Annotated in this window: 74 protein-coding genes and 2 pseudogenes (1 of these 76 only partly in view); 2 read left to right on the top strand and 74 right to left on the bottom strand. The window is 64.7% G+C overall.

Translation table 11 applies throughout. The features are described from left to right. From ABW16_RS21675 to ABW16_RS26605, 73 genes and pseudogenes are all read right to left on the bottom strand, one after another. A protein-coding gene (locus ABW16_RS21675) for a DUF7427 family protein (RefSeq protein ID WP_047321255.1) crosses the window boundary here: on the bottom strand, positions 1 to 75 show its beginning. 156 nt of this gene lie to the left of the window's left edge; 75 of the gene's 231 nt are visible here — the first part of the coding sequence; the start codon lies at positions 73 to 75; its stop codon lies off the left edge, out of view. Between the two features lie 3 nt (positions 76 to 78). Next, on the bottom strand, positions 79 to 414 hold the full coding sequence (locus ABW16_RS24025; RefSeq protein ID WP_109519707.1) for a DUF2746 domain-containing protein: 336 nt from the start codon (positions 412 to 414) through the stop codon (positions 79 to 81). 74 nt (positions 415 to 488) lie between these two features. Continuing rightward, the gene (locus ABW16_RS21665; RefSeq protein WP_047321254.1) at positions 489 to 797 is read right to left on the bottom strand and encodes a hypothetical protein; all 309 of its coding nucleotides are present in this window, start codon (positions 795 to 797) and stop codon (positions 489 to 491) included. Continuing rightward, positions 797 to 958: a hypothetical protein gene (locus tag ABW16_RS26635; protein ID WP_157864276.1), complete on the bottom strand. Its 162-nt coding sequence runs from the start codon at positions 956 to 958 to the stop codon at positions 797 to 799. The genes ABW16_RS21665 and ABW16_RS26635 overlap by 1 nt, the downstream gene beginning before the upstream one ends. A gap of 10 nt (positions 959 to 968) precedes the next feature. Further along, positions 969 to 1,160 (bottom strand): hypothetical protein, encoded by a 192-nt coding sequence (locus tag ABW16_RS21660; RefSeq protein WP_047321253.1) that lies wholly within the window; start codon positions 1,158 to 1,160, stop codon positions 969 to 971. Beyond that, positions 1,157 to 2,053 carry an alpha/beta hydrolase family protein gene (locus tag ABW16_RS21655; RefSeq protein WP_052957046.1) on the bottom strand — a complete coding sequence of 299 codons (897 nt, stop codon included), beginning with the start codon at positions 2,051 to 2,053 and terminating at the stop codon, positions 1,157 to 1,159. Before ABW16_RS21655 ends, ABW16_RS21660 begins: the two co-directional genes overlap by 4 nt. Then, positions 2,046 to 2,399, bottom strand: a complete 354-nt coding sequence (locus ABW16_RS21650) for a hypothetical protein (protein ID WP_047321252.1) — start codon at positions 2,397 to 2,399, stop codon at positions 2,046 to 2,048. The genes ABW16_RS21655 and ABW16_RS21650 overlap by 8 nt, the downstream gene beginning before the upstream one ends. Before the next feature lies 1 nt (position 2,400). Further along, positions 2,401 to 3,669: an NlpC/P60 family protein gene (locus ABW16_RS24020; RefSeq protein ID WP_052957045.1), complete on the bottom strand. Its 1,269-nt coding sequence runs from the start codon at positions 3,667 to 3,669 to the stop codon at positions 2,401 to 2,403. Positions 3,670 to 3,672: 3 nt separating this feature from the next. Continuing rightward, positions 3,673 to 4,830, bottom strand: coding sequence for a S53 family peptidase (locus ABW16_RS21640; RefSeq protein ID WP_082134270.1), 1,158 nt, complete (start codon positions 4,828 to 4,830; stop codon positions 3,673 to 3,675). A gap of 110 nt (positions 4,831 to 4,940) precedes the next feature. After that, positions 4,941 to 5,174, bottom strand: coding sequence for a hypothetical protein (locus ABW16_RS21635; RefSeq protein ID WP_047321251.1), 234 nt, complete (start codon positions 5,172 to 5,174; stop codon positions 4,941 to 4,943). 31 nt (positions 5,175 to 5,205) lie between these two features. After that, on the bottom strand, positions 5,206 to 5,466 hold the full coding sequence (locus ABW16_RS21630; RefSeq protein ID WP_047321250.1) for a hypothetical protein: 261 nt from the start codon (positions 5,464 to 5,466) through the stop codon (positions 5,206 to 5,208). Next, the gene (locus ABW16_RS21625) at positions 5,466 to 5,807 is read right to left on the bottom strand and encodes a phage tail fiber protein (protein WP_047321249.1); all 342 of its coding nucleotides are present in this window, start codon (positions 5,805 to 5,807) and stop codon (positions 5,466 to 5,468) included. The genes ABW16_RS21630 and ABW16_RS21625 overlap by 1 nt, the downstream gene beginning before the upstream one ends. 77 nt (positions 5,808 to 5,884) lie before the next feature. Beyond that, complete coding sequence (locus ABW16_RS21620; RefSeq protein ID WP_047321248.1) at positions 5,885 to 6,112, bottom strand: hypothetical protein; 228 nt, start codon at positions 6,110 to 6,112, stop codon at positions 5,885 to 5,887. Between the two features lie 50 nt (positions 6,113 to 6,162). After that, complete coding sequence (locus ABW16_RS21615; RefSeq protein ID WP_047321247.1) at positions 6,163 to 9,420, bottom strand: PE-PPE domain-containing protein; 3,258 nt, start codon at positions 9,418 to 9,420, stop codon at positions 6,163 to 6,165. Beyond that, positions 9,417 to 9,605: a hypothetical protein gene (locus tag ABW16_RS21610; RefSeq protein WP_131721548.1), complete on the bottom strand. Its 189-nt coding sequence runs from the start codon at positions 9,603 to 9,605 to the stop codon at positions 9,417 to 9,419. Before ABW16_RS21610 ends, ABW16_RS21615 begins: the two co-directional genes overlap by 4 nt. A 24-nt stretch (positions 9,606 to 9,629) precedes the next feature. Further along, positions 9,630 to 11,012, bottom strand: coding sequence for a hypothetical protein (locus ABW16_RS26270; protein WP_131721547.1), 1,383 nt, complete (start codon positions 11,010 to 11,012; stop codon positions 9,630 to 9,632). A 75-nt stretch (positions 11,013 to 11,087) separates the two neighbouring features. Beyond that, on the bottom strand, positions 11,088 to 14,936 hold the full coding sequence (locus ABW16_RS21605) for a hypothetical protein (RefSeq protein WP_047321245.1): 3,849 nt from the start codon (positions 14,934 to 14,936) through the stop codon (positions 11,088 to 11,090). Then, on the bottom strand, positions 14,933 to 16,708 hold the full coding sequence (locus ABW16_RS21600) for a hypothetical protein (protein ID WP_052957043.1): 1,776 nt from the start codon (positions 16,706 to 16,708) through the stop codon (positions 14,933 to 14,935). The genes ABW16_RS21605 and ABW16_RS21600 overlap by 4 nt, the downstream gene beginning before the upstream one ends. Beyond that, the gene (locus ABW16_RS21595) at positions 16,708 to 17,067 is read right to left on the bottom strand and encodes a hypothetical protein (RefSeq protein WP_047321244.1); all 360 of its coding nucleotides are present in this window, start codon (positions 17,065 to 17,067) and stop codon (positions 16,708 to 16,710) included. Before ABW16_RS21595 ends, ABW16_RS21600 begins: the two co-directional genes overlap by 1 nt. Next, positions 17,067 to 17,234 (bottom strand): hypothetical protein, encoded by a 168-nt coding sequence (locus tag ABW16_RS26630; protein WP_157864275.1) that lies wholly within the window; start codon positions 17,232 to 17,234, stop codon positions 17,067 to 17,069. Before ABW16_RS26630 ends, ABW16_RS21595 begins: the two co-directional genes overlap by 1 nt. 16 nt (positions 17,235 to 17,250) lie before the next feature. After that, positions 17,251 to 18,150, bottom strand: a complete 900-nt coding sequence (locus ABW16_RS21590) for a hypothetical protein (protein WP_131721546.1) — start codon at positions 18,148 to 18,150, stop codon at positions 17,251 to 17,253. Then, positions 18,150 to 22,844 carry a phage tail protein gene (locus ABW16_RS26955; RefSeq protein ID WP_047321242.1) on the bottom strand — a complete coding sequence of 1,565 codons (4,695 nt, stop codon included), beginning with the start codon at positions 22,842 to 22,844 and terminating at the stop codon, positions 18,150 to 18,152. Before ABW16_RS26955 ends, ABW16_RS21590 begins: the two co-directional genes overlap by 1 nt. Then, positions 22,841 to 23,194, bottom strand: a complete 354-nt coding sequence (locus ABW16_RS21580) for a hypothetical protein (protein WP_047321241.1) — start codon at positions 23,192 to 23,194, stop codon at positions 22,841 to 22,843. The genes ABW16_RS26955 and ABW16_RS21580 overlap by 4 nt, the downstream gene beginning before the upstream one ends. After that, positions 23,163 to 23,765 (bottom strand): DUF7391 family protein, encoded by a 603-nt coding sequence (locus ABW16_RS26265; protein WP_131721545.1) that lies wholly within the window; start codon positions 23,763 to 23,765, stop codon positions 23,163 to 23,165. Before ABW16_RS26265 ends, ABW16_RS21580 begins: the two co-directional genes overlap by 32 nt. Before the next feature lie 33 nt (positions 23,766 to 23,798). Beyond that, positions 23,799 to 24,662: a fibronectin type III domain-containing protein gene (locus ABW16_RS21570; protein ID WP_047321239.1), complete on the bottom strand. Its 864-nt coding sequence runs from the start codon at positions 24,660 to 24,662 to the stop codon at positions 23,799 to 23,801. A 229-nt stretch (positions 24,663 to 24,891) separates the two neighbouring features. Beyond that, positions 24,892 to 25,302: a hypothetical protein gene (locus ABW16_RS21565; RefSeq protein WP_047321238.1), complete on the bottom strand. Its 411-nt coding sequence runs from the start codon at positions 25,300 to 25,302 to the stop codon at positions 24,892 to 24,894. Between the two features lie 15 nt (positions 25,303 to 25,317). Continuing rightward, positions 25,318 to 25,743 (bottom strand): hypothetical protein, encoded by a 426-nt coding sequence (locus tag ABW16_RS24015; protein ID WP_052957042.1) that lies wholly within the window; start codon positions 25,741 to 25,743, stop codon positions 25,318 to 25,320. 3 nt (positions 25,744 to 25,746) lie between these two features. Beyond that, entirely contained in the window at positions 25,747 to 26,169 is a 423-nt protein-coding gene (locus ABW16_RS21555; protein ID WP_052957041.1) for a hypothetical protein, read from the bottom strand. Further along, entirely contained in the window at positions 26,162 to 26,548 is a 387-nt protein-coding gene (locus ABW16_RS21550) for a hypothetical protein (protein WP_047321237.1), read from the bottom strand. Before ABW16_RS21550 ends, ABW16_RS21555 begins: the two co-directional genes overlap by 8 nt. After that, positions 26,532 to 27,017 carry a hypothetical protein gene (locus ABW16_RS21545; protein WP_131721544.1) on the bottom strand — a complete coding sequence of 162 codons (486 nt, stop codon included), beginning with the start codon at positions 27,015 to 27,017 and terminating at the stop codon, positions 26,532 to 26,534. Before ABW16_RS21545 ends, ABW16_RS21550 begins: the two co-directional genes overlap by 17 nt. Beyond that, positions 26,990 to 27,316, bottom strand: coding sequence for a hypothetical protein (locus tag ABW16_RS21540; RefSeq protein ID WP_047321235.1), 327 nt, complete (start codon positions 27,314 to 27,316; stop codon positions 26,990 to 26,992). The genes ABW16_RS21545 and ABW16_RS21540 overlap by 28 nt, the downstream gene beginning before the upstream one ends. Continuing rightward, complete coding sequence (locus tag ABW16_RS21535) at positions 27,316 to 28,377, bottom strand: major capsid protein (RefSeq protein WP_052957040.1); 1,062 nt, start codon at positions 28,375 to 28,377, stop codon at positions 27,316 to 27,318. The genes ABW16_RS21540 and ABW16_RS21535 overlap by 1 nt, the downstream gene beginning before the upstream one ends. A 19-nt stretch (positions 28,378 to 28,396) precedes the next feature. Next, complete coding sequence (locus tag ABW16_RS24010; RefSeq protein ID WP_052957039.1) at positions 28,397 to 29,107, bottom strand: head decoration protein; 711 nt, start codon at positions 29,105 to 29,107, stop codon at positions 28,397 to 28,399. 12 nt (positions 29,108 to 29,119) lie between these two features. Then, positions 29,120 to 29,719, bottom strand: a complete 600-nt coding sequence (locus tag ABW16_RS21525) for a hypothetical protein (RefSeq protein ID WP_047321234.1) — start codon at positions 29,717 to 29,719, stop codon at positions 29,120 to 29,122. A 113-nt stretch (positions 29,720 to 29,832) separates the two neighbouring features. Then, complete coding sequence (locus tag ABW16_RS21520) at positions 29,833 to 31,089, bottom strand: hypothetical protein (protein WP_047321233.1); 1,257 nt, start codon at positions 31,087 to 31,089, stop codon at positions 29,833 to 29,835. Then, positions 31,064 to 32,524, bottom strand: coding sequence for a phage portal protein (locus tag ABW16_RS21515; RefSeq protein WP_233424843.1), 1,461 nt, complete (start codon positions 32,522 to 32,524; stop codon positions 31,064 to 31,066). Before ABW16_RS21515 ends, ABW16_RS21520 begins: the two co-directional genes overlap by 26 nt. Positions 32,525 to 32,539: 15 nt before the next feature. Continuing rightward, positions 32,540 to 33,991, bottom strand: a complete 1,452-nt coding sequence (locus tag ABW16_RS21510) for a hypothetical protein (protein ID WP_233424842.1) — start codon at positions 33,989 to 33,991, stop codon at positions 32,540 to 32,542. 243 nt (positions 33,992 to 34,234) lie between these two features. Continuing rightward, on the bottom strand, positions 34,235 to 34,699 hold the full coding sequence (locus ABW16_RS21505; RefSeq protein WP_047321230.1) for a phage terminase small subunit: 465 nt from the start codon (positions 34,697 to 34,699) through the stop codon (positions 34,235 to 34,237). A 480-nt stretch (positions 34,700 to 35,179) separates the two neighbouring features. After that, the gene (locus ABW16_RS27570; protein ID WP_233424841.1) at positions 35,180 to 35,335 is read right to left on the bottom strand and encodes a DUF7213 family protein; all 156 of its coding nucleotides are present in this window, start codon (positions 35,333 to 35,335) and stop codon (positions 35,180 to 35,182) included. 121 nt (positions 35,336 to 35,456) lie between these two features. Continuing rightward, positions 35,457 to 35,705: a hypothetical protein gene (locus ABW16_RS21490; protein WP_047321227.1), complete on the bottom strand. Its 249-nt coding sequence runs from the start codon at positions 35,703 to 35,705 to the stop codon at positions 35,457 to 35,459. A 69-nt stretch (positions 35,706 to 35,774) separates the two neighbouring features. After that, complete coding sequence (locus ABW16_RS21485; protein ID WP_047321226.1) at positions 35,775 to 36,776, bottom strand: zinc finger domain-containing protein; 1,002 nt, start codon at positions 36,774 to 36,776, stop codon at positions 35,775 to 35,777. Then, positions 36,773 to 37,009 carry a hypothetical protein gene (locus ABW16_RS26625; RefSeq protein WP_047321225.1) on the bottom strand — a complete coding sequence of 79 codons (237 nt, stop codon included), beginning with the start codon at positions 37,007 to 37,009 and terminating at the stop codon, positions 36,773 to 36,775. Before ABW16_RS26625 ends, ABW16_RS21485 begins: the two co-directional genes overlap by 4 nt. Beyond that, complete coding sequence (locus ABW16_RS28140; RefSeq protein WP_047321224.1) at positions 37,006 to 37,191, bottom strand: zinc finger domain-containing protein; 186 nt, start codon at positions 37,189 to 37,191, stop codon at positions 37,006 to 37,008. The genes ABW16_RS26625 and ABW16_RS28140 overlap by 4 nt, the downstream gene beginning before the upstream one ends. Beyond that, entirely contained in the window at positions 37,184 to 38,074 is an 891-nt protein-coding gene (locus ABW16_RS26260) for a hypothetical protein (RefSeq protein ID WP_131721543.1), read from the bottom strand. Before ABW16_RS26260 ends, ABW16_RS28140 begins: the two co-directional genes overlap by 8 nt. A 110-nt stretch (positions 38,075 to 38,184) precedes the next feature. Next, a pseudogene (locus ABW16_RS28125) lies at positions 38,185 to 38,526 on the bottom strand (DUF5131 family protein); the annotation flags it as partial. 551 nt (positions 38,527 to 39,077) lie between these two features. Further along, positions 39,078 to 39,723, bottom strand: a pseudogene (locus ABW16_RS27565) (DUF5131 family protein); the annotation flags it as partial. Positions 39,724 to 39,862: 139 nt separating this feature from the next. Continuing rightward, on the bottom strand, positions 39,863 to 40,126 hold the full coding sequence (locus ABW16_RS21460) for a hypothetical protein (RefSeq protein WP_047321222.1): 264 nt from the start codon (positions 40,124 to 40,126) through the stop codon (positions 39,863 to 39,865). Next, positions 40,116 to 40,337, bottom strand: a complete 222-nt coding sequence (locus ABW16_RS21455) for a hypothetical protein (RefSeq protein ID WP_047321221.1) — start codon at positions 40,335 to 40,337, stop codon at positions 40,116 to 40,118. The genes ABW16_RS21460 and ABW16_RS21455 overlap by 11 nt, the downstream gene beginning before the upstream one ends. After that, the gene (locus ABW16_RS27905) at positions 40,334 to 40,465 is read right to left on the bottom strand and encodes a hypothetical protein (protein WP_268768051.1); all 132 of its coding nucleotides are present in this window, start codon (positions 40,463 to 40,465) and stop codon (positions 40,334 to 40,336) included. The genes ABW16_RS21455 and ABW16_RS27905 overlap by 4 nt, the downstream gene beginning before the upstream one ends. After that, positions 40,462 to 40,788 (bottom strand): hypothetical protein, encoded by a 327-nt coding sequence (locus tag ABW16_RS21450; protein ID WP_047321220.1) that lies wholly within the window; start codon positions 40,786 to 40,788, stop codon positions 40,462 to 40,464. Before ABW16_RS21450 ends, ABW16_RS27905 begins: the two co-directional genes overlap by 4 nt. Continuing rightward, on the bottom strand, positions 40,778 to 40,981 hold the full coding sequence (locus ABW16_RS26255; RefSeq protein ID WP_131721542.1) for a hypothetical protein: 204 nt from the start codon (positions 40,979 to 40,981) through the stop codon (positions 40,778 to 40,780). Before ABW16_RS26255 ends, ABW16_RS21450 begins: the two co-directional genes overlap by 11 nt. Continuing rightward, positions 40,974 to 41,339, bottom strand: a complete 366-nt coding sequence (locus ABW16_RS21445; RefSeq protein WP_131721541.1) for a hypothetical protein — start codon at positions 41,337 to 41,339, stop codon at positions 40,974 to 40,976. Before ABW16_RS21445 ends, ABW16_RS26255 begins: the two co-directional genes overlap by 8 nt. After that, a complete protein-coding gene (locus tag ABW16_RS21440; protein ID WP_131721540.1) occupies positions 41,336 to 41,665 on the bottom strand; it encodes a hypothetical protein in 330 nt (109 codons plus the stop codon). Before ABW16_RS21440 ends, ABW16_RS21445 begins: the two co-directional genes overlap by 4 nt. A gap of 55 nt (positions 41,666 to 41,720) precedes the next feature. Continuing rightward, positions 41,721 to 42,014, bottom strand: a complete 294-nt coding sequence (locus ABW16_RS21435) for a hypothetical protein (RefSeq protein WP_047321217.1) — start codon at positions 42,012 to 42,014, stop codon at positions 41,721 to 41,723. After that, positions 42,001 to 42,369: a DUF3310 domain-containing protein gene (locus tag ABW16_RS25015; protein ID WP_082134269.1), complete on the bottom strand. Its 369-nt coding sequence runs from the start codon at positions 42,367 to 42,369 to the stop codon at positions 42,001 to 42,003. The genes ABW16_RS21435 and ABW16_RS25015 overlap by 14 nt, the downstream gene beginning before the upstream one ends. After that, positions 42,369 to 42,608, bottom strand: coding sequence for a hypothetical protein (locus ABW16_RS21425; protein ID WP_047321216.1), 240 nt, complete (start codon positions 42,606 to 42,608; stop codon positions 42,369 to 42,371). The genes ABW16_RS25015 and ABW16_RS21425 overlap by 1 nt, the downstream gene beginning before the upstream one ends. 82 nt (positions 42,609 to 42,690) lie before the next feature. Further along, a complete protein-coding gene (locus ABW16_RS28120) occupies positions 42,691 to 42,870 on the bottom strand; it encodes a DUF1508 domain-containing protein (RefSeq protein ID WP_082134268.1) in 180 nt (59 codons plus the stop codon). Positions 42,871 to 43,469: 599 nt separating this feature from the next. Continuing rightward, a complete protein-coding gene (locus tag ABW16_RS21415; protein WP_082134267.1) occupies positions 43,470 to 44,450 on the bottom strand; it encodes an AAA family ATPase in 981 nt (326 codons plus the stop codon). Further along, positions 44,447 to 44,923: a hypothetical protein gene (locus tag ABW16_RS21410; protein ID WP_052957036.1), complete on the bottom strand. Its 477-nt coding sequence runs from the start codon at positions 44,921 to 44,923 to the stop codon at positions 44,447 to 44,449. The genes ABW16_RS21415 and ABW16_RS21410 overlap by 4 nt, the downstream gene beginning before the upstream one ends. Beyond that, positions 44,920 to 45,129 carry a hypothetical protein gene (locus ABW16_RS21405; protein WP_047321214.1) on the bottom strand — a complete coding sequence of 70 codons (210 nt, stop codon included), beginning with the start codon at positions 45,127 to 45,129 and terminating at the stop codon, positions 44,920 to 44,922. Before ABW16_RS21405 ends, ABW16_RS21410 begins: the two co-directional genes overlap by 4 nt. After that, positions 45,126 to 45,299: a hypothetical protein gene (locus tag ABW16_RS26620; protein WP_157864274.1), complete on the bottom strand. Its 174-nt coding sequence runs from the start codon at positions 45,297 to 45,299 to the stop codon at positions 45,126 to 45,128. The genes ABW16_RS21405 and ABW16_RS26620 overlap by 4 nt, the downstream gene beginning before the upstream one ends. Further along, positions 45,296 to 45,535 carry a hypothetical protein gene (locus ABW16_RS21400; protein ID WP_047321213.1) on the bottom strand — a complete coding sequence of 80 codons (240 nt, stop codon included), beginning with the start codon at positions 45,533 to 45,535 and terminating at the stop codon, positions 45,296 to 45,298. The genes ABW16_RS26620 and ABW16_RS21400 overlap by 4 nt, the downstream gene beginning before the upstream one ends. Beyond that, positions 45,532 to 45,852, bottom strand: coding sequence for a hypothetical protein (locus ABW16_RS26250; RefSeq protein WP_131721539.1), 321 nt, complete (start codon positions 45,850 to 45,852; stop codon positions 45,532 to 45,534). Before ABW16_RS26250 ends, ABW16_RS21400 begins: the two co-directional genes overlap by 4 nt. Continuing rightward, positions 45,849 to 46,025: a hypothetical protein gene (locus ABW16_RS26615; protein WP_157864273.1), complete on the bottom strand. Its 177-nt coding sequence runs from the start codon at positions 46,023 to 46,025 to the stop codon at positions 45,849 to 45,851. Before ABW16_RS26615 ends, ABW16_RS26250 begins: the two co-directional genes overlap by 4 nt. Continuing rightward, complete coding sequence (locus tag ABW16_RS21395; RefSeq protein WP_047321212.1) at positions 46,022 to 46,756, bottom strand: pentapeptide repeat-containing protein; 735 nt, start codon at positions 46,754 to 46,756, stop codon at positions 46,022 to 46,024. Before ABW16_RS21395 ends, ABW16_RS26615 begins: the two co-directional genes overlap by 4 nt. Beyond that, on the bottom strand, positions 46,753 to 47,667 hold the full coding sequence (locus ABW16_RS21390; RefSeq protein WP_131721538.1) for a hypothetical protein: 915 nt from the start codon (positions 47,665 to 47,667) through the stop codon (positions 46,753 to 46,755). The genes ABW16_RS21395 and ABW16_RS21390 overlap by 4 nt, the downstream gene beginning before the upstream one ends. Before the next feature lie 71 nt (positions 47,668 to 47,738). Next, positions 47,739 to 48,083, bottom strand: a complete 345-nt coding sequence (locus ABW16_RS21385) for a hypothetical protein (RefSeq protein ID WP_131721537.1) — start codon at positions 48,081 to 48,083, stop codon at positions 47,739 to 47,741. After that, positions 48,080 to 48,217, bottom strand: coding sequence for a hypothetical protein (locus tag ABW16_RS26610; protein ID WP_157864272.1), 138 nt, complete (start codon positions 48,215 to 48,217; stop codon positions 48,080 to 48,082). Before ABW16_RS26610 ends, ABW16_RS21385 begins: the two co-directional genes overlap by 4 nt. After that, positions 48,214 to 48,399 (bottom strand): hypothetical protein, encoded by a 186-nt coding sequence (locus ABW16_RS21380; protein ID WP_047321210.1) that lies wholly within the window; start codon positions 48,397 to 48,399, stop codon positions 48,214 to 48,216. Before ABW16_RS21380 ends, ABW16_RS26610 begins: the two co-directional genes overlap by 4 nt. After that, on the bottom strand, positions 48,396 to 48,851 hold the full coding sequence (locus ABW16_RS21375; protein ID WP_047321209.1) for a hypothetical protein: 456 nt from the start codon (positions 48,849 to 48,851) through the stop codon (positions 48,396 to 48,398). Before ABW16_RS21375 ends, ABW16_RS21380 begins: the two co-directional genes overlap by 4 nt. 310 nt (positions 48,852 to 49,161) lie before the next feature. Beyond that, the gene (locus ABW16_RS21365) at positions 49,162 to 49,971 is read right to left on the bottom strand and encodes a Rha family transcriptional regulator (protein WP_047321207.1); all 810 of its coding nucleotides are present in this window, start codon (positions 49,969 to 49,971) and stop codon (positions 49,162 to 49,164) included. Then, positions 49,968 to 50,279 (bottom strand): hypothetical protein, encoded by a 312-nt coding sequence (locus ABW16_RS21360; RefSeq protein WP_047321206.1) that lies wholly within the window; start codon positions 50,277 to 50,279, stop codon positions 49,968 to 49,970. Before ABW16_RS21360 ends, ABW16_RS21365 begins: the two co-directional genes overlap by 4 nt. Positions 50,280 to 50,334: 55 nt before the next feature. Beyond that, positions 50,335 to 50,568, bottom strand: a complete 234-nt coding sequence (locus tag ABW16_RS26605; RefSeq protein ID WP_327083224.1) for a helix-turn-helix domain-containing protein — start codon at positions 50,566 to 50,568, stop codon at positions 50,335 to 50,337. Positions 50,569 to 50,737: 169 nt separating this feature from the next. Here ABW16_RS26605 and ABW16_RS24005 point away from each other — a divergent pair, with 169 nt between their 5' ends. Continuing rightward, complete coding sequence (locus tag ABW16_RS24005) at positions 50,738 to 51,181, top strand: hypothetical protein (RefSeq protein ID WP_052957034.1); 444 nt, start codon at positions 50,738 to 50,740, stop codon at positions 51,179 to 51,181. A gap of 224 nt (positions 51,182 to 51,405) precedes the next feature. After that, positions 51,406 to 52,026 carry a DUF732 domain-containing protein gene (locus ABW16_RS21350; protein ID WP_047321205.1) on the top strand — a complete coding sequence of 207 codons (621 nt, stop codon included), beginning with the start codon at positions 51,406 to 51,408 and terminating at the stop codon, positions 52,024 to 52,026. Here ABW16_RS21350 and ABW16_RS21345 read toward each other — a convergent pair. Beyond that, positions 52,023 to 53,177, bottom strand: a complete 1,155-nt coding sequence (locus ABW16_RS21345) for a tyrosine-type recombinase/integrase (RefSeq protein ID WP_047321204.1) — start codon at positions 53,175 to 53,177, stop codon at positions 52,023 to 52,025. The two genes, ABW16_RS21350 and ABW16_RS21345, sit on opposite strands and share 4 nt — an antisense overlap. Positions 53,178 to 53,292: the final 115 nt, after the last annotated feature.

The following is a 53,292-nucleotide window of genomic DNA, read 5'->3' as shown; positions in this document are numbered from 1 at the left end:
GCCGTCCGGCGCCGCGAGGTCGTACGCCACAACGCCGGTGGCCAGGACTAGCCAGGCACGGTCGGCGGGCCGCACGGGTCAGCCTTCGTCGCGCCGGTTCTTGGCGGCTTCGATGCGCCGGTCCTCGGCGGCGCGTTCACGGCGTTCGTCGCGCAGTTCTTCGCGGATCCCGCCGATATCCTTGCGGGCCTCCTTGAAGGCATCGCGGACCTCGTCACGGAAGGCGTTGAGCATCCGCACCGTCACCGCGCCGCTGGCCGCGGCGGACTCGCCCACGCTGATCGATTTGTCGAGGTCGTCGCGCAGGTTGTTGCCTTCAGGCGGGTGGCTGTTCACCGTCTGCTCATGAACCTCAGACAGCTGTTCGTCGCGGCGGCGCTCGAGCGGCTCTCGGCGCCGGTCCCGCAGGATCATGTAGCCGAGGATGGTGACGAGTCCCCCGAGGGCCGGCCAATTGTTGGGTAGCGCGCTGGCCAGCTCCGCGATGGTCACTGGCCGCGGCCCATGAACCGCGCGAGCTTCGGCGCTGCTCCTGAGCGGGTGGCCCGGAGCATGCTGGCGGTGCCCGTGTTGCCGCGTCCCGAGGCGGCCAGGCAGCGGAGGAATTCGACGAGTGCGCCGCCACCGAATCCGATGGCAACGGCGCGCAGGTCGATACCGTCGGCGTAGGGCGCGGCGACTGGAATTGCTGTCAGCGCGGATGCGCCGGCAGTGGACACGATGCGTTCGAGAGCGTCCGCCCAGAAGGTCGCTTGCAGGATGGTGGGCCCGGAATTGTCGGGCAGTGCGTGGGCCATCAGTCGTCCTTCCGTTGGGCGGATTCGCGGTGGAGCTGGTCAAGCAGTTGGTCGAGCCGGATCTGCAGCGCGAGTTCGGCGGTCAGGTCGCCGCTGGCCTTGGCCTCCTTGAGGCGGGCGCCGACGAGTTTGCAGCGGTCGAGGATCGACAGCGGCGGCATGGCCTGGGCCTCATTCGGCCTGTTCGCGCCCGTCGGCGCTGCGGTGGACGTACAACCAGCCCACCGACCCGTCCTCATGCTCAACCGGTTCACACGCGGGTTTGCAGGCGCAGTCCGCGGTGAGTGGATGGTCGATGAGGTCGGCTACGGGGGTGACGTGGACCGTGTCGATGTCCGGGTCGTAGATCGTCTGCCAGCTCATGCCGCGAGCCTCGCGTTGGCGCCCAGGGCCAAGCCGTGCAGGAAACCGACCGCATCGGCCACCTGATTGGAATACCCGCCGATCTCACCCAGGTAGGAGATGTGCGGCGCTGTCGGGCCGCCAGGAGCCAGCACGAACTGAGCACCTTCGATGGCCGCCTGGATAGCGTCGGCGGGTGCAGCGAGTGCCGCGGCGGCATCGTTCCACAGGTTGACCATGAAGTTGGTGAACCCCGAGAAGCTGTGCAGTTGAAGTTCGGTTGCGGTGATGTAGACCTTCTCCATGAGATCGCCAATATGGTTGTCAGGCACCGATGGATACATGTCCTTGCCTGCATCTCCGTTGGCCGGCGAATGCACGTAGTCAGCCCACACCACCCGGCCATCGATGGTCGGCAGCCTTTTCATGCGCCGTGGTGCGATCCCGCGGCCGCCTGGGTCGGCAATAGTGGGGGCGTGGAACCCGGCACCACGGCTGGGGTTTCCGATGGTGATGCCGCCGATGAAGTTGTCGGCGTAGGCCGCCAAGCTCCCGCCGGGCTCCAGTTCCATCGCGACGATGCTGGCCGCTTCGGCGCCTTGGCTGTACCCGTTGAGCGCGAAGGTGCTGCGTGAGTTGTCGACGATCCAGTTGCCCATGAACTCGACGGCGATGCTGATCGATTCCTGGTAGCTCGGCGAACCGAGCGGCCCGCCGACGGGCCCGAAGCTCCACGGCGCCTGGACGGGCACCTCGTAGCAGAGCATCGGGTCGACGAACTCGGCCAGCCCATTGACGATGTCCGTCGGGTAGCCCCACCCGGCCGGCGCCCAGGTTCCAGAGCATGTCAGCACCGCGTGCCGGATGAGCCGGCGGCCGTCCAGCTTGGCGACGAACTCCGGCCAGTCAGCCATCCTGGCCCGACTCCGGGATCTTCAGCGCCGCGCGCACCTCGGCCGGGTTACGCCCTTCGATCAGAACAGCGAACAGGCCGCAGAGCATGTCCCACGCGGTCTGGCCGTGGTAGCGACTGGTGAGGATCTCGGCCAGCACGGTGACATGGTCGATCGTGGACGGTGTCCACCACAGGCCGCCGGGGAGCTGTCCCGGGTCGGCGCCCTCCGGTCGCACCACGGTCGACTGGCCGAGCTCCACCTCACGGTAGTGCGAGACGCCGACCCAGTTCAGCGGCGGGTAGTTGGGCTGGTCGGGGTCGCGGCCGTCGAGCTTTCCGATGGCAGTGGCGGCTGCATCGGCCATCTCAGTTGCCTTCCGTGAACAGTCCGTGGATGTGCGCGGCGACCGCATCGACCAGGGTCAGGTCCACCTTGGCGGCGATCTTCTGGCGGAGTGCGTCGAGAGCGTCGGGCTTGCCGGCGAGCTGCGGGTAGGGCTGCAGCTGCCCGTAGATCCAGTTGAGCTTGTCGTCGTTCGACGGTGCGGGCACGGTTCCTCCTGTTGTGATGCCGAGAAGCTGCTTGAATTCGTCGAGACTTCCGCGGAAGGCGTTGGCGTCGACCGGGATTCCCGCGACTGTTGCCTTGTCGGTGAACTGCCACACCGCCGGCGCGCCGCCGCCGTAGGCCGCCCAGCCGGACCCTTGGCTGCCGCCGCCGAACTCGTAGATGTTCGACGCGTATCCGGTGCCGCCGGGGTAGGCCGATGAGACGAGACCCGGCACGCCCGCCAGTGACGGCGAGCCGATGTTTTGCCAGTACCAGCGCGGCAAGTAGCTCAGCGCGATCTCAACCCCAACGGCGTTGAAGGCCTTCACCACGGCCCAGAACTGGGCGATATCGCCGCTGCCGTCCTCGAAATCGAGCATGCATGGGACGCTCGGGTCGGCGGCGTAATCGCGGTAGAGACGCGCCTGCGCGGCGGGGTCGCCGGTGCGGACGTAGTGGTAGCCGATCAGCAGCATGCCGTTCCCCTTGCACCAGTCGCGCACCGCAGGCCAGTACGGGTCGCGGTAACCGGACCCCTCGGTGACCTTGTGGCAGACCGCCGCGAAGCCCTCACCTTTGAGCCGAGACAGAAAGCTGATGGCGTCGGATGTGCTGCGCCAGTTGTTGTTCGAGACATCGGGATAGAACAGCGTCATGGTGTCAGTCCTCCGAGGTAGTAGGCGGCGAGCGTTGCGGTAGGGGCCGGCGGCGTCGATGGGGACTTCGGCGACCGGCCGGCCGGGTTGTGATGCGTGGATGACATCGCCGCCACCGGCGTAGATGCCGACATGGCTGGCGTCGGGGTAGTAGATGACGATGTCGCCGGGGAGCAGGTCCGCTCGTGCGACCGGCGTACCTGCGTTGGCCTGCTGCTGGCTGGTCCGCGGCACCGCGATCCCGGCTTGCGCGAATGACCAGACGACCAGCCCTGAGCAGTCATAGGCGTTGGGGCCGGTCGCGCCCCACGCGTACGGCAGGCCGATCCGCGAGCGAGCCGCGCCGACGACGTCAGCGGGACTGGCCATCACCGCGGGGGCGATCGCCAGCCACGCGGCCGTGAGCAGCACGAGCAGTGGGCGAGGCATCCGTCACGCCGCATTGCCGTTCGGCGTGAAGGTTCCGGTTCCGGTGATGGTGAACGTGCCGGAGATCGGCTGGGCGCTGGCCGGGGGTTGGGTCGGCGGAACGGTCGGCGGATCGACGGGCGGCGTCGGAGGCACGGGCGCCGGGATGCCGGACTCCAGCGCCGCCAGCAGCTTGGCGCCATCAGGAACGCCCCACCCCGTCACATCATCTCGGCCCGGGCCCGCCTTGAATCCACCGTTGTCGCCTGCCGTCACGTCGAACATCGCCTGCGGGTTCGTTGCGATCAGGTTCGACAGGTCGAACGTCGCTCCCCCGCAGATCTCCCACAGCAGCGCGTGCAGGCCGAGCATGAGGGGCGCGACCGCGCTGGTGCCGCCGACGACATAGGGCTGACCGTCGACATCCACCTCATAGCCGGTGTCGGGATCGGCGTTGCCCGCGATGTCGGGCACCGTGCGGCCCGGGAAGTGCTGGGACACGCCGCCGCCGGTCGCACTGGTGCGGGAGCTGTCGTTCCATGCGGTCTCGCTGGCTCGCTCGCCCGCATTGTCGATGGTCAGACGCGTTCCGCCGCAACCGATGGCCGAGGGGGCACTGGCCGGGAAGTCGACCTGATTCCCGACCCCGGAGCTGTCGGTGCTGCCGCTGTCCCCCGCCGCGACGAACACCGGCACACCGTTGGCACGGGCGGCCTTGATGACAGCCTCGAAGGCGTCCATCGTCGATCCGTCCCACTGGTTCTCCGATGCGCCCCAGGAGATGGACACCCCGTCGCACTCCAGGACCGCCTGCTTGAGCGCGTCGAGGAATCCGGCGTCGGTGTTGTCGGCGAAGTACACCCGGTAGAACGCACCGGGAGCGATCGACCCGGCGACCTCAAGGTCCAGCTGCACCTCACCGTCGGCGCCGTTGGGTCCATCGGGACGGTTTGCGCCGTCTCCGATCCTCACGTCGACAAAGCTCGGGGCCTGCAGACCTTGATCCTGGAAGTACTGGGCGATCTGGCTCGGCCGGTAGCCGCCGCCGAGCTCGATGATCCCGGCGGTGTACCCCTTGCCGGTGGCCATCGTCGGGAAGTGGTAGACCTTCGCCACCTGTAGCGGCGAAAGCGCCGACTGATGCGCGCGAGGCTGGACAACGGTGTGTCGGGTCAGTTCCATTGGCTTCCTTTAGTATTCGGCCAGTGCGAGATCGCCCCACCTGGTCATGGCATAAGAAAGGCCCGCCATAACGGCGAGCCCGACGAGTGCCAGCGCGAACGCGGCCCTCACTACTTGGCGGCGAGCCATCCGAACGCCCCAGCGGCCAGTCCTCCGACTGCGGTGAAGATCGCGACGACCATGGATGCCGCATCGACGGGCCCGTATTCGGCGATCAATGCAGCCAGTTGCGCGCCGCCACCGGCTGCGAGCAACGAGACCACGATCGGCCGGATGGTTGTGGGCAGTGCATTGAGGAACTGCTGAACCTTGTCGACGGTGGGCCCGCCCTCTTGGTTGGTCATGAAATGCCTCCTGGCTGTTGAGAATGCAGGGCTAGGGCTGCTCGGCCAGCCCGTGCGGGACCATGGTCGAGTAGCCGGTTCCGCCCAGCGCTTCGATCGCGGCGTCGAGCAGTGCGGTGATCGCGGCGGGTCGGTCTTCGGCGCTGCGGTCGTCGATTCCGTCGGCGCTGACGGTCCACGCCTCCGATTCCCTGACTGCCAACGCGATTCGATTGCCGGTCTTGGCGTCGAACAGTGCCATCTGGTCGTCGCTGAACGGGACGATCTGGTGGTCTGTGGTGACGGCGAACATCAGGCGGCGATCGACGGAGTGACGGTGATCTTGGCGCCCGTTCCCGACACGGTGACGGTGCCGCCGGAGAACGCTGCGCTACCGACGAAGGTGCCGGAGGTCGACGCGCTGAAGATGCCGCCTTCGGTGTAGCTACCTGCGGCGCAGTTGATGTCGACAGCCGAGCCGCTATTGGTGCCGTTGCTGCCACTGGTCCAGGTGGTCTGAACGCGGGCGTAGCTGCCTCCGGTGGCTTCGTTAGCGCCATTGGTGCCCGCTGCCGAGGTGTGCAGCGAGATGTAGCGACCGAGTGCGGCGATGGCGTCGCTGGCTGCTTTGTGTGTTGCGTCGGGAATGGACACGTTGCCTCCTTCAAGGCGTGATTTGATTGACGGGCAATCGGATTGATTGCCCGCTGGAAGGTTCTGAGAGGGGGGTGTTACTTGACCGCGCGCCAGCCGATCAGGGCGCCGAGCAGGGCGGCGGCCACACCGCCGACCTGCACGTAAATGCTTGCGGCAGCGACGGGTCCGTACTGATCGATGAATGCCACGAGCTGATATCCGCCTGCCGCCGCAAGGATGGCCGCGGCACCCTGCCGTAGCGCGGCAGGCAGGGCGTTGATGAACTGCTGAACCCTGTCGATGACGGGTGCGCCTTCACTCATGGCGTTCTCCTTGTCGAGAAGGTATTACAGATGGGGGGCAAGTAAGTGGGCTATGTGGCCACGACCGCAATCGCACCGATGAAAGCTCCCAGTCCGGTGAATCCCGCGTCGGACTGCGTCCCGTCGGCCAACTTGGACACGTGGCCTGCGTTGTCCACCACATAAACAGCGCCCAACGAGTCCACGGCGATGTCCTGGATAGCGCCAACGCCGATGAATTCCAGGGCCGTTACCGATCCGCCAGATAGCTTGTAGACCTTCGGCGCTCCTGTGCCGTCCGCGACGTAAGCCGAACCTGTTGCATCAACGACGAGACCCTTTGTTGCAGTAGCCGGCAACCCGGTTGGACATAGATCGGTCTGCACTCCGCCAGATAGCTTGTAGACCGTTCGGTGGGTGGGGGTGTTGTCCGAGACGTAAACCGCGTCGGCTGAGTCGACTGTGACGCTATAGACGTTCCCCAGTCCGGCGAATCCCAAGGTGGTCTGCACTCCGCCGGATAGCTTGTAGACCTCACTGGCGCCGTTGTCCGCGAGGTAAACCGCGCCCAATGGGTCCACGGCGACATCTGTAGGCCAGCTCGATCCGGTGAACAGGTACGTTTGCGTTCCGCCGAATCGCTTGATTACGTGCGGGCCGGTGTCAAAGTTCTGAGCGTCCGCGACATAAACAGCACCTGCCGAGTCGACCGCAATGCCAGTCGGCCAGCCCAAGCCAGTGAACCCCAGATCGGTCTGCACTCCGCCGGATAGCTTGTAGACCTTCGCGGAGAGGTTGTCCGAGACGTAGATCGCAAACGTCGGCGTGCCCGGAACAAACTCGCCCGCCATCCCGATCAACGGCGTTATCGACAGCCCGAACGCGGCTGCACTCTTCGCCTTCGCGGCCATGCTGAGGCTCGGGGTGACGGACAACCCGAACGCCCCCGCGCTGGTCGCCGTCGCGCCCATCGCCAGGCTCGGCGTGACCGAAAGCCCGAAGCTCCGCGCGTAATGCGCGATACCGCCCATGCCGATGCTCGCGGTCACCGACAGTTCCATGCTGGCCGCGATGTTCTCCGAGGCCCCCATGCCGAACTGCGGAGTGATGGCAACCGCGAACGATTGGGCGTACCGCTCAGTGCCGGTCATTCCCAGCTGGGGAGCGAGCGTCAGGCCGAAGCTGCGGGCGTAGTGCTCTGCGCCTGCCATCGTGATACCGGGCGTCACCTCGAGATCCACCGAAGCAACCGATGTGCCATCAGCGGCCATGTCGAGCTCGGGAGTCAGGTCCAGCGCGAAGCCCGCCACACTGATTCCTGCGGCGGTCATCGACAGATCCGGGGCAACCTCGATCTCGAAGCTTCCGGCCGATACGCCCTTCGCCGACATCCCCACGGTCGGATTGATCGCGATGACGAACCCTGCCGGAGAGATCCCTGCGCCGTCCATCGACAGTCCAGGCGTCAGACCTAGAGTGAACTGGGCTTCGGCGCGACCCGCCGGGGCCATGGTGATCGATGGAGTCACACTGAGCGCGAAGTCCACGAATGTCGTGCCCACGGCGTCCATCTCGACAGCCGGGGCCACCGACAGCTCGACCTGCGCATCCTTGGCCGTTCCGCCGGTGAGGTCGATCGCGGGTGTCACATGCAGTCCGAATGCCGTGGCGTAATGCTCGGCGCCGGACATGTCGATCTCGGGCGACAGCTGCAACGTGAGGCCGCGACTGTAGCGCTCTGCTGCGGCCATGCCGAGACCGATGTTCACCGCCAGGCCGAACGAGGCGACCGACTTCCCGGTTGCCGCTGCCGAGATCTCCGGGGCGACGGACAGTCCGAATGCGGCCTTTGACGTTCCCGTGGCCGACATGCCCAGCGTTGGAGTGAACTTCAGCCCGAAGTCTCGCGCGAACTGCCCCGACGCGGTGAACGCCAGCGACGGTGTGATGCCCAGCCCGAACTCACACGCGAACCGTGCCCGCGCCGACATGCCTAGACTCGGGGTGAGTGTCAGCCCGAATCCGCCTGGCGATGCTCCCGTGCCAGACGCAGCGAGTGCGGGCGTGAATCCGAGGTTGAACGCGGTCTTCGATGTGCCGTGCGCCGACATGCCCAGGCCGATCGTGAACGACAGGCCGAATGAGGCAGGCGACGCCCCGACGGCCCTCATGGTCAGTTCCGGCGTTACGCCAAGCCCGAACTCGCAGGTGAACCGCGCGATGGCGGTCATACCCACACTGGGCGCGAACGGCAATCCGAATCCGCCAGGAGAAGTCCCGTGCGCCGCCGTGCTCAGTGCCGGAGTGAAGTTCAGGCCAAAGTCCCGCACGTAATGCGCGTTCGCCGACATGCCCAGGCTGATCGATACCGACAGCGACATCTGAGTCGGCACGAACGTCGACATCCCCAGCGTCGGTGCAACACTCACCGCGAACTGGACATAGAGCTCAGCAAACCACCCCGTCACCGCAGGCTTGGTCCACGGCACGGCGACATTGAGCCACGACGTGTGCGGGTAGTCCGGCATGGGCAGTGACACAGGCCGCTGGTAGCAGGTCTCGATCAGCGTGCGGAAGCGTCGATCTTCCTGCGGGAACGTCGAACCCGTGCCCAGCAGCGGCACCGGGTAGGTCGGCGCCCAGACGTAGCGCACGTTCGGCTGCGCGGGGTCGACGTAGGTCACGTTCGCCTCGTCGTCGACGGCCACGTTGACGTACCAGGTGTGGACGTACTCCATGCCCGCGATGATGTTGGTCATCGCGGTCCACCGAGCGTTGCCGTCGACCGCACCGGCGATGTCGCGCATGGTCTGCAGGTACAGCTCCCCCGCGGCAACGGACGCCGCGCCCTCCATGGCGGTGCGGATCTTCGGGTCGGTCGGGAAGTCGGCCCACCCGTCGTACTGGCGAGCGAAATCCGTCACCGGCCAACGCACCTTGGCGTCCGGCAACCCCGCGGTGTCGGCGATGGACGAGAAGCCATCGAGTCCGTGGATCATGCCGCCGTACTTGCGCTCGCTGTTGCCGATCAGCAGGAACGACAGGTCAGAGCTTGGCACGTCGGAGGTGGCGTTGTGGTCGCGAATCCACTTCGTCGCGACCTCGGCGCCCTCGGACCAGCCGAAAACCAGCTTGTCGCCGCGAATGTCGGCGATCTTCGCGTCGAGCTTGTCGGATCCGTCGGCAATGTTCTCCGCGCCCGCCTGGTTGGTGTAGGCGATGTTGATCAGAGTGTCGGTGGGGTCGAGGATCGTCCCGCGCAACAGGGTGTTCATCAGCGACGTGACGTCGGCACCCATGGGGTTGCAGAGCAGGACGGTTTTGCTCACTGCTGCGGCGTCTCCGGCACAAACAGATCCGGCCAGGATTCAACGTCGGCTGTGGCCTTCAGCTGGGCGCCAGTACGGGCAGTTGCAACCAGCCACGCCTTGTCGATGAACGGGGCTTCATCAGGGAGGTGGGTGCGGATGGCGACGGACTCGGAGGCCTCGTCGTGTTTCACGTGACCGGTCATGTATGGCATTAGAGCCGCCTTCCATTATAGGTAGGAGCGGTTTACGAGAGAGATGGCGGCGTGGTCCTGGCCTGAGCTGCGCAAGACCGTAGGAGCGGTTGCGCCCGCGACGCCGAACGAGATCACGTCGCCCGCTTTCGCATACACAGCACAGGAATGCGTCAGGGCAATCGTCGCCGCAACCCGCATCGAGCTTGGACCATAAGAATATGGCGCTCCATTGACGAGCACCACGGGCTGAAAACTCGCTGACGCGCTACCAATGATGTTGAATTTGAACTCAACCAAGTATGTTCCGAAGTAACTCACAGTCACTTTGTTGTTCGTCAGGTCAAGCGTGTAATCAGTGCTCGCGACCGGCGACGCTGTATAAAATCCATCTAGCGGCTGAATTCCGCTGGCGAAAGATTTCATTGACGGGGCCGCCGCCGTGTCAGTTGTCATCCGGATGAATGAGCCTATGGCAGACGACGGGGGGCGTGGTGGCGCCTTGACGACAATCACTTGCTGTAGCTCGTCGCTCGGCTGTGCCGGGTAAGTAATACTAATGCCATCATCAATATTACGAGTAGCGACTAACGTCGCAAGCCCCTTTGTTCTGCTCGCGCCATTCACCACGTCCGTATTGGAGAGGTTTTCTACCGTTCGACTGGCTGTGAAGCCCGAAAATAAACCTGGCGAGGCCGAACTGCCTTTAGTGCAATGTAGAGACGCCTGCACCAACAAGGAATCGTGTGGAACTTCATATGTCCCCTGGGCTGGCACTATGAGGTCATAATCGCCAGATGGCGTTCCGCCGACCACTACCGAACAAGCGTCCGCGATGTATTGCCTATTAAGCCCCGTAGAGCTTGTCGTAGCTCCGATTGTTATTGACGAGGCGTCAAATCCGATCGGAATGGTGGCTTTGAATATGTATGTATCCAGACCGCTTAGAACGCTGCCATAGTCGTAATACGTCCCGTAATATTTGTGAGACGTCTGAACAAACGTTATGCGCGGGTCGCTTACCGTAAGTACGGGAAGGGGGGTGTAGCCAGAATAATCCACAAAGCTCAATAACACAAAAATGATCGCGGAGTCAGGTGGTATGTCCTGAGACCAGGAAAGGTTAGCGGTGGCTGGGCCACTATTGTCGGGCGCTTCCCAGGTGTCACCCGAGGGGGCGGTGGCCAGAGTCACGCCCCATTCCTCGACCACCGGATCGAAGTTGGCGATGACAATGTTCGCTTCGGGGAGCGCTTGGAATTTTGCGATCGCCAGCGCCGCGGAGGAATTCGCGTCTGACGCCGCTGCGGTAGCATCATCAGCAGTCGATTGCGCCGCACTTGCCGCATCGGTCGCAGCCCCTGCGGACGCCTGGGCGAGGACGGAATTCGCCTGAGCCGTGCTGGCCGTTATTGACACAGACGACACCGCAGCAGCTGCGCGTGATGGCGCCGCCGGCGGCCCTGAAGGAGCGCTAGTCCAAGTTGTCACCGGTCAGTCCCCCAAGTCTGTCCACGTCGCCACGTTGCCCACCGCCGTGTATTGCCCGTAGGCGGGCTCTTTCGGGAAGATCATCAGCGGGTTCGATGAAATGCCGCGCCACACATTGATGTTCGTCGCACCCGCCGGGACGACCCAGCTCAGCTGAGCCGCAATCGGACCGAACGACGCATGGACATAGGCCGCATTCGAAGCGATCGACTCCCCCGCCGAGTTCGTCGCGGTGACGCGGTACCAGACATCTTGGCCGGCGGCGCCGATGCCGGGATGTCCGGAAGTCAGCGGCACTGCGATGGCGAACAGCCATGTCGGCGCGGCCGGAATGTCCGGCGCGACAACGCCGGCGACCTGCGATCCGATGGCCGCCGCGTCATTGGCGGCGCTGGTCGCCGAGCCTTGCGCGTTGCTGACGTCCTCCCCGATGTTGTTGCCCGAGCCGGTCGAACCGACATTCTTCGGCGGGAGCTGGCCGGGCGTGACCGTGTGCGAATGACTGCCGCCGATGAGGTCGTTGATCAGCGCGCTCAGGTCGGCGCCGATGTCATCCCAGCCGCGACCGTTGGCAAAGATCACGTCGTTGAACAGGTTCGCCAGATCGGTGTTGATGTTGGTGTACGACGACGGCAACGAGGAATACGCCAGGTTGCCCGCGAGGCCGCCCGCGTTGAACGTGCCGTTGGAGTTCAGGTTGAACAGTCGGTTCCAGATGTCTTGCCACGCATCGTTCGACGCCTCATGCGCGCCCGACAGCACGCCGGTGAACTCATTCCATGCCGAAGACCACGTTTCGACGGTCTGGTCGCCGTCGGCATCCTTGCCGGTGAGCGCTTCCCACCACCCGTTGAGCAGGTTCTGGTAGGCGGCGTTGGTGGCCGCTTGGGAGCTGGCGATGTCCTGGATATCGTTGCCGATGCCGGTGATCGTTCCCGCCTCAACCCCCAGCGCGGACAACACACTGTCGACGAAAGCCTGTAGGCCAACAATCCTGTCATGAGCGATCGAACCGTCAGAGTTCAACCCGGACAGACGATTCCAAATATCCGTCCATGCGTGATTTGAGTCCTCATGCGCGCCCGACAGCACGCCGGTGAACTCGTCCCATGCCGACGTCCAGGTCTCAACGTTCTGGTCGCCGTCGGCATCCTTGCCGGTGAGCGCTTCCCACCACCCGTTGAGCAGGTTCTGGTAGGCGGCGTTGGTGGTGGCCTGCGCCCCCGCAATGGTCTCGATGTCGTCGTTGATGCCCGAGATCGTGTCTTCGCTCACCCCAAGCGCCGTGAGCACCCCACTGACGAAATCCTCCAGCCCGTTGACCTTGGCGTGATCGATCGAGCCGTCGGTGTGCAGCAGGCGCGCCAGGATGTCCTCGTACGCGTGGTTGGTGTCCTCACGCGTGCCCGCGAGGATCGCCATGTACTCGTTCCACGCGGCTGTGATGTCGGCGGCCTGCTGCGCCGAGAATAGCGGGTCTTGGGTTAGCGCGCGCCCCAGGGCGGTCATCAGGTCCGAGAAGGCCTCGTTGGCGGTGTCCTGCGCGTCCTGCAGTGCCACGATGTCGTCGCCGACTGCCGCCGTTGCCGTTGCGTCCAGACCGAACACGGGCGCGATGAAGCTGTAGACCAGCCACGTCCAGAACTTGTCCGGGTGCGGCAGTTCGAACAGGTCGAGCACCAGGTTCCAGGCGCCGGCGAACTCCTCCTGCGTGTCCGCGTTGGTGAACGCATCGAAGATGTCAGTGACCTGATCCCAGATCCGCTCCAGCCAGCCGCCCACGATCCACGATTTGGCGTGGTCGAAGTAGATCTCGCCCGCAGTGGCATCGCCTGTGACGACGAAGCGCATCTGCACCGTCGATACCCCGGCCGCTGGCGTGTAGGAAGCCTGCAGGGTCGCCGAGTCCGCGCCCATCGGCGCGCCATGCCAGCCAGAGTCCCCGCCGTCCGGGAATACCGAGTCCAGCAGCACCGGGAGGCCGACATCGGGGACGGCCCACAATTGCACGGGCGTGTTCGCACCAGTCAGTCCCGCCGCCAGCACCTCGACCGACATCCAGATCGACTTGTTCGCAACCACGTCGATCGCGTTGGAGCGCAGGGCGTGCATCGTGCCGTCAGCGGCCGTCACCGCCGCGCCGGTGGAAGTCGAGTCGGCGAAGTACACCCCGTCCACCCAGCGCCAATCGGAGCTGCCTGTGATGGCGATGGCGGTACGGAAGTCGCCGTTGTCCAGCTCATTGCGCGGCGTGGACACCAGCCACGACAGCGGCAGACCATCCGGGAACAGGTTGCCGACCAGATTGGCCGCATTGATCGGCGAGTCTGGAGTGAGCCAGCCGGCGATCGGCTGAATCCAGGTGTTGACGATGCCCTGCCACATCTGCGACAGCACAGTGGAACTCGTCCAGTCGACGTTGTCGAAAACGTGGCCGAGATTGTCGAAGTAATTCATGAACGCCGTGACCTGGCGCTGGGCGATCCACGTCCAGTTGCGCGTCGAGATCTGACCGACACGCACCGTGCCCGTGGTGACCGCCGCGGAGACGTAGACGCCGACCGCGAACCCGTCAGCATCTGCCGGTGCGGTCACCGAACCGGTGACCTGAGTCCAGTCGTCGCCGTCGGTGTCGTTGGGCAACGGGAGGTTGACCTGCCCGATCTCGGTCGGGCCGGTGTAGAACACCACACACGCGCCCGCGTCCGCATCGGCCGGAAGGCCACCCCACCGGAAGTGGTCGTAGACGGTCAGCTTCTGGGCCGAAAAGCAAGGAATGCGGTCTTGGGTCACGAGCCGCTTGGCGACGCCCGTTCCGTTGGTGACGAACGATCCACCGTTATCGACGTAGGACGTCGAGCCGTCGAACACCCAGCCGTTGTCGGCGTCGTCGTCGATCGTCCACACAGTGACGTCCGCGCTGATCGGCGGCGCGTGCTCGACCCCGGCCACCTCCGGCGCCCCGCTGGAGTGAATGCCCAGCATGTTGCCGATCCACTGCAGCAGCTGGCCGACTGTCTTGTCGAATACGCTGCCCTGGTCCTTGAGGTAGCCGACCATGTCGGTCTCGACGCTGTTGATCGCGCCAGTCAGCGCCACGATCATGGTCGTGAAGTCGTTGATGCTGGCGACCAGCTTGCGCACACCCGGGTCGAGCCCGTCAGTGACCCAGCTGACCCCGTCTCCGAACTTTGACAGGTCCAGCCAGCCGAAGCCGAGGAACGACACGATCGGCTTCAGGATTTGACCGAGTGGCCCCAGGTTTGTGCCGTCCGGGGTGAACAGCTGCGAGATGAATGAAGTGCAGGCGCCGAGCAGTTCCTGGATTGCGGTGAACAGGTCATCGAAGGCGCGCACCAGAGCCGCGAGATCGGTGAGGAACTGCGGGTCGATGCCGAGCTGTTCGCCCCACGAGTTGATGCCCGCGATCATCAGGTCGGCGTATTGCTGGTTGGGCACGACGTAGCCGAGGAAGAACTTCTCGGCCGCAGCGAACAGATTGACCGGGAAGCCGCCCTCGCCGAAACCGAACAGCGCGCCGACGGCCGGCAGGATGTACTGCAGGTCGCCGAACTCCAATGCGCCCTTGGGGAGCTCGCCGCCGCCCAGTAGCACCGTCAGGTCGGCGATGAACTGCTGGAGCTGCTGAATCGGGTTCTGATTCGCCTCGTCGGCCGATTTCTTGGCCTGCTTGACTTGGGACGCCAGAAACTTGATCTGCGCGTCATGCTGCGTCAGCATCTTGGTGAAATCGGTGTTGACGTCCGGCCCAGGCGCTTTGGCGATCGAGCCCAGTGCGCGAGCTTCGGGCGCCTGGTAGTTGTTGGCGTTGCCCCCGAAGCTCGCGCTCACAGGGTCAGCTCCGCATCGTCAGCCCAGACCCGGCCGGCTGTCATGCCAGAGTCGACGCGCAGGCACAGCGCGGCGTGCGTAGAGCCGACGGGCGTGATGACGCTGCCCGAGAGCTTGCGCCATGCCACCGTTCCCACGGGATTTGCCAACGCGTCGATCAGCACAGATTCGGTCTCCATCAGGTCGTCGTCATAGAACTGCACTCGCAGCTGAATGGGCGTGCCAGTACTCACGGCCTGCGTGCACTTGACGTAGATCGACAGCGGGAACTGCTGGAAGTGCGACACCCCATAGGGATCGGTGAGCAAGTCCAAAGTCGTGCCGTTGGCAGTGACAGTGGCAGTGCCCAGCGCGCCCACACCCTGCGTGCCGTCCCAGCGCCAGGTGGATTCCCCGAAGTTCCAGCCGCGCAGGTCGTTGTCGAAGTTCGGGTTCTCGACCATGTTGACCTGGCCATCCGGGAAGTAGATCGGGTCGTAGTTGAACATGCCCTCGGCCTTGAGCGTGAGCTGGCAGGTGTTGCTCTTCTCGTCGAACGAGATCGCCATGATCTTGTGGTCCTGCACCAGGTCTCCGACGAACGGCATGAAGCCCGAGACGGTGATGGTGTCGCCGACGTCGAACGTCCCGAACGGCGCGTTCGGGTGATCCGGGATGACCGTGATGGTCTCCCAGTAGGGCGGGGCCTGCCGGCGGGCGAGCTTGCGATGCGCCCAGGCCGCGGCCCGCTCGTTGGAGTCGATCAGCAGGTCTTCCTCATTGAGGTAGCGGCGCAACCGGTCCGGGTCGGCGTTCGTCAATTCGGCCGAGGCCTCCACGCCTGGGAACCAGCCGCTGATGCCAATGTCGGACACCCAGTCGTCGGCGACCTCGGTGTGCGGTTGGGCTGCCAGCACGTTCTCGTTGAGCACGAACGCCAGGTGGACCTGCTCGTCGCCAAGTCGTGGGTATCCGAGGTGGATTCGCTTGATGACGTCGGTGCGGTCGGCGTTCCACTCCGACTCCTCGCGGTAGTCGAACGGCGAGTCCTTGGCCAGCGCGTCGATGTAGTCGCCGCAGTTGAGCTTGTCGACGGCGCGGATGAACGACGCGTAGAAGTTGGGGTTGAGCAGCGTGCCGTCGTAGGCGTAACCCGGCAGCATCTCGACGCCGCTCTTCTGCGGATAGACCTGAACATTGAGGTTGCCGCCAGGGTAGGACTGCAGGTGGCCCCAGATTTCCACGACCGGGTCGAAGATGTCGTTGGTCGACCAGTTGATGTTCTCCAGCCATGGCATGCCCTGGGGGTAGTTGGCGAACCCCTTGGCGGTCAGGTGCATCACGCCGGATTGCTTGTCGATCTCCGAGGGCTGAACGATCCCGCTGGCCCAGATCCGGCGCTTGCCCTGCATCGTCTTTTCCAGGTGGACATACTGCGCCCACGACTTGAACTCGATATCTGACGCCGAAGGGTCGTGCGAGTCGACGTCGAAGGAAATAGAGCACCAGCCCGACAGTTGGCGCTGCACAGTCAGGTTGGTGACCGTCATGTCCCGGCTCAGAATCTCGCCCGTGCGCACCGACTGCACGATCACGCGGAATCGGTCGTCGGGCAGGTACTCCTCGTTGCGGCCGACCGCGCCGTACAGGTCGCTTCGGAAGCTGATCGTCGCCGTGCCGGCCATGTTGCTCTCACCGGATGCGGTCAGGTCAAAGTTGTTGGACAGCTGCGCAACCGGGGTAACTCCGCCGTGTGCCTGAAGATCGCACTGGCAGGAGATCGTTGCGGTCATCAGCTAGACGAGGTGTTGGAAACCAGGGATTCGAGCGTGTAGTTGCCGTAGGAGTCGGCGGTCTGGTCGCCGGTGAGCGCGACGTTGCCGTACCAAGTCGCCGCCCCGAGATTGGTCCCTGACCACAGCGAGATGTACCGGATGGGTCCGTTACGGGTGCAGCCTGTGAACTGTAGTGGTGTGGCGAGATTGAAGTCGCCGCTGGAGTCGACGGGCCCGAGGTTCGGCGCCTTAGGCGCTGCGCTGGACCGGTTGGCGCTTGCGCCGATGCCTGGGTCGCCGGTGTGCAGCTGAACACCCTTGACCGCGGAACGTAGCGCCGTGCTCGCGACTACGAGTGCCTCTGGGCTCCACGGCATCAGTTCGCCCCACGGTTGAGGCGACGGTCAAGTTCGGCGAATTCAGCGCCGATCGAGTCGGCGCACTTGGCTCGGTCGATCTGCTGTTGCGCCTGCCCGTACTGCGCGATCTGGATCAGCAGCGACAGCGACTTTAGAACGACGAGCGCGATGACGAGTCCGGTCACGGTGTCCTCCTTGGGATCAAACGACGTTGTGGGCGTCGCGCCACAGCACCAGACACCCGCTGGCCGTGGTCGTGTCCGCTGCCACGTAAGACATGCCCACCGGCAACCCGGCGGGCATCATGATCTGATCGAGATACCGGGTCTGGCCGACCATCGCCCGGCGCTGGTTGATCAGCGGGCCCCCATCGGCCGGCGCACTGACGATTCGGCGGGCCCATGGGTAGCTCGACAGCTCGACGAGCATGCCCTCGTCGATCTCGATCTGCAGCTGAATTGTGCTGTCTCCGACCTGAATGACCGGGTTGGTCATCGGGCCGGTGAGAAGCACCCGCAGCCATGAGTCGGCGTCGCCGAGCTGGGAATACTCCACGAGGTCAGCGCCCTGCGTCAGCGCCGCCGCATACTCGACGTCGCTGTAGGTCAGGGTGTCCGCGCGCGCGTACTCGGCGGTCACGCGGTAGAACAGCGACTTTGGCGACTTGCGGGTGTAGGTGAACTTCCGCGGCCGGCCGTAGATGCGGCGCACGGCCCCGTATCCATCGCAGTAGATGAGCGGCTGCATCTCGCCGTACTGCTTGGTTGCCGCATTCGCCTTCCACTCCGTCTGCAGGGCGGTGAGCAGCTTCGACGACTTGGCGACCAGGTCGTCAGGAAGTCCGACCACGCTGCGCGAGACGGGGGCGTTGTCGATGACGCCCAGCGTGAACGTCATCGGCCCGGCCTGCTTGGTGTCGATGCCCATTCGCGTCTCGTTGGACATCGGCACCTGGAAGTCCTGGTTGTTGACGGTGTAGGACGAGATGTCAACCTTCTCAACCGGATACGGTGTGTGTCGGCCGAAGATCACCTCGCCGATCTGGAACTGGTAGGGCCGCAGGTTTCGACCCAATCCACTCAAGGCCGCGACAGCGGGCATCAGAAGTTCGCCGCCGACATCGCGCCGTTGAGTGATCCCGAATTGACCATCCACATCGACTCGGTCATCATCTCGGCCGCAGACTGCCCGGGCCCGGCGTAGATGTTGAGCTGGCCGACGCCGGGCGAGGTGGTCGGCACGCCTTGATGGTCATACCAGCGCATCCATGTCGGAACGTCGCCGACGCGCTTATCCAGGGGGTTCTGCTCGCTGTAGGTGCGCAGCTGGTTGGTGTTGGTGTCGAGCAGGTAGCGAATGTCGCCCATGAGGTCGCCCTGGCCGAAGCCGACCAGGCTGCTCATGAAGCGGCCGACGTAGGAGCCGACGACGTGATAGATCTGGATGCCGAGCGTGATCGCCTGGTTGACGCCCTGGATGGCGCCCGAGACGATCGATGCGACCTCCGAGACGCCGCGCGCAGCCTTGCCAACCTCGTCGGCGCCCATGATCGACGGCGCCATGCCCGCGAAGTCTCCGACGGTGTTGGCGACGTCGGCGACCGTGGTGGCGATGTTCGAGGCGAACGTCAGCCACTTCTGGGAGTTCTCGACAATCTTGACGACGTCCTCGCTGTTGCGCAGGCCGTAGACCAGTCGGTCGGTGGTGTCCTGCGTGGCACCAAGGGCTTCCACGCCCGACTTGATGTCGCTGAACACGTCGTTGACTACCTTGCCGATGTTGCCGGCGCCCTGCTGGATCTGCTGCAGCGGGTTCTGCTGGGTGAACCCGTGCTCGTTGGACAGCGTGCTCTGGACTCTGGTCAGCGCCTCGATCTGGTCGGCGTTGCCAGTCTCGTCCGTGGCCTTCAGCTGGGCGATGTTGCGCGAGATGTCATTCAGGGTCGACCCGACCATTTCATTGGACGCACCGGGCGCCTGGGCGGCAGCAATCCGGCTTGCCAGCTCGGGGTCGTTGATGCCGTTCGGGTAGTTGGCCAGCATCGGGTTCTGGGCGCCGAGCGGGTACCGCTGCAGATTGCCCGCGCCGGGAGACTTTGTGCCGATACCGAAGTCGGGGGCCGATATGGGCTTGCCGTCCGGGCCCATGAGCATCGGCACGACATCGCCGGCGCTCATGCCGACGATCATCGAGTTCGGCAGGTGGTACTGCATGGAGAACTGCTTGTCACGCGCACCGGCGGCAGTGCCGCCGAATTGCGTTGTGCTGGTCGGCCCCCCGGACTCGACATTCACCCCGGCCAACGTCCCAGCCATATGGCCCTGAGACCCCGGCAGCGGGGTCACGCCGATGTTGAAAGTGCTATTGGGGTCGAATCCCGGCAGGAACCCCAGCTTGGAGAAGTCGGAGGTGGTGCTGAACCTGCGCACGCCCGTCGCCTGACCGGTGAGGGCGTTGTAGATGTCCGACATGAAACCGGAGCAGTCGTACAGGAACTGGTGGATCGCGTCGCCAGCGCCGCCGAAGTCGTAGGGCTTGCCGTTGGCGGACGTGGCCAGCGCGAGCGCGTTGGAGACGCCTTGAGGCATTCCGGGTGTGCCGAATCCCGCGACCGCCGGCGTTGGGCCCAGTCCGAGTACGTCGTTCCAGGCTGTGCCGTTGCCGTTGCTCGGCGACTGCGCCAGGATCTGGCCGGCCCGCTCCATCTGCGCTCGGACAGCCTTCGCGTAGTCCGAAGACGCTGCGCCGGAGCCAAGCTGCGGATTCTGCGTCAGAACGCCCGCAGTGAACGGGTCGGAGGTCGTGGCGAGCTGCTTGGCGAACGCCTCGTAGAACTTGTTGATGGCGTAGTTCGGGTCGGTGCGCTGCTCCGGCGTTCCCCAGCTGCTGCGCTGCTGGTAGATCCCGAGACTGTCACGGTCGCCATACAGCAGGTTGCGGTAACCGCTCTCGTCCCCGGCGATGGCCAGCGCGGTCTGAATCGCCTCGTCCGACAGGCCGCGCATGCGTCCGGCGGAGATGATGGCCTGCTGGATCTGTTCTGAGCTCGCGTCGCGTCCGATGTTCAGCGGCGTGGACTGGGGCATGTTCGCCGCGCCGGGCCCGAGTAGGGCTTCCCACGGCAGGCCCGGCGGGTTCTTGCCGATGCCCGTGTTCTTACGCCGCGCCAGCTCCTCGTCGGAGATGGTCTTGTGCCAGACGGGGGTCACCAGGTCGCCTCGGAAGCCGAGCAGCCCCATGGCCAGGCTGGAGAACTGGCTGGCGAGGTCGCTCAGGCCCTGGCCGATGTCCCCGAACTGTCCGAAGCTCTTGGCGAAGCCCTTGAGGCCGCGGTTCTCGTCGAACTGGTGGTTGAGGTACGCGCTCAGGATGGAGTTGTCGGCGCCGGCGATGCGATCCGGCAGCAGCGCGCCGCCCAAGGAGCCCGCACCGCCGGCCGCCGGTGCGCCGACGAACGAAGCCGCGGCGCCCGACATCACCGATGCCGCCGCGCCCGAGACCGATCCGGCGGCCGCGGTCATGCCCGCGGCCATGTCGGTGATCATCTTGCGGCCGACAGTCCCGGTGTAGCCGTCACCGGAGAACGGACCCTTCTTGGCCGGCGAGTGCTGGAAGAAGTCGGAGATGCCGTGCATGATCCGCTTGACCTGGTCGATCACGGCGTTGATGCCGGTCATGTCCCCAAGGCCCTTGACCAGACCTTCCAGCAGCGCCTTCCCGCCGTCCTCGCCGAGGCGCTTCAGCCCGGGCTTGACCGCGTCGCCAAGCTTGGTCAACAGGCCGGTGAAGAAGTCCGTAATGCCCGTGCTGCCGTTAATCAGGCCGGTCAGTATCGTCACGAAGTCGCGGACGAATCCGATGATGATCGGCCAGTACGGCTGGGTGGAGATCAGGAAATCTGTGATCGACCCGAACAGCTTCGGCAGTTGCGGGCCAACGGAATTCACCAGCTCCAGGAACGCCTGGGTCAGCGGCTGTAGCTGCGGCAACAGCGCGACGAACGAATCCGACATCCCCTTGAAGAGCTGTGGTAACTGCGGGCCGACCGCGGCCATCAGTTGGGAGAACGCCGACGACAGCCCGATCAGGAACTGGTTGAGCGCCGGCGCCATGCCTGTGATGCTCGGGCCGAGCTGGTCCATTGTCGCGGCGAAGGTGTTGAAGAACGTCTGCCAGCCCGGCGCGATAGCGATGCCGAGCTTGGTGAACGCGGCACCGAGCGACACCAGGCCTTCCAGGATCGGCTGCAGCATCGGGGTAAACGCGTCGGTGGCCTGCCGCAGCACCGTGAAGAAGTCGATGAGCTTGCTCTGCCCCTGGTCCGACTGCGTCCATCCGTTGAGCTGCGCGGCGACCTTGTCTAGCCATCCCAGCAGTCCCCCGCCGCCGAACCTGTCGGCGATGTCCATGATGTTGTTGAACGCCGCCCCGACCGAATACACCACGTTGATCAGATGGCTGATCCCGTCGATGCCCGACTGAATCCAGCGCTGCAGCGAGCCGGACTGCGCAGCCTTGTCGATGACGTCGGAGAAGAATCCGAGCATCTGCGAGATGCGCCCGCCGATCTGCTCAAAGAAGCTCGACCCGATGACGGTCAACTGCGTGAAGATCTTCAGCAGCGGAGCCATGGCCGGCGCCATCGCCTGCAGCCCCTTGGAGATGTTCTCGATGAACAGCTGGAAGCCCTGCATGATCTGCGGCTGCATCAGCAGGCCTGCGAACTGGTGCGCCATCTGCCCGTACATGCCGGCCACTTGCGACATGCCTGCACCGAGGGCGGGCATCCACGTCTGGACCAGTGGCTGAATGTCGTTGATGACCTGGGCAAAGAACGAGTCCTGGATCGTCGCCGCGCCCAGCTTGAACATGTTGCGGAACTGGGCGATCTGCAGCATCGCCTTGCCTGCGACCGGGCCCATGTTCTTGATGTCCTCGAGGAACTTCTTCGGGTCGTCGGCCATCATGTCCTTGAGCGCATCCCCGACACCGTGGAACGCGATCTTCAAGGTGCCCATCGAGAACGCCGCGGCCGAGATCGCCGCCGGGAGCAGGCCCAGCGCGCCCGAGAGTTGTCGCACCGCGCCGGCCACCTGGGTCACGCCCATCAGTCCGGCCGCGCCGCCCAGGCCCGCCAGGCCGCCGAGCGCGCCGCCGCCGAGAGCTAGGCCGGAGATCTTTCCTACGCCCAGTTCGAAACTGGCGATGTGCTTGACGAAGTCACGCACGTGATGTCCAGCGCCGCTCGCGACGTCACTGACGATGCCCAGCTTTGTGGCGACGCGCTCTAAGCCCAGTGCGGCGACGCGGCCCTCGGGTCCGAACATCGCCAGCGCGGCCGAGGCGACATGCAGTCCCTTGGATACGCCGAACGCGGCATTATCGGCGTCATTGATCGCGTTGCGCAGGTTGTGCAGCTCATCGATAGAGCGCCGCATCGCGTCGGTGTCGTGGTCGCGATCACGCGTACGGATCCGGCCACGGTGACTGTGCCGTTCCTCCACGTCGTCCAGGTCACGCACCGCGTGTGCCGCGGTGCGTGCGGAATCACTGAACCGCTCGTGACTTTCGGTCGCATCGTCAACGTCGTCGCCATAGGACCGCGTCGTCTTCGCGGTCGAGTCCAGCTCGCGCTCGGTCTCGCGCAGAGACTTCTGCGTCTTGGTCAGTGATGAGTCGAGCTCTTCGGCTGACGTTGCGGTGCGATCGAGGTCACGTATGGCCTTTTGTGCGCCGGCGCCTGAGTAGTCGATCTCGATCTTGCCGTGGGCGCGACCGAGCGAATAGTCGGTCACAGTTCCATGATCTCGTCGTCAGGCTCGCCAACGGAGCGCCCATGCGCGGAAAGTGATTCAGGTGATGGGTCGGCGAAGCCGGCAGTGGACTCGGTCATGTCGCCTCCCATCAGTCGTTCCCATTCACGCTCGCGCCGAGACTGCGCGATGGATGCGTTCTCTGTGCTGCCCGCGGCCTCCTCTAGGCGGTTCTTCACGTGCTCGCCGAACGCCCAGATTCCGCGGTCGAAGTAGTAGCGCCCGACATCATCGACACAGTCGTCGAGATAGGCGATGTCGCTAGGTCGCTGACTGAAAGCTATTGCCCGGCGGTAAATCTCATGCGCCAGCCTCCGGTCCCGGCTGTACACTTTTCAACGCTTCTTGCTGCCCTCCGAAGGCAGCGAGCTGTTCTCCGATAGCCGCGTTAAAGATCACGAACTTGTCGACCATCTCGATGTCATTCACGTTCATCTGCTCATTGTTCGACGGTTCGTCGGCGACCACCGTTGGACACTGCACTGCAGCGACAACAACCCGGTTGATCGGTTCGAGGAACTTGTGGCTGCGCTCGGGGTCGAGCAGAGCTTCGAGTAGGCCCTCTTGTACGTCGCCCTCGTTCACCGTCTCGTCGTCGGACAACAGATCCGAGGTGAACACATCGCGCATCTCGGTGACGCGCAGGCTGAAGACGTGGTTCATGTTCAGTTTGCGAACCCGGACCAGGCCGCCGCTGGGCAGTTCCAGGTCTTCCTCGTTGGCCCGTTTGAATCCGTAGACGGGCGCAGAAGAAGCCGCCGCCGGGGCCGCCTCTGGGGGAGGATTCGGCGCCGGCGGCGGCTCAGCTTCAGGACTGAATGCACAGCCAGAGATGTGCGGCTCCGTGATCGGGGTGCCGCAACACCAATCCCGCTTTGCGGTAACCGGAGTCGGTGATGTCATCTCTTGGCCTCCTGGGCTCTATGCGGGGCTGGATCAGCTGGCGAGGGTGGTGACGGTCACCGGCGAGCTGTAGTCGCCAGTGGTCGAACCGATCACCGCGGCCACCCGGAAGTGGTAGGTGGTCGACGCGGTCAGGGTGGAGACCGTGGTGGTCGGGTTCGACGGAGTGCCCGAAGCGCCAGAGACCGCGGTCCAGGTGTTGCCGTCGGTGGACTGCTGAACCTTGTAGCTATCCGCGACCGCGAGGTCACCCCACGACAGCGCCACGGAGGTCGACGTCACGGTGCCGACCGTCAGGTTCGACGGGATCGGCAGCGGGTTGGCCACCGGGGTCGACGCCAGCGTGGTCTTGGTGGCGTTGAACTCGATCTCGTACAGGTAGTCGTCGTCGTCGCCGGGCATCGGGGTTCCCTGGAAGTCGATGCTGGGGACCATGAACGTGCCGTACTTCATGTCGGCCTGGATCTTGCCGTTGGCCTTGCAGCGGAAGATCCGCGCGACGTTGTCGCCGCCGCCGTTGGAGATGACCTGACCCTCGACCCGAAAGTAGGGCCGGGCATCCGAGCCCTTCTTGCGGACGACGCGCTTGAGCGACGCTCCGGTGCCACTCTCGGTCAGCGTCGCGCCGGCGATGATCGAGAAGCACTGCAGGTCCAGACCGCCCGCCTCCAGGCTGCCGTCTACAGTGGCACCCTTGCCCTGGATGGCCACCGCCGACTTGTCGTCGCCGTTGAGAGTGTCGAAGTCCTCGGTCTCGGTGAACGCCAAGGTCTGCGCGAGGGGTAGCCGGTAGCTGGTGTTGCCGAGAATCGTGCCGTCGGTGTCGGTGTAGGGGGTGATCCACACCCGACGCAGGCCGTAAGGCTTGGTGTCAGGATTTCCTGCCGATGCAACCATGTGCGTTTCCTTCCGGAATGCGGGCTCGGCGGCCTCTAAGTGGGTCTTTGAATGTGAGGGTCTCTATGTACTCGCCGGCGGCTGAAAACCGGTGGAGCGCAACCACCTTTCCGCCATCAGTGCAGCGGGGGTGATTGCATTTGATCTCGATCTTGTCGCCGTCGACGATCTTGAGGTGCAGGGCCCCGGACGGGCACCGGACCTCGCGATCGCTTGCCACGACTGGCGGTTATCGCCGCGCCGGGTTGCCGTCGGCGTCGACGTAGGCGAAGCGGACCTGCTTGGCGTCGCGGCCGGCGGTCAATAGGTGGTCGAGCTGTTCTTGCGTGAACCGGTCCGCCGGAACGCGCCAGTTGTTGCCGACATGCCATTCGTGGTCATGCTCGGACTCGATTCCCACGCCGCGCCATTCGGCGGCGCTGATGCTGGCCTGGTGGCTTCCGTGCAGACCGCCATCATGCCCACTCGGCCGCGACACGGCAGCGTTGAGGCCGCTCGGGCCAAGGTACTGAACGAACTTGGATCGGGCGAGCTTAGCCTTCTCGGCCGCAGCCTCAGCCTCCTTGGCCTTCTCGATCTCAGCCTTGCGCTCTTCCGAAAGTGCCGGCTGCGCGAAGGTGGCCGGTTCGATGTCGCCCATGAGTTCCCTCTCTCTCTAGGTCTTGTGGCTGAACGCCTCGTAGGCGCCGTAGCGGCAGATGGTCCGGTAGTCCTCGTCGGTGAGGTCGGGCGAACGGCCATGGCGCTGGACGCAATCCAGCTGCCTCCCGTCGTCACCAGCAACGGCCTCATCGGCCGCGGCATCGAAGATCTCGTCGATGCGGTCCAGGATGTCGTCGATGCGCACGTAGTCCGTCGAGACCTCGCTGGGCAGGTGCACCCAGATGTTGAAGTGATGGCCGGCGTTGCCCTGGATCGCGACACTGAAGTCCGTCGGCCGCCAGGTCAGAACAATGAACGGGCCTTTGTCGTTCGGGCGCTGGTCGTAGGACCAGTTCGTCTCGATCTCGAAGCCCTCGCCGCCGAGATCTGCCAGCTCCTGGTCGCCACGGAGAAGCTTCAGCACAGCGTCGCGCGCCATGCCCTACTCCTCCGGCCGCTCGATGAAGCGCGACTGTCGCAGGTTCGTGCCCTTGGCCAAAGAGCCCTCGGTCTTCTCCATTAAGATCCGGCCGATATGTAGAACCGCCGGCAGGATGATCTCGAACTTGCCGTGATGCTTGGTCTCCAGCCAGATCCCGTAGTTGACGCCGTGGCTGAACAGGATGCTCTTGGTGTCGCCAGCGACGTCCGGCGTAGTGCTCAGGCCTGCACGGGCAGCGCCGGGTGTGCGGTCGTTGCGATTGCCGTCATTGTCGTCCCAGCGGGCATGCGTCTTCATCCACGCCTCGCCGGCGAACGCCTGGTCGATAACGAGGCTGTTGATGGTGTCCTCGTAGTCATCGTCGAACTGCTCGATGTTCTGACGTAGGCGTGCGAGGCCGGCGGTGAGGCCTGTGTTAGCCAAAGCTGTGCCCCTCGACCTTGAGATAGCCCGCGACCTCGGCCGAGAGCTGGTAGGGCTTCGTGCGGTCGATGGACTCGACCGTGTACTTCGCGACGTCGTCTTCCCAGGCGTCGCCGAGCGCAATCGCGGCGTCGAACCATCCGACGAGCCGGTATCGGAAGCTGCGCGCCTCGCCCTGCTCGGGCTCTGCGTCGAGCTTGAACAATGCGAACGTCTGCGCGTCCCGCGATGTAGCTGCGGCGTAGTCTTTGCCGCCGCCGGGCTTGTCGATGGCGACGCCGGTGGCCGGCGTCAAGATGATCGACCGGCCACGTAGGCGCAGCAGTTCTGCGACCGCCGCGCGCGCCGGCGCGGTCCAGCGGTCAGTAACGGAGGTCATGCGCCGGTCTCCATGGCTTCACCGGCACGGTTCCGAAGTTGGAGCGGCGCCGGCGCAACTTCACGGAGCTGAGTTCGGTCGGCGTGAACGCGATCTTGCCGCGGGTCTTGTCCGGAACGTAGCCGTAGGACGAGCTGATGGTGATGTCCGGCGTCGTGGTGGACAGTGATGCGCGGCCGCCGGGGCTGCGGAGGAGGTCGAGGACCTTCTCACAGACCAAGGTTTTCACGCGGCTGATGCGGTCCGAGTCGCCCGCTGCCGCCGAATCAGCGTTGATCTGACCGACGGTCTTGCGCAGCGATGGAACCTGGCCCATCAGTTCGCTCTCGACGTCGCCGATTCGAAGGTCGATCCATCCGCCAGCGGCGGAGTAGCTAGACGGAAGGGCATCTTTGTCTTCGTAACGCCCTGTGACGTCAGCGATCTCGGCAAACTTGCCCATCAGACCGCAATGCCGGCCCGCTCGCACGCGTCGATGATGCCGTCGCGCTTTAGGCCATCCTCGAGTTCGACGCCCATGGCGAGGGCGTAGGACTCCCACGCCTTCCGGGAGCCGCGCGGGCCCCCGTGGGGCGGGGGTCCGCCGTGCGCCGGCACCGGGTCGCGGTCATCGGCGGAATCCGCGGGCCCGGCGGCGTCGGGGTTCTCCCACGCCGCCGGGTTGCGAATTAGTTCAGCCAGCTCCGCTCGTGGCGAAGTACCGGCCAGGCATTGATGCACGTCTCCGTTGTTGTCGGTGACGTAGACGGTCAATGCCAGGACCGACATCAGGCCACCGTTGCGATGAGCAGCTTACGCGGGTCGGAGATGACCGGCAGGCCAACCGCATCCACGTAGACGTTCTTGCGGAACGGCGGGTTGTCCTCGCGGACCAGGATGCCGACCATGCCGGGAGCCGGCGTGGTCTGGACGCCGGAGTTCTTCAGCTCGTAGGCGGTGGTAGGAGTTCCCCAGGCGGTGAAGCCCAGGTCGCCCAGGTTCGCCGGCAGCATCAGCAGCTTGCTGGCGTCGAGAACACGAACAGCCTCGCCGTCGACGTCCATGTTGGAGTCGTAAAGGCTGCCGCCGTTCTGGAGGTCCGGCGGAACGATGAACGCGGGCAATCCGAAGCCGGCCAGCAGGCCGTTGATCTCCTGGATCGTCACAGTGGTGACGCCGGTCTGCGCGCCCTTGATCGCGTTGATCAACTGTGTGTTGACCTGCAGGTTGGCCAGCACCTCACTGGAGGTCAGGTACTGCGCCGGCGGGACGCCGTTCTCCTTGACGTACGCAGCGCGCCACGCACGCAGGTCGTCCAGCGGCTTGCTGTTGGCGTGGTCCGACCACAGGCTGCCCGCAGGGGTAACCTGCTGGCTCGACTTCAGGCCGAAGTCCAGCGACAGATTGACGCCGTTCTCGTTGATGTCGATCCGGCCGTCGCTCAGCACGTCGCCCCAGGCCAGCTCCAGCCGGTTGAAGGCGTAGCGGGTCAGGTTCTCCAGGTCGTTGTAGATCGCGCTGACCAGCGACTGGACAAACGTCCCGCCGGTGCGGGCATGCTCGATCTGACGACGCTCGTACTCGCCAGTCTCCAGCGTGCCACCCAAGGGCAGCAGCTTGATCCGCTTGTCCTGACCAGTGTCGCGAGCGACCGGCTCGAACGAACCGTCCCAGTTTCGGAACTTCACAACCCGGTTGGTCTTGAAGATCGTGCCGAAGTCCACCTCGTCGGTGTCGAAGTCCCGACGCGGAAACATCTGCGTCAGAGCGTTGTTCGACGGAATGGGCTGCGCCTGGGTGAACGTGATCGCGTCCTCGATCGGAACGGGACCATCGAAGAACAAAGACATGTTCTAGCTCCTTTTTCTCTCAGGCCACGAACCGGATGAGGGGCAGGTCGGCCTTGGCGTCGCTGTCGATTGCGCCGGAGCCGGCCTGGAATGGCAGCTTCGACACCCGTACGTCGCCGCGCACCAGCTGGGACGAGCCCACCTTCGCTGCGGTCGATCCGTCCTGGCGGACCACGCGGCAGTCGGCGAACAGGATGCCGGTGGCGGTGTTGCGGCCATCGCCGGCGTTCGGGTCATACGGCCCGTACAGATCGGTCGCAGAGACCCGGCCGAGCACAGTGCCCGATGGGATGTAGCCGTTGGCGTAATGGCCGTTGACGCCGGCGGTGCCGGTGGTCACCGCCGCCGCGGGGTTGGACCCGCCCAGCAGGCCGTCGTCATCAACGACCAGCGTCGGGACGTCGCCAAGCGACGGGTCGAAGTGCACAGCCCAGGGGCCGCCGGCGGATCCGGAGACGGTCACCTTGCCGGCGCCGAACACCTCCTCCAGCTCCTCCTGGACATCCGCGGCGCTCGCGTTACGAGCGACGGTCTGTCCATTCACGAGGATCGATCCGCTGGTGGGCGAGCCGCTGATCGTGATCGTCTGAACCTCGGCGGTCGCGCCCGCGTTGAACTTCGACACGTCCAGCGTCACATTGGGCGTGTAGTCGTTACCGACGCGCGACAGGTGCCACGTCCGGTCACCGACCTGGTAGTCGGTGGTCTGCATCGAAATGTCGGTGGACATCCGCTGCTCCTTTTACTGTTGACGTTGTTCGAGGCGGCGTTTCGCCTCGGCTGCTCCGGCCGAACCTGGTGTTTCGCCGGGTGGCGTAGCGCCGTGCTGGCCCCAGTTGGGTGGCGCGGACTTCTGCGCTCCAAACAGGGCGGTGAGTTTGGCCTTCACCTTGGCCTCGTCGATCTCGCCGGAGTCGTTGACGAAGTTCGACGGAGTTACGTCTTCGAGCCATGCGTCGACCTGATCGGACGACAACACTTGCGACGCAATTGCTTTCAGCTGACTGCGGTGGAGCTTCGGCTCGAACTCGGCCCGTGCAGCAGCGCGCGCCTCGTTGGCGGCCGCCTCGGCGGCCTCTCGCAATGCCCGTTCGCCGGCGGTCTCCCGCTCGGCTTCCATCTCAGACACGCGAGTCTGTAGCTGCTGGACCTGCTCGGGCGTAGCGCCCTTAAATGCGGCCAGTCGAGCTTCAGCCTTGCGGTTCTGGTGCTTGTAGTAGGCCGCGCGCTGCGCGTCCGTCATCTCCGCAACCGGCGTGTTGGCGGGAAACTCCTGCTCAGGGTCGCCAGCGGGAGGGGCCGGTTCGACGGCCGGCTGCTGTTGCTGCTGCTGGTCGTCCACGGGTGGTACTACCGGAGTGGGCTGCTGAAACAGAGGCGAGCTCACAGTTTGTCCCCCTAGCGGGTCAGTGGTTTTGCCCGTAGCGGGCGGCCCGGCCAGGCGGCTCGGGAAAATCAGAGGGCCGCGAGCTCCTTGCGGAACTTCGCGATAATGCGCTTGTGGTAGGCGACCTTTGAGGAATCCTCGGGTTCACCATTTGCGCGCAGCCGCTTGAGGTTTCGTTCCAGCACGTCGATCTGCTTGGTGAGAGTTTCGCGCTTGTCGGCCTCGTCACGCTTCAGGCTCGCGCTGTTTTTGCCGCGGGTCAGCTGCTTAGCCTTCTTGCTGCGCGGCTTGTACTCGCGCTTGGGCACCAGCAACGCGCCGAGCTCTCCATGCTCGTCGATCTGGTAGCGGGTGCGCTTGAGGTGAGCAACCGTGTTGCCGCCTGCATCGCCGTAGATCCGTTCGAGATCCAGGTTGTTGAGCGCGCTGCCGGGGTCGTAGTCCTCGGTGACGGGGCTGATGGTGCAGTGGCAGTTGTCGTGAATCGGCATCAGCTGGTGGATCTTGTAGACGCGATCCGATGCTGCGATACACATGCCGCACGTGCCGCCGCGGGACAGTTCCGGATGGATCACGCGCCGGTAGCCGGTTACCGTCCGCTTCTCGCGGACGTATTGCATCTGCCCGCGATAGTCGACGTAGCGGTACGGCTTGCCGTTGTCGAGCATTACCGGAGGCGGCAGAGATGCCTTGGCGAGTAGTTCCTGTTGCGCAAGGCGTTGCGCGAGCATCAGGTTAGTGTCGATCAGGCTGTCGATCCGGTCATGCGCGGAGTCGAGACCGTTTCGTCCTTCTGACTGCGCAAACCGAAACGCCCGCGCGGGCCGCCTGAAGACCTCTTCGGTCGTCGAACCGCGTGGGGTGACGATGATCTTGCCGCGGCCAGGGCCGCCGGAGTAGTCGACGGTGGTCGGCTTGCGGATCAGCGTGATCTTGCCGTCGTCACCGACGTCGATCGCCGCGGCCCGAACATCCAGTGGGTATGTGGTCGTTGGGACAACCTTGATGCCCGCCGCGGCGAGCTGTTGCACCATCGCGGCGCCGGCGGCGCGGCCGGCGGCCGTCTGTACGGACTTCATGGCCCGCGCTGCCTGTGCCGCGAATCGCGCCACGCTCGCATCGTCGTACGGGTTTGTCTGCTCCCATAGCGATCGGATGACCTGCCTGGCATGCTGTGCGGCACGCTCGCGCGTGGCGATGACCGCTTCCGCCGCTGTGGCCACCAGCGCCGTCGGCGAACGTCCTGCGGCCTTCTGCGCCTCGATCTGGCGCCTTGCTTCACGCAGCGCCCCGCGATAGTTAGCTGGGCTGGTCGGCGTGGTCATCGCCGCTGTCGTCCACGGGTGGCGCCGCAGCCGCCGGTGCGGTTGGCGCGAATGGCGCGTCCGGCATTAGCAGCCTCTCGGCGACCAGCTGCTGAATATTCTCCTCAATCTCCTCGGGGGACATGTCCCAGAGGCGCTGGCACCGTTGCCCGAGCGACAATGTTCCCACCGCCTGCGCGGATGCTGACGCCCGCTCTGCCAGGGTGCGAAGTTCGATCGGGCCCCAGTGCAAGGTGATCTTGCGGCCGCGGTCCTGACCGGCCTGCGCGAACGCGATGCGCCACAACAGCCGAAGAGTGGGGGTGGCCCGGACGCGCCGGTCGCGCAGCTTGGCAGTCGAGGACTCACGCATCAGGCCCGCACCTTCAGCGGAGCCGTCCGCGGCGTCGGGAATGATCCAGTGCAGCGCGGTCTGTGAGGACGCGGCGAATTCCTTGATGTCGTCACGCTTGGCAACCAGCATGTCGTTGAAGTTGGCCTGCGCGAACTCGACGATGTCGAAGTCCTTCGGGATGCGCCACAATGCTCCCGGTCCGGCCCGGAAGTCGTCCGGGTTCAGCGACGAACCGCCACCTTCGGGAGTGTCGCTGTCCTCGTCATCCTCGGCTTCGTCGCCCCTCAGCGCCCGTTGACGAAGCGCCTGGTAGGCGAAGCCGATGATGCGCTTGAGGGTGGTGTCGATGATCCGGTCGAGCAGGTCGATATGCGGCTCGTACTCGCCGAGGCCGAACTCGTTGTCGAACCGGACGATCGGAATGCCGCCGAGATCATCGAGGTTCTGGACCGCCTCAAATTCCGGATCGTGAGCCCAGGCGTCCCCGCCCTTGCGGAACGTCCACTTCTGTCCCGGTAGGAACAGATATGCGGTCTCTTCCTTGGTGATCTGGTCGTATTCCTTGAGCAACGCCGCGGCCAGGCGCACCGGATTCGAGGTGTCGCGCACCCCGACGCAGCGACGCGGGTCGATGGCGTGGAGTGTCGGAACGGGATCTCCAGGAACCGACATTGCGTAGCTCTCGCCCATCGAGAACGCGTAGTCGAAGAACTCCTTCGACATGGCGCCGAAACCCGACTCTTCCATGATCTCGGCTGCCAGGTCGTCGCCGTCGGTATCGTTGTCGATGGCGGTCGAAACCGCCTGTAGTTCCATGCGGTCCAACATCGCCTTGACGCACATCGGCGCCAGGTTCACCCGCGCTAGCCGCAGCACCTCGCAGAACGCCTCGTGATACTCGGGCTCGATGTAGGGCAGCGGCGGGTCGCCCACGCGGTAAGACCACAGGGTGTCGAGGATCTCGTTGCGCGGCCGGCGCTCACGGCTAACCAGGGAGTGCTCAGATGAGTGAGCGCGCTTGTCCTGCCACTTCGGCCGCGTGATGGCGGTGAATCGGGCATTGAGCGCGTCGAACCATTCTTGGGGCGTCAGATCGGCCAATCTGACACCCACCTTTCATCTGATTCGCTCGAAGGTCTGCTTCTTGCGCCGACCCAATCCGGCGGCGACTGCGTCGTTGCGGGCTTTCCATGCCATCACTGCGGCGTAGGCCGCGTCGATCTTGTCCGGAGAGTCCGCAAACGCCTTGTAGAGCAGGTATCCCGCGCGCGTTTGTCGGCGCCGAGCGTTGAGCACATGCCTAGTCAGTGCGGCCGAACCGTCGTGGGTGCATTCGGCGTTGACGATCGCTGAGTGCAGTCGCTTGACCACCTCGACCGCGTTGGTGTTCTTGCCGCGCGGCCAGGCGGCGATCTTCGACTCCCCGGAGGCTTTGACTTTGAGCTGGGCGCCGAATCGCGCTTCCCACTTCGCGATCTGCTCGGCCCATCCCGACGGATCGGCATAGAACCCGACGACGGTGAATCGCTGGAATGCCAGTCGCACCGTAGCGTCAACCTCAGCCACCGGCGGACGCCAGATCGACTGATCACCTGTCTTTTTGCGGTCCCGAGTCGACATCTCGCGCCGCGGCGGCTCCCAGACTGACCGTGGGCCGATCTCGAACAGATGGCCGTCACGAACCCTGCACCCGATCAGCGCCGTGGCATCCGCTTTGCCTTTGACGCGGCCCAACGATCCGTCGAAGCCTAGGACGATCACGTCGCCGTCGCGCACGATCTTGTCGGCGGCGATTACAGCTCCCCACTCTGGGGATGAGACCCATGCGTCGGATGCGTGGGTGATCTGGTTCAGCAGGTCCGCGCGCAACTGCTGCACGTCTGACGCCGGATCGAAGACCTGATCGATCAACGGATCGAGCTCGGAATGCCCAGGCGGGCAGGGCGGGTCATGGATCACACAGCCATCCGGATGTGCCGATGAATCGCCGTAGGCGACTCGCAGCCCCCAGGTCAGCGACTCGACGTCGGACATCTCCGTGTCGGCCGGCGCCTCACGGTGGTCGTACAGCAGCCCGTCGTTGCGGGCGCGGCCCTCACGGATGTCGGCGGCGTATTCCGCCGACTTCTCGGCGACTGAGTTTTGCCCCGGAATGAACGCGTTCGGCGATTCCAGTGTGCGGCCACCGTTCTTGGCTGCGTTCGTGCGGATCGCCTGAGCTAGCGCCTGGCCGTTGTTCGACGGCACCCACTCCTCGGTCTGGTCGAGGGTGGCGAACACGATCGGCGCACCCTTGGTGGTGCGCGCCGATGTCGTGATCTGCCGAATCTCGCCGCGCGGCAGGAAGACCACCGTATCCAGCGGGTCAAGGCCCGGATATGCGTCCAGGACAGGCCCGTTGCGGACCATCTCCAGTAGCGGCTGCCACGTGTTGCGAGTCTGCTCCTCAGACACCGCAGCGATATGCACCAGCGGGGTCTTGATCGACCGCCAGGGTTTCCCTACGGGCTGGCCGGCCGAATCCCAGCCATCTGGAACGACATCCGCGAGACCTTCGACGACCGCCAAGGCGCCGAGCAGTGGAGACTTACCCCAGCCGCGTGGACGTCCAAGTAGGCCGCGGTGGTATCGGAATCGCCCTGTCTCGGGATCAATCTCGTACCAACGGAGGATGAAATCCTCTTGCTCCCGGTAGGGAATGAATGGCTCATGCTCATCGCGGCCAGGTGTCGCGAGATTCTCGGTTATCCAGTCAAGGACGTAGTAGCCAAGTGTCGGGACTTCGCCCGGCTCAGATGGCTTCCAGGGCAACTAGACCGCTTTGAGCGGGCCGCGGCGAGCGCGGGCTGACGGCTGAGGCTTGGCGGACTTCTTCTCGGCCTCGTCGGCCGCGGCGAACTGGATTCGCAGCCGTGCACGATCCTCCGGCGTGGCGCCGAACTTCGCGACACGGAGCCGGAGTTCGCCGGCGACCTTGAGGTCGCCTGACCAGTACTCAGCGTGTAAACGAGCTGTGTCCAGCAGCTCCGACCAGTCGGTCGTCGTGAAGTCGTTCGACAGCGGCGAGTCGGCCCACATCTGCCACCACTCGCGAGTGCGGGCCGGCCAAGAGCGGCCCTCGACGTGGAGGATGCCTTCCTTGTCGCGATAGCGAACAATGAACTCCTCCGGCAACTCCGGCTGCTTGGCCGGCTCCGCCGTTATCACCTTCATCGGGATCGGGTCTTTGTTGGTGCGGGCGCGTCGCGACTGCGGCGCTGGACCATTTCCAGCCATAGCGGCTATCCCCTTTCGGCATAACGCCAGCTCAAGAGGGTTTCGTGAAAACTATTGCGGCCGAGACCCTGAAAAGCCCAGACCCGTAGCGAACCCGAGCCACAGAACGCTCCGGCTGCGGCGGATGGGGCGGGAGGGGCTACCCCCCTGCCCCTCTGACCTGCGGATTTGCAGCCGGTCAGGCGCGCAGGCCTGGATGACGCTCGGCTGGCCGTTGCCATGCGGTGCGTCCGCGGCTAGCTTCGACCTGCGTCTTAGGTTCGTGACACGGCCCGCATATGGCGCGGGCGTTGTCCGGGTCTAGGTGTGCGCCGCCGGCGGCCACGTTCTCAGGATGGTCGACCTGGTCGGCGCGTCCAATGCAGTTTGGCCCGCGTTCCTGGCAGCGCCAGCCGTCGCGGTCGAGGATGTCGAGGCGGAACTTGCGCCATGCCCAGGTTGACGTGATGGCGCTGCTGGCAGTGCGCCGGTCCCATGGCATCAGTCGTCGTCGCGTCGATCGCGATTGAGCAAGTGTCGGGCGGTCTCGACCAGTCCGGTGGTGATGTAGCCGGGCTGCATGCCGTGCGCCGGGAAGATCTCGACCACGCCATTGCGGCCGCCGTCTTGGATGTACATCGCCCCGACTACCAGCACGTAGTCGTCGCGACAGCCGGCGGCTCGGGGTCGTCGGATTCGATCAATCGATGCAGCCCCTGGACCGCCGAATCCAGCGCGTCGTACGCCGCAGCCCACTCTGGAGACCGGGCCATCGCCTCTACTGCCAGTCGCCGGTCGTCACGGTCACGATGCGTTCGCGGCGGAATACCCTGCCGCTCACGTCAATCCCGAGCGTCTGGTAGGCGCTCACGACCCTCTCGGTGATCCGGTCAGCCTCACCAATGGTGTCCATAGCCTCAGGTGTGTCGCAGACAGACAGCATGAACGGCGGCCGGCTGACGCCGCACGCGAATCCATACCCGTCGATCTCGACGGCGTACTCGCTGTAGCTTCGCTCAGTCGCCATGTTTCGTCCCCTCCGAACGAAAAAAGGGCGCACAAAGGCGCCCATCTGGACGCAAGAGTACGGGACAGCTCACGTGGTTACCACTCTTTCGCGCCTCTTGCGGTGCGTGTCGCATAGCCCATTGCTGTGATGCTTGCGGCCACAGCCCTCGGCCGAGCATGTGCGCCCCTCGCGCAGCTTCCGCACGTCGCTGAGCAGAAACCGCGGGTTGCCCTTGTTGTCGTAGCCAGTTGGTACGAGCTTTCCGGTTGCGGCCCAGTGTTGCAGGGTTCGTGATGGGATGTACTCGCGCACGATCATCGGCAGAACTGTGTCGACCAACTCCTCGATGGTGAACGGCTCGTCGTTGACGGTCTCAATCTTCCGCTCGCAGAGCTCATCGACACTGTGGGTGGTCTTGCATGCCGGGCACTGGACCTCACTCGCGCCACGGGGTGCCATCAGCTCACGGTTGCAGATGCGCGTGCCGTAGTTGTCGGTGAGTTCAGCCGGGCATAGGCCGCAGTACATGTGCGTCTGCGGCCGGTTGATGATGCGCAGCGTCTGGCCTACACGCTGGTTGAGCTCGTCGCAGAACTCATCGGCGGCCGGGTGGTTGGCGATGGCGTCGGTGTGGCGACTGAGCCACGCGCATAGGCCGGCCGGGTCGGCGGCGTCCAGGCTCGGGGCATCCACGCCGCGTGCCTCGCAGATGTCGCGAATCCAGGTGGTCAGCATGTTGACGATGTCGCTGTGGAGCGTGCTTGCGCGCTCGTTGACGCCGCCGGCGGCCAGGAGCTTGCGCAGCGCAGCGCGTTCCCGTGCCCGCCTGGCCTCGTACAGGTCCGATTCGCCATCGGGCAGGGGTTCGATGTGGCTGGCCAGGTCCGACTCGCCATCGAGTTCGTGGCGGCTGCGGTACGGCGTGTGCCGGCCGATGTCGCCCAGGCGCGTCTGGCCCACGGCCGCCTCGGCGAGGTGACGCAGCAGCCGCGGCAGGCCGCGTAGCGTCGCGCGCGTCTGTCGCGTGCAGTCCCGGCAGAGGAACTGCTGGGCTTGAGCTTCGCAGCGCAGGCACTGGGTCTGGGTCACTGGCTCCTCCGTCGCGGGGACATCGCAAGCAGGCACCGGATGGTGTGCATCATGCGCTCGGGAATGTCGGCCTCGGCGTCGATGATCACGCGGTCGACACGGAGTCCTTCCATCGAATCCGAACACCGCGCGCCAAAGGCGTACCGCGGGTCGAGGCCTAGCTCCCGGGCCAGTTGTACGGCCCCATTCTTCGTCTGCGCCACAACGGCGATGAGCATGTCCGTGTTCGTCACTCGCCACTCCCATCGGTCTCTACGGTTCGGTTCTGGGGTATGCGCATGCGTTTCGTGTGCGCCGGGAACGCCATCAACGGGCCGTGGGCGGTCCGGCATCCCTCGCCCGCCGGTGCGTGACAGTCAGGGCAATCCACGGTGAGGGCATCGGCACGGACACGGGTAGCGGACCAATCACGCATGTTGGGCCTCCTGGTGGTTGCACTCGCTGAGGTCATCAAGTCGGCCGAAGTCGTCGCAGCGCGGGCAGGCGTCGATGAGTTCGCGGCGGCGACGCCGGGCGGTCTCGGCGGCTGTGTCGGCGGCGATGATTCGTCGGGATTGCTCGGCCTGCCATGTGTCGAATGCGGTTCGGGCGTTGGCGCAGTCGCCGCAGCGGTCACGTGTGCCGCTTGGGTGTGCGGCGCAGAATCTCGGCGGAGCGTGGTCGGTGTGTGTGGCTTCGTGCGCGTCACCTGACGTGACACACACTCCTGAAGTCTCTACAGATAAAGAGGGTCGGGTCGGGTCGGGTCGGGTCGGGTCCAGGCGCGCGCCCGCGCGCGCCCGCGAGTCACATTGGACATCCGCACTGTGTCCATCCGGACACAACTCGGACGCGGCAAGCGGAGACTCTGACGCAGCCTCAAGATCTGCGCTGGTGACAGCGGTTCTGCCCTTCCGGCGACGGCGCGACGGGGCCGCAACCGCACCCTCTTTCGCCAATCTTTCGGCACGTTTCCGCTCCGCATCTGCTTCTCTTTTGCGCGCGTTTTCGATGCGTTCCGCTTCAAGTTCGGCCCTAGTTGGCTGCCACTTCTCCCACGAATTGAACTGAATTCCACCCGAAACTTCGGCACAAAGTGGTGCAGACATCGGCCCCGGCTTGGTCAGTGCGGCGATGATTGGGGGCCGCGCGCCGATCTGACGGAGCTTCGAATCGGGCACGAAACCGTCGAGTTCCTCCTTGGCCGACCATGACCCAGCGAGGACCCATAGTCCGCATGCGGCGAGTCGGTGCCGGTCGGGAATGTCCATCACCGGCTTGGAGTCGCTGAAGCCGTCATCGACGTAAAACCAGGCCACTTAGACCGCCCTCCCTTCGTTCCTGTCCTCGATCAACTTCCGCCGGGGGACCGACCAAAAGAACCTGACCGCCCGACGATGACTCAACGGGGTGATCTCAGGCAGCGACATCACGCCACCGCCTCGGGGTATTGGTCCCATGTTTCACCGTCGAGCTGGCGCCCGGCGGCCCGTTTGCCGACGCGGCGCATCACCACGTCCGGATACGGCGACCACTTACCCGCCGGCGCCCCGACCTGATCGGGGTTCCATGGCTCGTCGTGCCTGGTCCCTTCGCCGGTGAGCCATCTATCGGAGGGCACAGGGTCAATAGCTTCGACGTGCTCACCCCATTGCTTGAAGTAGAACGGCACGCCGGCGGTGGTGCATTGGTCGCGTAGTGACCGCGCCCAGTCGGGGTGCATGGGTCGGGCGCCGTGGCCGGACTCGCCGCCGCAGACAATCCAGTCCAAAGTGGGTGTTCGGGTAGTTTCGAGTAGGTGACGAACACCCGTGCTGATTCCGCCGACATTGTTGCCGCCTACGTGGGCGGACTCTCCGTCGCCCAGGTCTCCGAGCGCTTCGGGGTTCCCCGCGAAACCGTCCGACGGCGAGTCATTGGCGCCGGTGTCGTGCGCCGGTGCGGTCAAGGGCTGCGCCCGGCCATCGTCCAAATGCCCACCGAACCGGCTGCGCTCGGGTATATCGCTGGACTCCTCGATGGGGAGGGCAATATCCAGTGGAAGCGACGAGCCGGCCAGCAACGCTCCGCGGTCGTTTCGATCTACAGCACCACCGCCGAGCTGATCGATTGGCTGGCATTGACCATGCGCGGCGGCCGTATCCGATGGGATCACAATCGCACTACCCGCCACGGCTGGAAGCCCATCGGGTCGTGGCAGGTATCGCGCGTCCGTGATGTCCAGATCGTGCTGGGTGGACTGTCCGACCTGTTGATCATCAAACGCGACCTGGCCAGGGACGTGATCACCGAACTCGCCGCTGCCCACGGGCAGCCACCTGGACAGGTTGATGGGCCCGAGTAGCGGCTCCGCGCTGATCCACCGCACGGCCGCCGGGGTGTCGAGCAGCGCGGGGATGCGGATGTCGGCCCACTGCTGGGTTTCGGTGCTGACGCCCAGCCACACGTTCGGCAGCGGCCATGTGATTCGGCGATCTGGTTGCAGGGCTGCCCGATTGGTGAACGCGTCGTAGATCTCGCTGTCCTCGGCCGCGAGCTGGCGGACCATCAGGTCGTACAGGTCGTCTCGCAGCAGTGACCGCATCCGGGCGTGCCGTTTGGTGAGCACTTGGAAGGTGTGCCGCGGGGCCAGCGCCATCACGCCGAACACCTGGGCGATGTAGGTATCGGGCACGCTGTCGTGGAACAGGTCGCTCATCGAGTTGACGAAGATCCGCCGCGGCCGGCGCCACCGCAAGGGCAGGTCTAGCTTGTCGGGCCGCAGTTGCACGTCGAATCCGTGCTCGAAGTAGTGCCCAGGCGTGCCGCGCCATCTTTCGGCGAACGTCGCCGCGTAACAGTTCTGGCACCCTGGGCTCGCCGGGCTCAACTTCGTACAACCGGTAACCGGATTCCAGGTGGCCTCGGTCCACTCGATGCTGGTCGTGGTGCTCACACGTCCCCCACAACGTCGTAGGGACTGCCCCATGCGGGATTCCAGCCGGCGGGCTCTGCGTACAGAAAGCAGCGCTGGCCAGACGCGTGCGCTCGGGTTTCGATGTGATACCAGCCGCCGGTCTGGTTGGGCCTGATCACTTCCCGGCAGTGGTGGCATTCGATCTCGGCGCTCACTGGTCACCCCGCAGCACAGCCCGGATACGCCAGGCGATGGTTGATTCGACATCGCAGATGATTTCGTGATCATCATCGTCCGGGGTGGTCTGATTGTGTGCAGCCAGGTCATCTGCCAACCCTTCGAGCGCAGCCCTCAGGCGCTCGACCTCGGCCAGCAGCTCACGCACATCTCCCACTCGAAAGAAGTCCTGCATGGCGTCGGTGCAGTTCGTATCGTCCAGTGCCGCCTTGGCGCGGGCGATCAGGTCATCGGTCACGGTTCAACTCCTCGGTGGTGTAGATGCGTGTCGCGAGTTCTTCCCAGAGCGCCAGGGGCATCTGGTCGCGCCATTCTTCGACCACTGCCCGTACCGGCTTGAGTGCTTCACGGGCAGCGGCGATTAGGTCATCGCCGCGCAAACGGCCCTTTGCCCCGTAGGGCAGCGTGTCGGCGTGCCGTTGTGCGGCCTCAACAGCGGGGTCACTCATTCGCCCACCTCCTCAACCTGGATACAGCGGACGTTCTCCAGTCCCCAAACGACATGACGAAGAACCTTCACCACGTCGGGGTCATAGTCGTTGATGGTCACCGTGAAAACCGCTCGGGTGTCACTCATTCGCCCGCTCCTGGTGACCACAGCACGACACAGCCAAGTTGCGGTTGGGCCGCGAACTCACCGCCCACGCCCGCGATGCATTTCCAGCCGCTCGCACGGCGTTCCCATACCGCCCCGTAGTCAATGTCACTGGGACGCTGGGCGTTGGTCTCGCGGATGATGGCCAGGAATGGTAGCGCGTCGAGTTGTTCGACTGTTTCGATGCGTGGCCGGTAGTGCTCCTCAGCCGCCTGGGCGATCAGATTGGCAACATGGGTTGGCGCTGCCGGATACGCGTACTCCCGGAGTATCTCGGTGATTCGGGCAGTGAAATCAGTCGCCACGACGCCACCACCGTCTGATCTGAGCGCGCAGGAATGCACGGTTCGTCGGCACCGAGTACGAGCTGCCCCGCAGGTAATCGTCTCGCCGGCGCGGGATCTCGCCCCCTATCAACTCATCAGCTTTCAAGCGCTCAGCGTCGCTCGGAATCGCCGTTCCTTCGCCAGGAAGCAATTCATCAACCCAGTCACTCATCGGAACCGCCTTTACGCCAACCGGCTTCCATAAGTTCACGTGCCTTGTCGTGCCAGTAGTTCGGCTTGGCGCGAAGGTTCCACTCGTCTTCAGGCCAGGTGCCGATGTGGATGGACAGCCACCTGGCGAGGTCTTCGACCACCGCGTCAGCCTTGGCGCGCTCCTCGGCCTCCCAGGGTTTTGCCTGCTGGGTTAGGTAATATCTCGCTGATTGCAGATATCCCTCAGTGTGGGAATGGATGTTCTCTCCGCCGCGGGCGAGAACCCTGTTGATGACTTCCTCTGCTTCCCGCATCTGTTGCGGCAGTGGTAGTTCCCGAAAGTCGGCCAGGATGTCATCTACATGTCGATCAGTCACTTCGCCCCCTCGGCTGCTTTAGCGGCGGCGAGAAAGGCGGCGGCGGTGCGGCGGAACTCATCTACCGATGAGCGATCACCATCCCACTCAACATGCCCATCCTCGAACGCCCGGAGTGGCCCCGATGCCGTGTCCCATTCCAGGCCACGCTCACAAGAAAGGTCGGAGTCGGTATGGGTATAGCTCGCCCCTGGCAGCTTCACCACTTCCCAGCCCCCGGCCTTGAGTGCGTCAAGAGCAGCACGGGCCAGCTTCTCGTACGGCGCGAATGGTGCGGCCTCGGCCTCACGCATCGCCGCTGCCATCTGCTCGATCAGGTCATCCACGTTGTCTCCCTTACTCATCCGAACACCGGCTTGCCCTTGGGTTTCGACACTGCGGTCATGTGAGCCCGCGCCTTTCGAGGATGCGGATGGTCGGGCACGGATACTGCACAGCCAGCCCAGCACCGCGGATACTGCACGCTTGGCAGCAGTCCTTGAACAAGCCCAGTTCGTCGGGGTCGGTCGGAACATGCAAGGACCGGATCTCCTCAACAGCCAACGTGCGGGCCGTGATCAGGTCTGCGGCCGCCAACATCGACGACACGGGATTGCCAAGGTGCGCAGTACCCATCAGTTGGAATCCCACAGGAACGTCCTCACCGACGGGCTGACCGTCATCAGTCGTGTTCACTCGCCCTCACCTCCCCGATGAGCACGTCAATCCGGCGGATAACGTTGTCGAGCTGCCCGTGGGCGATTAGATAGAGCAACTGTGAGCGGTCCGGGTTGGCGTCGTAGGACGCCGCCTCAAGCAGCAACTTGCCTGCGTTGTAGGGCGGGTGCGCGGCGGACCCGTGAGCGATGTTGTCGCGCAGGTAGAACCGCGCCTTGTCCAGGTCGGTGTTCAGCGCGCCCTTATCCCATGCCCGCCAGATGTACTTGACCGCATTGCCCATCGAGAACCCGCACCGGCGTGTGATGTCGATGCACTCGATGCCGCTGGGATGCGAGGTGTAATGCGGCGGGTGGTTCACCATGTCAGTCATCAGCAGCCGCTCAGTTCGGCTTCGACGACCCGCGCGTTGTCGAGGCGTTGCGCTTCAACCCGTGCAGCGGCCTGCGTCAGAAACGGTTTGCCGCGAACGGGTAGGGCGATCATCAACAGTCCGTCGTGGCCGACGCCCTTGAGCCACCACGCATTGTTGGCGGGAGTGACTGTGTACTTGCCGTGCAAACCAACAGCAGTCAGCACCTGACCCTCACCCATAGTCCACTTCAAGGTCATTGGCGTCCGTCCATCACTAGGGCGAACACGCCAAACGCGGTAAGGGCAATGACGATGGCGAACACGGCGGCATCAGCGGCGCTCACGGCGCCACCTCGATCGGGCGTTCAGCCACCGCTACAGCCGCCCGACGTGCATGCCGCTCAGACCGATACGACTGCCCTGAATCGGCAACGATCAATCCGTTGCGGGACTTCATCCGCCACCGCCAAAACCCTGCCTTGTCTTGGTAGACGTGAATGACGTTCGGGTATGCACTCATGCTGACCTCCTGAATAGAATTTCTTCGGGTATCCGAATCATGTGGATGACCCCGGTCTTCAGGGGCGTGAACCGTTCCGGCTTCCCACGCCACCAACCACACTCACGCCCAACACGGGCATGACACGTCGGGCACTTGTGCTCCAACCCGGCTTTCACGCGCCGGTCGTCCTTGTCCGACAACCACGCCAACGGGCTAGCCATCCGCCGGCCTCCCCGCATCCGTGTAGGCGCGGAGGATGGTCAACTTCTCTGTGATGTCCAACGGTTCATCGGGCCGCACATGGGTGATCGAGCCGTCATCGTTCAACCACACGTAAACCCCACGACGGAATACGGGAACGGTTGCTGGGGTATCACACTGGGCTACAAGCCAGCCATCAGACAGGGCAGCGGTACGGTTCGATTCGATCCACCTGTGACAGTCCCCATCCAACAGAACCCCATTTGCGGCCTGGTTCGTCTCCGGGCGGCGGGAGCCACCAGCACCCCGCGGTCGACGATGATGGATCTGCATGTCCCAGGTTCGCCGACCGCACCGCTCACACGACCCGCCAGCACGTTCGGTGATGATCTCCCGGACCCGCTTCGAGAAGCCCGTCACGACGCCTTCTCCAACTGTTCGGCCTGCAAGGCTTGCAGCAGGTTCCGTACCGCCGACGGGTCCAACGTGGCCCGCAACTCTTCGCCCTGCGATTCCAGGAACCGGGCAGCAACCTGCTTCGGGTCAACCTGGTTGGACTGGCACCAGGCCAACAGCTCAGATCGAGCCTCATCGGCGAGATGCTTCTCATCCGACACAAGCTCCGTCACCTCACGTGCCTGAGTAGCCGCCACATCGATCTTGAGCACCTCGAAAATCAGGTGCTCCAAGCTGAACTCCGGATACCGCAGCGGAGAATCCACACCGGGCCGGATACCGGAATGCACCGACCTACACCCGACCACCGTGGGCGGTTCGTCACGTGACAATCTGACCCACACGGAGGCGTCGTACGGGAGTGTCTTGTGCCCCTCGACCCGATAGTCCTTCGTGTTCGGGATCGGCTTGCCGTCCTTGTCGAGAGCCGCGACGTCCTTCCCCCGAGCAGTGACTACGACGATGCCGGGGAACGTCATCAGCAGACGCATCAACTTCTGATGCCGATCCCCTGCATCGTTCCACAAGTTCATCGACGGCTTGATCTCGGCGTTGACGTCTTCCCGCAGTTTCGCTTTCGCGAACTTCGACTCCCGCGCTCGCTTCGACGCCCAATCCTTGAGCATCTCCCACTCCGCGGTCATGGAGTCGATGACCAGCACCACCGGCTTGTCCGCATCGGCTGCGGCAGTGTGGATCTCTTCGACCTGGCTGATGATGTCCTGCCAGGTTCCGTCGTGATCCACCACCAGATAGTCAGCGCCGTGGATCGCCGCGTACTCGTCCGCGGCGCCTTCGCCGAGGTCAATCCAGTAGGCTTGGCCGATCTTGTCCGAGGCCGTGAACTGGGCGGCAGCGAAGGATTTCCCGCTTTTCTCTGGGCCTTCGATCAACACCAAAGGCCACGGCGGGATACCAGTCGGCTTACGCGTACGGATCATTGGGCTGCCTCGATTGCCTTCAACCCGTCAAGTGACACCCGGCCCGACGTGAGCAATTCCGCCACCAACCCGTTGGCGTCCTTGTCCTTACGCACCGACACGAACGGCTCCCCGACAGTGACTTCCACACCAGGAACCACTTCCCCCTGATCGTCAATCACCGCACCAAGACTCTTAGCGGTGGCTTCCAGGGCTTTCATGTAGGCCGGGTTCACCGACTCCACGATTTCGGTGGGATGATTCCGCCTCACCCAATCCACCAAGGCCTGCGAGTCAGTGACCGTGAGTTTCTGCCGGCCCGCCGTCATCGTGGCCTTACCGACCGCTACACCGTTGATGCGCGCCGAGATCCCATCGCCTGGTTCCAGTCCCGCCAGTTCCGCTTTCGCTTCGTCCTTGCGGGCCTTCGCGGCCTGCTCAACGATCTGATACACGACTGCTCTGGCAGCTGCTTCACGCATGGTGTCGTTCACTGGGAATCCTTTTCAATCTGTTCGAGGGCTTTGATGACGGTGTCGATGCACGCCGGGCAACCCGACTGGAGAACCTTCCGTGCCGTCGTCGGAACGTCCGGGGCGTCACCGAGACCGAGGCGTTCCGTGTTCAGCCAGGTTTCAGCGGTGGGGCCAAGGACACGCGCCGCAAGGTCGTAGGCGGGCTTACTGATGGACAGGCTCACAGTTCCCCCAAGGCTGTGGTGCGGGCGATCACCCATTGCAGATAGGTGTGAACCATGTCCATGCCCCGGCCTTCTGGTGTGTCACGTTCGGTTTCATCACGAATCTCGACGGTGATCTGATCGGCCTCAGCTGCAAGGCGCCGGATCTGAAGCAGGCGAGTGTCTTTCATGCGGCACGCTGCTTCACGGTCAATTCCACGCGATGCCACAGTTGCGAGCACGTCGCATCCGGGTCGAACCAAGCAACCAGACACATGGTGACCTGCGCTGCCTTCGCGGGATGGCTAGCCCACAAGTTGACCAGCTCATCGAACAGTCGCCCCGGATCATCGACCAGGCGCTCATGGAGTCCAGCGGCGATATCCGCAACACGGTCGAGGTCCGGGTCGGCGGCATAGTCGGTCATGCGCGGTCCCTCCGAAGCACATCCGGCGTTGCCCGGCCTGCGCGTTGGTAGGCACGCATCGCCGAATCACGATTCGACCAGCCCGCATCATCGAGCGCCTGCCGAGGCGTCATCCCATTCGCCAACGCGTCATCGAACGCGTCGAACCGCTCCTGCATCGTCAGACTCGGCGGATACACACCGGACGCGCGGCGGATCTGCGACACACGAGCAGATGTGATGCCTGCCTTTTCTGCGATCACGGCCCGTGAGTGTCCATCGAGGGTGAGACGCACGACGATTTCTCGGCGAGCAGCGGCAACCTGCTGACTGCTCATACGATCAGCCACCCTGCTGGCTGCTCCACCTGCACAACATCAACCAGGGAGTCAGAACGCTCAATCAACACCTCAACCGAAACCACCATCACCACCAGGAACAGGAACCACCACAAGAGCGGATGGATCACATTGCGGAACGTGGACCGCCGCCACGGATTACGCGGCGTCACAGGTGCGCCTCGGCTTCCTCGCGCGTGATGTAGAAGTGGATGCCGGCCGCACACTCATTCCACCGGTCGGTGTCGAACGGCTCAGTCGGCGTGACGGTCTCACCCACGCGGTAGGCGAAATCCGGATCGTGTCGGCTCACCGCGCGGTCAGCGTCAGTCCCGTCCTTGGCGTAGATGGCAAGTACCTCAGCACGTTCGGCGCGGCACTTCCGGCCGGATGCGTTGGAGCGTGCGGCGTCAGCTGGGATGCGCAGCTTTACGATGCGGCCGCCCTGGCAGTTCTTCCAGCCGATGACGTCGCCTTTGGGGCAGACGATGGTCTGCGCGATGGCGGTTTCGGCGTTCTTCGCGGCGCCCAGGTTCGCGTCGCGCAGGTACGCGTCGCGCAGGTCCGCGCCGCGCAGGTACGCGCCGCCCAGGTCCGCGCCGCGCAGGTACGCGCCGCGCAGGTACGCGCCGCCCAGGTACGCGTCGCGCAGGTCCGCGTCGCGCAGGTACGCGCCGCCCAGGTACGCGTCGCGCAGGTCCGCGCCGCGCAGGTACGCGCCGCCCAGGTCCGCGCCGCGCAGGTTCGCGTCGCGCAGGTCCGCGTCGCGCAGGTTCGCGCCGCGCAGGTACGCGCCGCCCAGGTACGCGCGCCCCTTCACGGCCTCCACCAGCGCCGCACGCACATCAGACGCCGACGCCGCGGTGTACAGCACCTTGCCAGCAACAGTCTTGATCTCGATCATGCCGACACCGCCTCAGCGTTGGCTGCCTGCCGTTCGGCGTCCCACGACGCGGACATATCCACACCGAGCGCGATGATGTGCTTGTACTGGGCTTTCCACCGGCCGATGTCCGCCTTACTGCGGCCGTCCCACACCTCAGTTCGGCGGCGCTTCACCTCGGCTTTCAGCCCGTCGAGGTCGCCTTGCCAGCAGCCGGCGTGGACGCGGTGACCGTCTTCGGTGCGGTAGATGGTGACGGTGATGCCTTCGGAGCCGACTGGGCCGATGGTGAGGTAGTGCTGGGCTCGTTGAACGCGGGCGTTGTCCAACACGCGGGCGTTGCCCCCCACGCGGGCGTTGTCCCACACGCGGGCGTTGCCCCACACGCTGGCGTTGTCCCCCACGCTGGCGTTGTCCCACACGCGGGCGTTGCCCCCCACGCTGGCGTTGTCCCACACGCGGGCGTTGCCCCACACGCTGGCGTTGTCCCACACGCGGGCGTTGCCCCCCACGCTGGCGTTGTCCCACACGCGGGCGTTGCCCCACACGCGGGCGTTGCCCCACACGCTGGCGTTGTCCCACACGCGGGCGTTGCCCCCCACGCTGGCGTTGTCCCACACGCGGGCGTTGCCCCACACGCTGGCGTTGTCCCCCACGCTGGCGTTGCCCCACACGCTGGCGTTGCCCCCCACGCTGGCGTTGTCCCACACGCGGGCGTTGCCCCACACGCGGGCGTTGCCCCACACCCAACAATCACCGTCCTGAGACAGGTTCTCGGGCATCTCAATCCATCCACCGAGGTCTCCCGACTTCACGCCATGGCGTGGGATGTCGCGCAGCGCACGTATGCGGTGCAGCTTCACCCCGCAGACGTGCTTCGTTTCGTCGGCTAGGGCGTACTTGAGGTTGCCGGTAGGATTGTGTGTTGGCACTTGCTGTTTCCCTTCTAGGTTTGGTTGGTGCCGTCGCCCCGTCGTCGTTCCCGCGACGGCGGGGCACTCTTCTATCTGCGCTTGGTACGGACGAGCCCGACGGGTGTCGGGTCGAGGGCATTGATGCGGTCGATAACCTTGCTCGCGGCTTGAACGATGTCGTTGGTGCCCTTGACGATGGCCGCCATTTGCAGGGTGATTTCGTGGAGTTCGTCGCGGAGGATGTCGTCGGCGGTTTCGAGTAGCTCCCGGATCTCGTTTGGGTGGCCGGCCGCACTGGCTTCCCCGCACACTGCGGCCGGCCGGTCTTTGAGGTTCGGAGGCCACGACACTGGCTCATCCGGCAAATCCAGGTCATGCAGTCCAAGCGCCGGATGCAGGCCGAATAGTCGAGACAGCTTGTCGAACATGCTCATCGGCTCTCCTGGTGTAGTGCGCGTTTGATCTCGCGTCGGTAGGCGTCGATCTCACGGATGGGCGCGAGCGGTCGGGTGTGTTGGCGGTCCAGGTCGACGAGGGTGGCACGCCAGAAGTCGGCGAGTGCGCTCATGGCTGGTACCGCTTGTCTTCGGAGCGGCCCAGTTCGTCCTCGAGTTCAGCGATCCGCTGCTCGAGTTGGGCGTTCTCGATGGTCAGCTCGAAGACACGGCTTTCGGCGTGCTCCTTCGCCAGCCGCAGCCGGTCGATCTCGCACACCTGTGAGGCGATGGTCAGGAGGTCGGGGTACGTCATGCCGCCACCAGCGCATCCGCGAACAGTGCATCGAAGCCACGCACCGGGTCGAACCCGAGGGGTTTAGCCAACTCAGCGAAGATTGGGGACCCCAGCTCGTAGTGGCCTCGGATCGCGTCTTGTGCGGCGGTACGTTGCGGTTGATCCACCCACTCAGACAGTCGAACCCGCTTACCGTCGGCGATCACCGACCAGTTCGGCGACGGCACCACCGGCAGCTCGACAGTGGGCGGGTCAGCGTGCCAATCATCCGAGGCGCAGCGAGGCAACACCGAGACACGCGGCGGCACAGGCACCCCGAACCCGTAGTACCGCTTCACCGCAGTCACCAGATTCGACAACCAACCCCGACGATGACGTCCGTGCGCGGGTCGGCTCACCAGCATCAGGCCGGTGATGCCGCAGAAGATCAACAGTCCGGTGGCCACAACCAGGAAGTCGTGCGGGCTCATGCGAATCTCCGATCAGGAAGGGCGGCATCCGAACTCCGGCGCCGCGCGCGGCCTCGCGGCGATAGGCCGTCGACTACCGCGATTGGGCCAGGGAGCAGCTTGGGCGACCCGGGGGCGACCTTGAGCGCCTGCGTGTCATTGCTGAAGTGCTCAAGGAGCCAGTCCAGGTGCTCCTGCGTCATCCGCCAGACGCGACCGACGCGGTACCCACGGATCTCACCGCGGTTCAGCCGACGCGCAAGCCACCGGACGCCGTCCGTCCACTCCTCCGGCAGTGCTATCGAGGCGACCTCAGCGAGGCTGTACGTCTTCACGCAGCGACCTCCCGCGCGATCAACCTGGCGACCGCCTCAGCTCCAGCCGGCGTGATCTTGAGGGTGTGCATTACCTCGGACCCGCGGAACCGCGGGGCCTCGTGCACTTCGACGCGGCGGAAGTACCGCTTCTTGTCTGCCTTCTCGCTGTACCGATTGCGGACAACCTTCTTGCCCTGCTTCTCTGACCACCGCGAATCCGATTGGCAGTAGATCCAGTCGCGTGCGATCAGCAGGTCACGCAGCCACGACTCTTTGATGTTGTTCGTGGACGCGACGGTGGAGAAGCTGAGTAGGTCAGCGTCCGTGACGTAGGTGTCGACGTAGGTCACCTTCGGGGCATCGGTGGTTACCTTGGATTCGAGCTGGTGAATGCGCGCTTCGCGCTGCTCCAGCTGCTTCATGGCCTCGACGTAGCCCGCGGCCATCAACTCAGGGCCGGTGAGCGCAGGCGTGGCGGCGGCGCGGCGACGGAGTTCCCCAAACTCGCGTACCAACCGTTTCTTGAAGTCCTTCACGATCGCGTTGTTGCGCATGTAGGTCAGCAGAAGGGTTGCGTGCTCCTCGTTGAGGATCGCGACGGCGCGCTGCTGTGTTCCGCCGGCGGTGTCGAAGGGTTGCATCTCAAATGCGACCCCTCCGAACTCTTCAAAGTCGGCCAGGTTGTCCCGGATGAGTTGCAGCACTGCGCGGTGTTCGGTGTCGGTGCCGTTGGCGATCCGCATTGACGTCGTGGTCGCGACGCCATCAGCGACCTGGACGATGGGGGTTGCGCGCTCGATCGCGGCGAACTCCTCGGCGCTCACAGCGCACCGTCCAGCACTTCGGCGTCCTCGATAGCAGCCATGAGGGCGTCGAGGTTGTCGGGGATGCTGACTGGCTGAGTACCGTCGACTTCGGCCAGTGCCGCATTGAGTGCGGCGATGATCGGCCGCCAAACGTCCGGCTGCATGGTCACCGCCAGGTCACCCAGGTAGAGACGGATGCCGAGGCTGTTGACGGTGACACCTGCGCAATTGGGGATCCGCTCCAGGTGGAACGACGCTTGTACGTGCGCGAAGCTGCCGACGTCTCCGCCAGGGATCGAATGGTTGATAGGCTCAAGCTCTGACATCTGAGTCTCCTTACTCGTTGTCGGGTCGCCCCCGCCCAGCACGGCGGGGGCTTTTCTATGCGGACTGGCGGGTGTCGGCGGCCGGGATGCGCTGAATGCCGGAGAGCGGCATGTCGGCGGCTTCGAGTAGCCGGATCGCCGTCACGAACGACGGGTTGTCTCCACGGCGAATCCGGGCCAAGGTGCCCGACGCCATGCCGAGTTTCACAGCGAGCTGTTCATCGGATGAGCAGTTGTGTCGGTCTCGTGCCCGGTCAATGACCTGAGGGCGAAGTCGGTATGTGTGCATCCCGGCGTGAGTCCCTTCCCGCTTGACTGATTCAGATTGGCTCACGTGACCCAGATTGGCACACGTGACTCAGTGCAGTCAAGGGGGCGCGCGGAACTTGTTGAAACATGCAGGTCGTGGCGAATATCTGAACTTGACCCAATTTGACTCATGAGTCATACTGGCTCACATGAGTAAGCACGATGAGTGGCTGACGGCAGTAACGCACGGCGCATCCCGCCGCAAGATCGCCGAGGCGATCAAGTTCCCTCAGTCCACCTTCAACAGGAAGGTGGGCAAGGGAAAAATTGAGGCCGACGCGGTGATAGCCGTCGCGCGCGCGTTCAAGGTTTCACCTGTGGAAGCGCTCGTGAAGACCGGATACCTGACATCTGAAGAGGCCGTGGGCATGAGTTCCCGCGAACTGGCACGAATGATCGGAGACAAAGACCTTGTCCGCGAGATGGCTCTCCGCATCGAAGAGAACGAGGGCGCCTGGGCTGGAACCTTCGATGAAGTGGTCGAGTCTGCCGAGTCAGCGGACGACGCTCAGCCGCCGCCCGTCGTGGACCCGATCACCCTCGAAGTCATCAACTCCGCCAACCCCGAGATCGATAACCGCGATCACGGCTGACAACAGAGCCGACGACCACAGTCGCACCGGATGCCTACGCACCCGACTGATGAATTCGCTGCGGAGTTGCTCCAGTTCGTCGGCATCGTCCAAGGCATCCTCACTTCGGGACATGCCCCTAGTTGGACGCTAACGCCGCATCTGCCGGTGCGTTTCCGGTGAAATAGACCCGTTTCCGGAAAGCAACCTCGCAGCGACCAGGAGGAGGGTTAGGGTCATCCGGCATGGACGAAACGAGGGCTGGTGAAGCTGTCGAGGCTCCGACGGAGGCGCGCCTCGCGTGGTCGCTGGCGCCCGAGCTCCCGCCGGTCATCGAGTACCAGGCGCCCCGCCGGCACGGCATAGCGGCGGCAACCATAATGGCGGCCACCGCCTTGGCGGCCCTGGCCGGCGCCGCCGCCGTGACGTACCTACGGCCAACCTCAAGTCAGGCCGACGAAGTCCCGCCGAGCGCCGCTGCACTCCCCCCTAGTCCCGCACCGCCCACGGCCACCACCGCTACGGTTGCCGCGGCGCCGCCCCCTGTCACGGTGATTGAGCGGCCGCCGGTCACGATCGCCGCAACGGCCGAGCCCGCCCCAGTGCCGGCCAGTGCGCCCAGCCAGGACCAGCTCTACCTTCAGGATCTCAGCAACCACGGCTTCTCGATCAGTGCGCAGCACGCCAACGAGGCCATCACGCTCGGCCGCATGGTGTGCTTCGACTTCGATAAGGGCATGACGGTCGAGCAGGTCGTGGCCGATACCTGGGGAGGCGAGCCGGGCGTCTCGCGCGTCATCGACCCCATCTACATCGCATCGGCGCACTACTGCCCGCAGTACTTGCCCCTGTTCAGCAACTACTAACCCGGCCGACGCGGGGCCGGCCGGATGGCCGCGGCGGCCGCCGCGAACGACGTCCGATCTACGTCGGTGTACAGGTCCGCCGTGATCTGGATGTTCTCGTGGCCCAGGTGTCGGGAGACGACCGTCAGCGGCACATTCTCCGCGATCATCCACGATGCGCAGGTGTGTCGCAGGTCGTGCGGTGTGGGCTGGGGGTCAACGAGCTCCGCGCGCCCAACAGCCTTGTCCCAGACGCGTCGCCGAAATCCCTGGTAACGCACCGGGCCACCCTCGCGATTGACGAACAGCCACTCATGGCTGTAGTCGAGTTGATCCAGGACGTCGGAGGACACGTTGATGTCGCGGCGCGAACGCTTCGTCTTCGTCGAGCCGATCTGGTAGCCCTTGCTGCTCTTCTTCCACGCCTGGCGGATTCGCACCACCCCGGCCTTGCGATCGACGTGACGTGGCTTGAGCGCCACAGCCTCGCCCCATCGGCACCCCGAGTAGACCAGGAACTCCATCAGGGGGCGCCAGGGCTCGGTCGTCGCCGCCAGCAGCTGGTCGAACTCGTCGCGGGTCAGCATTCGCATGTCGCCGTCATCGTCGTCGTCGACCGCAGTGGCGGTACCGGTGGTGCGCGGCAGTCGTCGGCCAGCCGCGGGGTTGGCGCCGATGTGCTTGCCGACCGCCGCGCCGAGCGCACCGCTCAGGAAGCCGTATTTGTTCCGCAGCGTCTTGGGTGTGACGACGCGGCCGGTTTTCGAGCTCGGCGTCGTGGCCATCCATTTCACCCACGCGCTGATATCTTCCTCGGTCAGCGTTGCGAGCGGGACGGTGCCCAGAATCGGCTCGATGTCGTTGCGCAGGTACCGGTTGTAGACGTCAAGGGTGTACTGCTCGACGCCGGTCAAGTGGTCGATGTGGTGCCGGACCCATTGCGCGACCGTCATCTCCGGGCCGGTAGTGGCCGTCGCGGCGCCGCGCGGGTTGCGCTCGATGCGATGCAGGGCAAGTGCCCGATCAGCGCCGAGCTGATCGACCGCGGTCTTGAACACCTCGGCGGCGTCCGGATCCTCGAACGTGATGCAGGTCTGCTGCCCGCTGTGCCGGAAGTAGACGCGGTGGGCGGTGGTTCCGTCACGCCGGTTGTCACTGCGAATGGACGCCATGGCCAGCCATTCTAGACACCTTTGGTGAAAACGTTGGTGAAAAACCATTCCGAAGGTGTACCGTAGGCCTGTGACCTGCTTCGATAATAGTGGAGCTAAGGGGACTCGAACCCCT

The organism is Mycolicibacter heraklionensis (assembly GCF_001021505.1).
GTDB lineage: Bacteria > Actinomycetota > Actinomycetes > Mycobacteriales > Mycobacteriaceae > Mycobacterium > Mycobacterium heraklionense.
Note: the sequence above shows the minus strand (reverse complement) of the source record. Positions and strands in the feature narration are given on the sequence as shown.

Coding starts and splice junctions, on each gene's coding strand:
- ABW16_RS21620 (WP_047321248.1), bottom strand. CDS start 6,112: ATGAGTGAAGGCGCACCCGTCATCGACAGGGTTCAGCAGTTCATCAAC.
- ABW16_RS21535 (WP_052957040.1), bottom strand. CDS start 28,377: ATGTCTTTGTTCTTCGATGGTCCCGTTCCGATCGAGGACGCGATCACG.
- ABW16_RS21380 (WP_047321210.1), bottom strand. CDS start 48,399: ATGACGTACCCCGACCTCCTGACCATCGCCTCACAGGTGTGCGAGATC.
- ABW16_RS21610 (WP_131721548.1), bottom strand. CDS start 9,605: ATGACCGGTCACGTGAAACACGACGAGGCCTCCGAGTCCGTCGCCATC.
- ABW16_RS26605 (WP_327083224.1), bottom strand. CDS start 50,568: ATGCACACATACCGACTTCGCCCTCAGGTCATTGACCGGGCACGAGAC.
- ABW16_RS26250 (WP_131721539.1), bottom strand. CDS start 45,852: ATGAGCAGTCAGCAGGTTGCCGCTGCTCGCCGAGAAATCGTCGTGCGT.
- ABW16_RS25015 (WP_082134269.1), bottom strand. CDS start 42,369: ATGACTGACATGGTGAACCACCCGCCGCATTACACCTCGCATCCCAGC.
- ABW16_RS21490 (WP_047321227.1), bottom strand. CDS start 35,705: ATGGCGACTGAGCGAAGCTACAGCGAGTACGCCGTCGAGATCGACGGG.
- ABW16_RS28120 (WP_082134268.1), bottom strand. CDS start 42,870: ATGAGTGCATACCCGAACGTCATTCACGTCTACCAAGACAAGGCAGGG.
- ABW16_RS21655 (WP_052957046.1), bottom strand. CDS start 2,053: ATGGCTGACTGGCCGGAGTTCGTCGCCAAGCTGGACGGCCGCCGGCTC.
- ABW16_RS21550 (WP_047321237.1), bottom strand. CDS start 26,548: ATGACCTCCGTTACTGACCGCTGGACCGCGCCGGCGCGCGCGGCGGTC.
- ABW16_RS21395 (WP_047321212.1), bottom strand. CDS start 46,756: ATGATCGAGATCAAGACTGTTGCTGGCAAGGTGCTGTACACCGCGGCG.
- ABW16_RS21660 (WP_047321253.1), bottom strand. CDS start 1,160: ATGAGCTGGCAGACGATCTACGACCCGGACATCGACACGGTCCACGTC.
- ABW16_RS21415 (WP_082134267.1), bottom strand. CDS start 44,450: ATGATCCGTACGCGTAAGCCGACTGGTATCCCGCCGTGGCCTTTGGTG.
- ABW16_RS24015 (WP_052957042.1), bottom strand. CDS start 25,743: ATGGCGCGCGACGCTGTGCTGAAGCTTCTCCGTGGCGACCAGGAGCTG.
- ABW16_RS24025 (WP_109519707.1), bottom strand. CDS start 414: ATGATCCTGCGGGACCGGCGCCGAGAGCCGCTCGAGCGCCGCCGCGAC.
- ABW16_RS21375 (WP_047321209.1), bottom strand. CDS start 48,851: ATGAGCCCGCACGACTTCCTGGTTGTGGCCACCGGACTGTTGATCTTC.
- ABW16_RS26620 (WP_157864274.1), bottom strand. CDS start 45,299: ATGAAAGACACTCGCCTGCTTCAGATCCGGCGCCTTGCAGCTGAGGCC.
- ABW16_RS27905 (WP_268768051.1), bottom strand. CDS start 40,465: ATGAGTGACACCCGAGCGGTTTTCACGGTGACCATCAACGACTATGAC.
- ABW16_RS21650 (WP_047321252.1), bottom strand. CDS start 2,399: ATGGCCGATGCAGCCGCCACTGCCATCGGAAAGCTCGACGGCCGCGAC.
- ABW16_RS24020 (WP_052957045.1), bottom strand. CDS start 3,669: ATGCCTCGCCCACTGCTCGTGCTGCTCACGGCCGCGTGGCTGGCGATC.
- ABW16_RS21600 (WP_052957043.1), bottom strand. CDS start 16,708: ATGACCGCAACGATCTCCTGCCAGTGCGATCTTCAGGCACACGGCGGA.
- ABW16_RS21345 (WP_047321204.1), bottom strand. CDS start 53,177: ATGGCGTCCATTCGCAGTGACAACCGGCGTGACGGAACCACCGCCCAC.
- ABW16_RS21665 (WP_047321254.1), bottom strand. CDS start 797: ATGGCCCACGCACTGCCCGACAATTCCGGGCCCACCATCCTGCAAGCG.
- ABW16_RS21455 (WP_047321221.1), bottom strand. CDS start 40,337: ATGAGTGACCCCGCTGTTGAGGCCGCACAACGGCACGCCGACACGCTG.
- ABW16_RS21350 (WP_047321205.1), top strand. CDS start 51,406: ATGGACGAAACGAGGGCTGGTGAAGCTGTCGAGGCTCCGACGGAGGCG.
- ABW16_RS26635 (WP_157864276.1), bottom strand. CDS start 958: ATGCCGCCGCTGTCGATCCTCGACCGCTGCAAACTCGTCGGCGCCCGC.
- ABW16_RS21635 (WP_047321251.1), bottom strand. CDS start 5,174: ATGACCAACCAAGAGGGCGGGCCCACCGTCGACAAGGTTCAGCAGTTC.
- ABW16_RS21540 (WP_047321235.1), bottom strand. CDS start 27,316: ATGTCGGTCCTGGCATTGACCGTCTACGTCACCGACAACAACGGAGAC.
- ABW16_RS26265 (WP_131721545.1), bottom strand. CDS start 23,765: ATGACATCACCGACTCCGGTTACCGCAAAGCGGGATTGGTGTTGCGGC.
- ABW16_RS21360 (WP_047321206.1), bottom strand. CDS start 50,279: ATGTCAGAGCTTGAGCCTATCAACCATTCGATCCCTGGCGGAGACGTC.
- ABW16_RS21630 (WP_047321250.1), bottom strand. CDS start 5,466: ATGTTCGCCGTCACCACAGACCACCAGATCGTCCCGTTCAGCGACGAC.
- ABW16_RS21640 (WP_082134270.1), bottom strand. CDS start 4,830: ATGGAACTGACCCGACACACCGTTGTCCAGCCTCGCGCGCATCAGTCG.
- ABW16_RS26255 (WP_131721542.1), bottom strand. CDS start 40,981: ATGAGTGACTGGGTTGATGAATTGCTTCCTGGCGAAGGAACGGCGATT.
- ABW16_RS21590 (WP_131721546.1), bottom strand. CDS start 18,150: ATGCCCGCTGTCGCGGCCTTGAGTGGATTGGGTCGAAACCTGCGGCCC.
- ABW16_RS21385 (WP_131721537.1), bottom strand. CDS start 48,083: ATGAGCATGTTCGACAAGCTGTCTCGACTATTCGGCCTGCATCCGGCG.
- ABW16_RS21400 (WP_047321213.1), bottom strand. CDS start 45,535: ATGACCGACTATGCCGCCGACCCGGACCTCGACCGTGTTGCGGATATC.
- ABW16_RS21595 (WP_047321244.1), bottom strand. CDS start 17,067: ATGCCGTGGAGCCCAGAGGCACTCGTAGTCGCGAGCACGGCGCTACGT.
- ABW16_RS26610 (WP_157864272.1), bottom strand. CDS start 48,217: ATGAGCGCACTCGCCGACTTCTGGCGTGCCACCCTCGTCGACCTGGAC.
- ABW16_RS28140 (WP_047321224.1), bottom strand. CDS start 37,191: ATGCGTGATTGGTCCGCTACCCGTGTCCGTGCCGATGCCCTCACCGTG.
- ABW16_RS24005 (WP_052957034.1), top strand. CDS start 50,738: ATGAGTAAGCACGATGAGTGGCTGACGGCAGTAACGCACGGCGCATCC.
- ABW16_RS21565 (WP_047321238.1), bottom strand. CDS start 25,302: ATGGGCGACATCGAACCGGCCACCTTCGCGCAGCCGGCACTTTCGGAA.
- ABW16_RS21505 (WP_047321230.1), bottom strand. CDS start 34,699: ATGGCTGGAAATGGTCCAGCGCCGCAGTCGCGACGCGCCCGCACCAAC.
- ABW16_RS21520 (WP_047321233.1), bottom strand. CDS start 31,089: ATGACCACGCCGACCAGCCCAGCTAACTATCGCGGGGCGCTGCGTGAA.
- ABW16_RS21425 (WP_047321216.1), bottom strand. CDS start 42,608: ATGACCTTGAAGTGGACTATGGGTGAGGGTCAGGTGCTGACTGCTGTT.
- ABW16_RS24010 (WP_052957039.1), bottom strand. CDS start 29,107: ATGTCCACCGACATTTCGATGCAGACCACCGACTACCAGGTCGGTGAC.
- ABW16_RS21570 (WP_047321239.1), bottom strand. CDS start 24,662: ATGGTTGCATCGGCAGGAAATCCTGACACCAAGCCTTACGGCCTGCGT.